Here is a 57671-nt window from a genome sequence, read left to right on the forward strand (position 1 = left end):
CACCATTACGGCACCGTTTCCGCATTCTTCAAATTTTAAGAATTTAGCCAATTGCTTTTTCATCCCTTTCAGGTTGTGCTCAATCATCTCAGGTGTTTGAAGATTACGTTCATCAGACTTACCTGATGGATCGCCCACCATACCGGTAGCACCACCAACCAAAGCAAACGGCTTGTGCCCGGCATTTTGAAAATGAATCAGTGTCATGATCTGTGTTAAGTGGCCGACGTGCAACGAATCTGCAGTAGGATCGAAACCGATATAACCAGAAGTCATACCTTCGTTTAACTTTTCCTCCGTATTCGGCATAATATCATGCAGCATGCCACGCCATCTTAACTCTTCAACAAAATTCGTCATTGTACAAACACTTTAATAATGTGCGTGCAAAGATAAAATTTTAGCTTAGTTTAAAGCAAATTAGTTGGTTTTGTAAACGAGTTATCGCCACTGATTTTTTGCAGCACCGTATCCTGACCAACATTTTACTATCTGCTCTTTACAAGCCTGCCGGAAAACATTACCTTGCGAAATGAACTTTTTATCCCATTATTATTTCGACCGGACAAGTGATGATGCCTATGTGGTAATGGGAACGGTTTTACCTGATCTGATTAAAAATGCTTCAAAAGAAGCAAATTTATATCCACAGAAAAATGAATTCCTGTTTAAAGGCAATCCTGACGAAGAAAGTCTGCTTCTGGGCTGGAAAAGGCATTTAGCGGTCGACCTGCTCTTTCATTCTTCTGCCTTTTTCCTGGAGAAAACCACCGCACTTAAGCAACTCATTAAGCCGATTGTAGAAGACACAGCAGTGCGCCCATCTTTTCTTGCCCATATAGGCCTGGAGTTATTGCTAGACCATTTACTGGTTGAACAGAACCTCATCCAGGTAAACCATTTTTATGATAAGCTTGAAAAGGTGAAAAAAGATTCATTAAGCGATTTTCTGGAACACTGTAAACTAAAAAATCCGGAAATATTTTTTGGTTTTTTAACAAAATTCATCAGCAGTAAATACCTGTTGAGTTATCAAAAACTTGAGAATATCAGTTATGCCCTAAACAGAATCTGTATGCGTGTTTGGCCAGAAACATTAAGTGAAAGGCAGTTAAATCTGCTCACTTTAGAACTGGGCATTTTCAAAGCGGTTTTACAAAAAGATTTTATGGAGATCTTTGAGGAGATTGAGAAAAAACTGATTTGATTATTTTGATATATTTGGAAAAAACCAAATAATTTAAATGAAAAATAAACTAATGTTCTCCTTACTGCTCATCTTTGTGCAGTTCAACGCCTTTACCCAACAGCAGATTAACGTTATTAAAAAACCAACATGGAATGTCAGAGCGTCTTATGATAGTAGGTATGGCTCGAAAGTGGATTTATCGGGCAATTCCGTTGCCATGATTGTTGATGTTCCCAAAGCTGACTTCGCTGTAGTTACCGTTGATGATAAATTAACTCAAAAGTGGATAACAGAACTATCAGGTTTTCCAATGGCCATCGGAAAGTTTAAAAATAACATTATGGTTATTGCTGCAGCAGATCGCGGTTATTTCAAAAGTTTTTCCAATCAGTTCAAAGCCTATCTTTTAGAGGAAAAAACGGGAAAAATGATCTCAGAAAAGATCATTTATGATGGAAGTAAGGATTTTGTAGAAATGCCTGAATTCTTTTTTTCTGAAGACGGCGCTTATTTTAAGATGGCGACGAGATTAACTAGCTTAAAACGCAAGGTTCACATCGGATTACCTGTTGTAGGCTTCTTCACCGCACTGAAAATGGACAAAGACTTTAACGAATCTCAAAGTTATACGGTAATAGATTTTAATGATAGGCTGGAGCAAATACAAAAAATGGAACCGGATATGCCAGATGGCGATACCTGGAAAGCATCTTGCGGCGATGACGGGAGCTTTATCATCAGTACGGTAGATGCTTCAAAAGGCAAATGTAATGTGGCTATTTATCTGAGCAGCAACCCCAGCCCACTCAAAACTGTGAGTATTCCTGTTGATGCTATTAACCAGGATGATGTTTCGTCAATTACCTTTGCAAGTAGTAAAAAGCCATTAATCAGTTATATTGGAATATTTTATAAAAATACCAATAAGGAACGAGCTACTTTAATTGCTAGAATCGATTTTAATAATGGAAGCTTTACCTCAACTAAGGAAGTATTTGACAAGGCACATATTAAGGAACTACAAAAATCTTTTGTACCAGCCAATAAGAAATTCGACAACCTTGATTTTTCCGATATTAAGTATTTAAACATCAGACATATTTCAGAATACAACAATACACTTCTGGTAACTATTTCTCCAAAATACAGTGTTTCAAGCAGCCATGGCTCCTTTACATCCGAAGGATCAGTATTGATGAATGCATATGACGCACAAATGAAACCGCTTTATCACCAATTTCTACCGCGCACCTACTTAAGCCGTAGTATGGGAGAAGGCTCGGACGTAGCATTCGACCAAACACAAAATACGCTTCGCATCCTGGCCAATCAATCAGATGGAGGTTCTGTTGCTACCATTTATGCTGAAATGGATTTAGGATCGGGTACAATCAACAAGATCAATCTAATCCCAAAAGATGATATCAAAAGTTCTTACTATGCCAATACAGAATCAATTAGCTGGTTAAATAATAGCTTCGTTATTCCATTTGTTGAACGCATGGGGCTTTTTAGCAAGAAAGTAGACTTACAGCTTTTACAACTAAAATATTAATCACGCAACTCCTTTTTCTATATTTGCCTTATGTCGCTAACTGCAATAAAAGAAGAAATGGACGCCCTGGTGGCCGAATTAAACCAGCATAATTATAACTACTATGTGCTGGCTATGCCTACCATCGGCGATTATGAGTTTGATAAAAAATTAAAGCACCTCGCTGAGCTTGAACAGGCAAATCCTGATTTGGCGGATCCGAATTCGCCCACCCAGCGGGTTGGTGGCGATATCACCAAAAATTTCGTTACGGTAAAACACAAATACCCCATGTTGTCTTTGGGGAATACCTATAATGAACAAGATCTCCGCGATTTTGATGAGCGCATCCGCAAGGCTATTGGCGATAATTTCCAATATGTATGTGAATTAAAGTTTGATGGCCTGTCCATCAGCCTTACTTACGAAAATGGCAAACTTTTACGTGCGGTTACCCGTGGCGACGGAACTCAAGGTGATGACGTAACCAATAATGTAAAAACCATTCATACTATTCCACACCAAATCAAATCAGCGGTGGCACCTGAACATTTCGAAATCCGTGGGGAAATTTTTATGCACAAAGCGGCTTTTTTACGCTTAAATGCTTACCGGGAAGAACTTGGTGAAATCCCTTACGCCAATCCACGGAACTTTGCCTCTGGAACCATTAAAATGCAGGACAGCAAGGAAGTGGCTAAAAGACCTTTGGATGGCTTTATCTACTTCTTGTACACCGATAAAAATGAATTTAAAACACACTGGGATAGCTTAAATGCTGTAAAAGAATGGGGCTTTCATGTTTGCGAGCACAATAAACTGGTCCCAAATATTGATGCCGTGCTTGACTTTATCCATCATTGGGAAAACGAACGTTTTAAACTGAGCTATGATATTGACGGCATTGTAATTAAGGTAAACAGTTACGCACAACAACAGGAATTGGGTTTCACTTCCAAATCTCCACGTTGGGCTATTTCATATAAGTATAAAGCCGCAGAGGTTGAGACGGTTCTGGAAAAAGTAACCTATCAGGTGGGCAGAACCGGAGCGGTTACACCTGTTGCCAACCTGAAACCTGTTTTGCTGGCCGGAACTACCGTTAAACGTGCTACTTTGCATAATGCTAACGAGATAGAACGTTTGGATCTGCACGAAGGTGATACCGTTTATGTTGAAAAAGGTGGCGAAATTATCCCGAAAATCATCAAGGTAAATTTAGCTAAACGTTTGGCTGGGGCAGCAAAAATACACTACCTGGATAAATGCCCTGAATGCGGAACGGAACTGATCAGAAAAGAAGGAGAAGCAGTACATTATTGTCCGAATGACGAAGGCTGTCCGCCGCAGATTGTTGGAAAAATCCAGCACTTTATTTCGCGCAAAGCCATGAATATTGATGGACTCGGTGACGAAACGATCGAAACTTTTTACAGGCATGGTCTCGTAAGGCACATTAGTGATTTATATACCCTACATGAAAAATCAGATCAGCTTAAAACCTTGGACCGTTTCGGAGAACGTTCAATCGAAAACATGCTCAAGGGCATTGAAAAATCGAAAGAAATGCCCTTCGAAAAGGTGCTTTTTGGCTTGGGTATCCGTTATGTTGGTGAAACTGTAGCAAGAAAAACTGCTGCTGGTGTAAAAAATATCGACAACCTCATTAAGGCTTCGGTAGAGGAATTAATTGCCATTGATGAGATCGGGCAACGTATTGCAGAGAGCATTGTTGAGTATTTTGAAAAAGAACCGCACTTAAAGCAGGTTGAATTATTAAAATCAGCAGGATTGCGGTTTGAAATTGAAGAAAAGATAATTACGCTGGCCAGTGATAGACTTATTGGAAAAACATTCGTAATTTCGGGCGTTTTTGAAAACTTTAGCCGTGATGAGCTCAAAGATATGATTGAAGCCAATGGCGGAAAGATGCTGAGCGGCATTTCAGGGAAATTGAATTACCTGGTAGCAGGCGATAACATGGGACCGTCTAAATTGGAAAAAGCGAACAAATTAAACATTCCCATCATCAGCGACGCTGAGCTATTGGAAATGATAAAATAAAATTGACCATAAGGTTTGATTTATGAATTGGAAAATGCAGTAATGCAGGTTTTACGGCAATTAAAACTTCCTGTATATACCGGGGTATTAACTAACTGTAATTACAGGATTGATATTTTAGCAGAGCAAAAATTGTGGTAGAAATTAAAGCAGTAAGCTTTAAATGAGATACATCCGGCACAAACCATTACCTATCTAAAATTATCAGATTGTAAATCAATTTAAGGTGGCAAACATAAAAGATGGAATTAAGCGGGTAATAAATGGCTATTTATAACCCGAAATAAAAACACTTCGTTTCCGTTCTTTGCGGCTTCGTGATTGGAGAATAATAATTAAATATATAATGAACAAATTTCAGGGTACTGGTGTAGCGTTGGTTACGCCTTTCAACACAGATGGATCAGTTGATTATAATGGCTTAAAAAACCTGATTAATCATTTGACAGAAGGAGGGATAGATTACCTCGTTTCTTTAGGTACAACCGGCGAAACCGCTACAATGACCAAGGACGAGAAGAAGAAGGTGTGGGCCTATACTGCTGAAATTAACAATAACAGGTTACCATTGGTTGCCGGTATTGGCGGAAATGATACATTAGCTGTTGCTGAAGACATTAAATCATTTGATACTGCTGGTTATAGCGCTATTTTATCCGTGAGTCCTTATTACAACAAACCTACTCAGGAAGGCATTTATCAGCACTATAAACATTTGGCTGAAATTTCTCCCTTAGATTTAATCTTATACAATGTACCAGGACGTACAGGAAGTAATATGAGTCCGGAAACCACATGCAGACTGGCTCACGATTTTAAAAACATTATTGCAACTAAAGAAGCGTCAGGAAGCTTTGATCAATTTAACCAGATTATGAGAGACAAGCCTGCAGATTTTCTTTTAATTTCAGGAGATGATCCGGTTACTTTGCCGATGATCGCATTAGGTGCTGCAGGTATTATTTCAGTGATCGGAAACGCTTTACCTAAGCAATTTTCTGATATGGTAAACCTTTGTTTAGCCGGCGACTACAGAACAGCCCTGCCTGCTCATTTAGCGTTAATAGAATTCACCCGTTTGGCTTTTGCAGAAGGTAATCCGGCTGGGATAAAAGCGGCACTAAAACATTTAGGTGTTTGTGGCGATACGGTTAGGTTACCATTGGTTAAAGCTTCTTCAATGTTAGAAAAAGCAATTAATGCTGAACTTGATAAAATAAATCAAACGGTTTAATCGCATAATCAGATAATCAAAAAGGCTTTCAAATTTAAAATTGAAGGCCTTTTTACTTTGATAGGAATTATTTAAACAACATCGGTATAAATTCTGATAAGTAGTCCCTCCAGTTAGCCCAGGTATGCCCACCTTCACTTTCTTTATAATCATATTTGAGGCCGATTCCATCGAGCTTCTTTCTGAACTCACTTACAGTTTTATATAAGAAATCCGTTTTGCCTATCGCAATCCAATATAAGTCGTAGCCATTTTTCTTTTGCGCTTCAAGCTTCAGATCCAAATCTTTGTAGATAGGACTTGCTGCACTGGCCGGCGGCAATATCGCCGGAGAAAATAAACCAACATAACCAAAAGTTTTAGGATAATTGGCCGATATATAGAGGGAGTGAAATCCTCCCATTGATAAACCCGCAATGGCCCGATCATGCTGCTCTTTACCGGTACGATAGTTTTTCTCTGTAAAATCGATAATTTCTTTAAAATAGGATTCCATATCACCATTAAAAACATCGGGCGTCATCATAATCGGTTTATAGAGTCCTTTTGATGATTCTCCCGGTGCAGCGGTGTTACTGGTGTGGCCATTGGCCATTACCACAATCATCGGCCTGGCCTTACCGGAAGCGATGAGGTTATCTAAAATCTGAGAAGCTCTGCCGAGTTGCATCCAGGCTTCTTCATCTCCCCCAACGCCATGCAAGAGGTATAAAACAGGATAACGTCCTTTTGATGCTTCATAACCCGAAGGTGTATAAACAGTAAGTCGGCGACTCGTTTTGAGCCCAGCAGATTGATACCAACGTTTTGCCACTGTTCCATGCGGTACATCTTTAACCCTATATAAATCTGCCTTGCCATTTCCCACCAAGAACACATTGACAACAGATGATACATCTCTGATCAGATAAACATTGTTTGGATCCCGGATCTTCAAACCATCAACAATAAAACTGTAACTGTAAAGTTCTGAGGGTAAAACCACCGATGTATATGACCAAACACTATCTGTTCCTAATTTCATTTCCTGCGTGGGCGGCATGTTTCCGTTCGAAACCAAAAAATCCCCCTGTATTTCTACCTTCCTGGCATTTGGTGCTTTAAGCCGAAAAGTTACAGTACCATCAGTATTCATCTGCGGTGATATAATTTCTTTCTGACGGCCAAAATTTAAATTTTCCTGGGCATACATCAATTGCGTACAACCAAGCAACACTAGTAGAATTATTTTTTTCATGGTAAGGATAAGGGAATCGGGATGATCTAATTTTGTCTATTAAAAACAATGGCCTCTTCACATAAAGAGGCCATCTGGAATAATATCTATTTTAAAATCGCTTACGCTTTATTTTTAGTTTCCTGAACTTCTAAACGGATGGCCTGAGCTAGGTTTTTAAGATCCTGCATCCCCTTACGTACACGGGTTCCTGCTGCGCTATTGCCCTTGTTATAAAATTTGTCTGCATCAGCTTCTAAAGCTGCCACTAAACTTTTTACCTCTTCGAATTTTTTCATTTTTTGATTACTCCTATGTTTTTTAAAGTTTTAGATTTAATTATCTAATTTAAAGGGTTTAACGAAATAAAAAAATTTTAGAAGAATAAAAAGATGCCCCCCTAAATCGTTTTTTTCCACAATTGGTAGGTTTATAAACACCGAATTTGGCAACAAAACAAACAAATAGCTGATAAACAAACAATTACAAAAAAAACACATAAAAAAAGCCCTTTAAAACATGTTTAAAGGGCTTTGTAAAATTTCTATTGATTTTAAGCAGTAGCGAAAAGATTCTCTTTATAATAACCGTTTTCTAACTTTTCAGCAACCTCGCTGAAAGCGTCTAGCGTACGTTGAACATCTTCCAGTGTATGTACAGCTGTTGGGATTAAACGTAACTCGATCATTCCTTTAGGAATAACCGGGTACACTACGATTGAACAGAAGATACTATAATTTTCACGTAAATCGAAGGTAATCGCCGTAGCATCAGATAATTCACCCTTTAAGAAAACCGGTGTCACAACAGAATTGGTCACCCCTAAATCAAAACCACGCTCACGAAGCCCTTTTTGTAAAGTTGTAGCAATTTCCCATAACTTATCTTTAAGTTCTGGTTTGCTTTTCAATAACTCTAAACGTTTTAATAATCCAATTACCATTGGCATAGGTAAGGCTTTGGCAAAAGTTTGCGAACGCATATTGTACCTTAAGAAATTGGTAATTTCTTCTGTTGAAGCTACAAAAGCACCGATACCTGCCATCGATTTAGCAAATGTACCAAAGTAAACATCTATGCCATCAATGCAATCTTGTGCTTCATGTGTACCTGCACCAGTTTTACCCATGGTACCAAAACCATGTGCATCATCAACCAGGATACGGAATTCAAAATCATTTTTAAGGTCAACGATCTCTTTTAATTTACCCTGAGCCCCACTCATTCCGAAAACACCTTCAGTAATTAAAAGAATACCACCGCCAGATTCTTTCGTTAATTTGGTAGCACGCTCTAATTGCTTACGTGCACTGTCAATATCATTGTGCTTATAAACAAACCTTTTACCCATATGCAAACGAAGACCGTCAATAATACAGGCATGTGATTCGGCATCGTAAACAATTACATCATTACGATCAACCAGGGTATCGATAATTGATACCATTCCCTGATAACCATAATTTAACAAAAATGCATCTGGCTTACCAACAAAGGCGGCTAGTTCCTGCTCCAACTGCTCGTGGAATTTAGAATTTCCACTCATCATACGGGCGCCCATAGGGTAAGCCATACCATATTGAGCTGCAGCGTCTTCATCTGCTTTTCGAACTTCCGGGTGATTGGCTAAGCCTAAATAATTATTTAAGCTCCAAACCAAATGCTCTTTTCCTTTAAATTGCATGTGAGGTGCAATTTCTCCCTCTAATTTTGGAAACGAGAAATACCCATGAGACCATTTCTGGTGTTGGCCAAGTGGCCCCATGTGCTTTGCGATTTTATCAAATATATCCAATGTATTACCTGTTTTTAATATAAATTTTGCGAATTTAAGCTTTATTAGTCTTAAAATCAACTTAGCGAACTTTTAGGCACTAATTAAGACCTGTTTTTATGCTCCAATAGTATGCCAAAAAAGCCCCGATGTTACAACGGGGCTTTAAATTATATTTGGTTGGTTTTAATCAACGTTATCGTGCAGAAAAGAATTATTTGGTCTGATCTCTGTACCACCATCCTGATCGTTGCTTAATGTAAACCTGCTTACCTGTGATTCAGAAGAATGCTGAACCTGCTGTAATTGCATTTGTTTGCGTTTATAGGCTGGTTCGTTTTCAAGCTCCTGTAAACCATTTGTTGTACGCAATTTCATGCTCAGATCTTTAAGACGTAAAATACGTTCTTTAGATTTTCTCAATTGCTCTTCCATTGACTCATCATTCTTGTCATCATCTAAGCCAACAACCGGCATTTCGATTTCCGGTTCAGGCTGTGGCATAGGAGCTGCTTTTGCTGCTGGTGTTTCAAACACGAAATTGGTTTCAGCCAATTTAACCTCGAACTCAAACCCGGTCTCTTTCGCTTCTTCTACCTGGGGCTCTTCTTCAATTAAAGTATGGCGAACAATATGATTTTCCGGCTCCTGAACTTTTTGAGGCTCAGATTTGCTGAACATACCACCAAAAAGATCTGCCTGCGAAACTTCTTCCCTGGTTTTTAAAACAGGCTCATAAGATGGCGCTGCTTTAGGCTGAATGAAAGAGTTTACCGGCTCAACAGGGCGAATAAGCGGAGCTTCTTCTGGTGTTAAAAGTGATATTTTCTTTTTATTTTTTTCTTCTTTTACGCGTTCTTCAGATGTTTGGAAACCTGTTGCAATAATGGTTACAGAAAGTTTATCACCTAAAGATTCATCTGTACAGTTACCCCAAATTAAATCTGCTGATAAACCGGCTTTTTCCTGAATATAATCGGTAATGATCGAAACCTCATCCATGGTTACCTCACGCAAACCAGAACTGATGTTCAATAAAATATAACGGGCCCCTTCAATTTCATTATCTTTTAACAATGGAGAAGCCAAAGCACCTTCTACAGCCTGTAATGCACGGTCGTCGCCCTCAGCGGCAAAACTACCCATGATGGCTACACCGCTATCTTTCATTACGGTACGCACATCTTTAAAATCCACGTTGATATATCCCGGAACCGTAATAATTTCTGCGATGCCTTTTGCAGCTGTTGTTAAGATATCATCGGCCTGGCCAAAGGCAGAACCCAGGGTTAAATTTCCAAATATTTCACGCAAGCGGTCGTTAGAGATGACCAAGTAAGAATCTACATATTTTTTCAACTCTTCCATTCCCTCATCGGCTTGCAATCTACGTCTTTTTCCTTCGAAAGAAAATGGTGTAGTAATGATGGCAACAGTTAAAATGTCAAGTTCTTTTGCTGCTTTCGCAATGATTGGTGAAGCGCCTGTTCCGGTACCACCGCCCATTCCGGCTGTAATGAAAAGCATTTTGGTGGTATTGCCTAACATGGCTTTGATATCATCTATATTTTCTATAGCTGAATTTTTACCAACTTCAGGAATAGAACCAGCTCCCATTCCTTCGGTTAAGCTAGCACCCAATTGCACCTTATTAGGTATAGGACTGGATTCGAGCGCCTGGGCATCGGTATTACAAATAATAAAATCTACACCAGTAATACCAGACAGGTACATATGGTTCACTGCGTTGCCGCCACCACCTCCAACACCAATAACCTTGATGATTGAAGATTTATCTTTTAACATTTCGAACTGCATATCTTTATGAATCAGTTGTTTAAAAATTTTTAAATTCTGTTCATTACTCCATGTAATATTAACACTTTTTCAACAGACGTTTTCCACAAGTGTTAAGAATGTGGAAAACTCTTCTTTTGTTGAAAAATAATTAGCTTTTCAGGTAATCTTCATCGCTCACATTCATATCATCCTGAATGAAAGTTCTTGTTTTCGCCAGTAATTTATCAAACAACCCTGGTCCACGTTTTTCTTTTTCTTTGGCAGTTTTTGGCTTTTCTACAAAAACACCCGGCTGTTTCATTTCTTCCATCAATTCTTCAGCTTTCTGAATTCCTTTGATCAGCAAACCTACACTTGTTGCATACATCGGGCTTTTCAGATCATCGTAAATGGCTTTAGGCATATCCTCATATTTAGATAAATGCTCGTTCGGGTAACCGATACGGCAATCTAAACCCGTTACATATTCAACAGCCTGAGATAAATGTTTTAGTAAAGCACCACCACCGGTAATCACAATACCACCAATCAGTTTTTTCTCATATCCTGAAGACTTGATCTCGTAGTATACGTGTTCTATAATTTCTTCCATACGTGCCTGGATAACGTAGGCCAGGTTTTTAACCGAAATTTCTTTTGGTTCGCGGCCACGTAAACCTGGTACGCAGATGATTTCGTTCTCTTTATTCTCTTCAGCCAATGCCGAACCAAAACGCGTTTTAAGCAACTCAGCCTGATTACGCATTACAGAACAACCTTCTCTAATATCTTCGGTAACACTGTTACCACCAAAAGGAATAACTGCGGTGTGGCGGATAATACCTTCGTGAAAAATAGCAATATCCGTAGTACCACCACCAATATCAACCAATGCAATACCAGCTTCTTTTTCTTCCTCGCTCAACACCGATTCAGATGAAGCCAATGGCTCAAGAATTAAATCCTGGGTTTGCAATCCTGCATTATTTACACATTTGATGATATTTTTTACGGCCGTAACCTGACCAGAAATAATATGGAAGTTAGCTTCAAGACGAACTCCCGCCATACCGATCGGATCTTTGATTCCCGGCTCGTTATCAATGGTAAATTCCTGCGGCAATACATGAATGATCTCCTCACCCGGAGGCATTACCAGCTTAAACATATCATCAATCAACTTATCGATATCCTTTTTACCGATTTCATTGTTTAGTTCTCTTCTTGTTAAAATACCTCTATGCTGTAAGCTTTTAATGTGCTGACCAGCAATACCCACATTTACCACCTGTATCTCTACATTGGATTGTCCGCTTGCCACTTCAACAGCCTGAGTAATTCCCTGTACTGTTTTTTGAATGTTAGAAACCACCCCACGCGTTACCCCCGCCGATTCTGCCTTGCCTATTCCTAAAATTTCTATCTTACCGTGCTGCGTTCTACGGCCAACGATAACACAAATTTTTGTAGTACCGATATCCAATCCTACTACAATTGGCGACTGACTGGTAAATTTTGCCTTGTCCATATTGTTAATTTTGCTGAGTTTTATACTGTTTTTCTAGGGCTTTGATTTCTTTCTCTCTTGCTTCTATTTCTTTTTTCAATTGAGCCGCTGATTTTGCCGGCTTTGGTAATGTTGTTACCGTTTGCTTCGGTTTTTCTTTTTTATCTGCAGATTTCGTATCCTTTGGTTTTGTGGCTGAAGTAACCACTGGCTTTGTTGATGCTGTTTTAACCGGTGTTGTTTTTTTCGGCTCTGCTTTTTTAGGCTCAGGTTTTTTTTCTACAACCTTTTTTGGTTCAACCTTACGAACTTCTGTTTTTTTCGGTTCATCGGCCTCCGGACGATCATCCATAGCGGCAACAATTGTACTTCTGATTAATGAGTCGGTTACACTTCGTTGTATCCTCAAACTATCTGCTGCAGAAATTGTTTTAGCTTTTTTTGCCAATTCTGTCGAATCTCTTCTTTCGCAAACAATCTGGTTGGTATACTTGATGTTAATGGTCCGATAAGTGTCCCATCCTACCTGGGGCATTGCCTTTTTATAAAACAACAGCAGGTTTGTCATTTTCTTTTCAAGCGAATCGGCATTGCCCAGAATAATCCGCTGATTGCCTACTCTTGGTATCAGTTCGATATCATTTTTTTGATCAACTACAATCTGCTCAATCTGAGAATCCCAGAGCGTATCTTTTTTAATAAACTGCGCAGTTTTATATAAATCTCTTGCCAGTTGTGTACGTAACGTATCTACCCTACTCCCAAAAATTTCGGTAATATGTCCTGTTGCGACCAGCACATTGGCAGTAAAGTTTGATGAAATAGGCATTTTCAGTCCGTCGTTATCAATGTAAAAATCCTGCCCGTTTTCGTTCAATATGCGAAGGATAGGCTGACGCTGCTTTACTTCAATATGCAATACCCCATCCATATCTACATATACCTTCGCAAAACCAATGTAAGGGTTAGACTGCAGTTTTTTTTCGATATTATGAATGTTGATGTTTTCGAGGTTACGGCCTAACAGCACACCCTGATCTTCTTTCAAAATCGCATCAATCTCTTCACGTTCAATGAAATTATCTGCCCCAGGAATCAGAATCTTGACATCTTTGCATTTAACCGTCTGTTTCTTCACATTGATAAAACTCAAAAGCACCACCACCCCTGCCAGGCTGATCAGCCAGGCAAAGCCAGTAAAAATTGCGCTCCAGTTTATCCGTTTAAGCATTGTTCAAAGTATTTTTTAGGGGTTCGATAATAGTGTCTATATCGCCCGCACCTACTGTTAAAATTAATTCAGGTTTTGTATCCCTAACATACTGGACTACAAAATCTTTTCCGCATACCTGTTTATCTGCCAGCGTGATTTTATCCAGTAAAAACTGTGCATTTATCCCTTCAATTGGTAATTCTCTTGCGGGGTAAATTTCCAATAGCATCAGTTCATCAGCAGTACTCAAAACTTTTGCAAATTCATCTGCAAAATCCCGTGTCCTGGTGAACAGGTGCGGCTGGAAAATTACGGTTAGCTTTTTATCAGGATATAATTGCCTTACCGCATCAAAACAAGCCCTAAGTTCTTCCGGATGATGTGCATAATCATCAATATAAATCTGATTACTATTATTTACAATGTATTCAAAGCGGCGTTTAACACCCTTAAAATTTGCAACAGCCTGTTTTACCTTTTCAGCATCAATGCCCAACTGTAAGGCAATGGCAATAGCAACCGTTGTATTTTCTACATTGTGCTTACCTGGAAGCATTAAACTGATATCGTTTATGCTTTGGGCACCACCGGTATAATCAAAAAGAAATTTCGAACCTTCTACCCTTAGATTTTCTGCCTTTGCTACTGCCGTTGAACTTGCTGCATAGCTGATGCTTTCCTCTAGCGGCAATCCTTCATGCGCATAAAGTGTACCTTCTGCTTTCAGCTGGCCAGCAAACAAGCGAAAGGATTCTTCGAGATGGCTTTTATCGCCATAAATATCCAAATGATCGGCATCCATCGAAGTAACCACAGCTATGTCAGGATGAAGGGTGAGAAATGAGCGATCGTACTCATCAGCCTCTACCACTACCACATTGTTTTTTCCGAAAAGCACATTACTATTGTAGTTACTGGTTATGCCGCCTAAAAAAGCAGTACAATCGTAACCGGTATCTTTTAAAACATGAGCAACGATAGATGAAGTTGTAGTTTTACCATGCGTGCCTGCGATAGCAATACAGAACATTCCCTTACTGATGATACCTAAAACTTCTGAACGTTTTTTTAGTGTAAAACCTCTTTCTATAAAGTGATTTAAAATCTTCGAATCTTTTGGAATTGCTGGTGTATACACAACAAGGGTATCATCCTGATGATCTGAAAATTCATTAGGCAATGCAGAAATTTCGTCAAGAAAGGTAATTAAGATCCCTTCCTGCGTTAAGGTTTCAGTCAGTTTGGTCTGCGTTTTATCATAACCACAAACCACCTGTCCGCGTTTAGCAAAATAACGGGCAAGCGCACTCATGCCGATACCACCGATACCTACAAAGAAAACCCTATTTATTTTACTTAATTCCATTATTTTTAGATTTGAGATGGGAGATTCGAGACACTAGACAAATAGTCTGATCTCATATCCAACATCTAGTTTCTCACATCTTTATTAATCAATTTCAATACTTCATTCGCAATTATTTCGTCGGCTTCCGGCAATGCCATTTTGCCTATGTTTTCTGCCAGCTGTTCGCTTTGTTCTTTATTATTTAAAAGTTCAAGTGCCGCTTTTACCAAAGTATCTTCGGCTGAGCGATCGTTAATGAGTACTGCAGCTGCATTTTTAACCAGGGCCATTGCATTTTTGGTCTGATGGTCTTCAGCAACATTTGGCGAAGGGACCAGAATCACTGGCTTTTTGATCAAACAAAGTTCTGCTATTGTCCCTGCTCCGGCACGGCTGATGATCACATCGGCGGCGGCATAAGCCAGATCCATTTTATTCAAAAACTCCAGGATCCGGACGTTTGAGTGGTAATCGGGGCCCAATCTTTCCATAATCCCTTTATAGTAATACTTACCGGTTTGCCAGATCACCTGCACATCTTGTGCAATAATTTCTGGCAAGTGTTTTTCAATTGCCTTATTTAATGTTCCTGCGCCTAAACTTCCACCGGTAACCATAATGGTTTTTTTTAATGGGTCTAGTTTTAATAGTTCAGCTCCTGCATGGTGCTTTCCCTTAATATCAACCACTTGCTGACGGACAGGATTTCCTGTTTTTAAAATCCGGTCAGCTGGAAAAAACTGGTCCATTTCATCAAAAGCGACACAGATTTTCGAAGCCTTTTTACCTAACCACTTATTGGTTACCCCCGCGTAAGAATTCTGTTCCTGTATGAGGTAAGGAATTCCTTTTAATGATGATGCATACAACAGGGGTCCAGAAGCATAACCACCAACGCCTACTACTGCATCGGGTTTAAAATCATTAATAATCTGCAGGGCTTTCCGCACGCTACCAATAACCTTTAGCGGAAGTGCCAGGTTTTTGATAATCGAGCCGCGTTGTATGCCACTAATATTCAATCCTATAATTTTATAGCCGGCAGCAGGAACTTTTTCCATTTCCATTCGGCCTATCGCACCCACAAATAAGATTTCACAGGTTGGCACCATACGTTTTAGCGCATTGGCTATGGCTACGGCGGGAAAAATGTGCCCGCCGGTGCCACCACCTGATATGATAATTTTTGGGGAATTATTCATTTTAATTGTTTATCTATTTTCTTAACCGCAAAGTGCACTAAGTTTTCAGCAAAGCACATTAAGTTTTTTACCACAGCGTACACTGAGGGCACCAAGCTTTATTTTAACCGCAAAGCACGCAAAGTTTTTCGCAAAGCACTCTAAGTTTACTTTTACTACTGAGAACATTAAGCTTATTTTTGAATCACAAATTTTTCTTAGTGTTTCTCTGTGCCTTACTCTCTGTTCTCTCTGTGGTTAATTTATTTTAACACATTTTAATAACGATCAACTATGCCATTGCTGGTATTTCACCAATTATTACTTTATTTTTCACTTTATCTTTATCTTCTTTTGTTGCTGCATTGGCATTTTCTTCTACGTCGCGGCTTACACTCAGAATAATACCAAAAGCCACACTGGTAAAAATCATAGAGGTACCCCCCATACTTACCAACGGCAATGGAACCCCGGTTACCGGCCCTAAACCAACTGCTACCGCCATGTTTGCAAAGGCCTGAATGGTCAGACTAAAACTTAATCCGGCGGCCAGCAGCGCACCAAAAGCCTTGGGCGCCCGGGTTACGATCTTGATACATCGGTATAAAAGCACCAGGTATAGTATCATGATAACAATTCCTCCCACAGTCCCCCATTCTTCAATAATAATGGCGAAAATAAAATCGGAATATGGGTGTGGCAGGAAATTGCGCTGTGTACTATTACCTGGTCCTTTACCAAAAACACCACCAGTAGCCAGGGCAATTTTTGCCTGATCTGCCTGGAAAGTTTTATCTGAATGCTGCATTTCAGGATGCATAAACGTATTGATACGCGACATGTAGGTTTTTCGCCTTGGCCCTAAAAAGAAAACGAACAATAGCAGCACAAAACCTCCTGCACAAACAATAGCGATCTGTTTAATACTGATCCTACCGATAATCAGCAGCAATATACTTACACCAAAAAGCATTAAAGCTGTAGATAAATTGGCCAGTGCAATTAGAACAAAAACCACACAAACCGACCCCATAATTGGTATAAATGACTCTTTAACGTCTTTAATATTTTCTTGTTTTTTGGTCAGCATCCGGGCCAAAAAGGTAATCAATGCCAGCTTGGCTAAATCGGAAGTTTGAAAGGTTAACCCAATTACCGGTATTTTAACCCACCTCGAAGCATCGTTTAAGTTCGTACCAAAAATTAAGGTGTAAAACAGCAAAGGAATAGTTACAATCATTAACACCTTTGAAATACCTGCATAATAGCGATAATCAAGCAGGTGGGCGATGTAAATCATACCTATGCCCAGCAAAACGAAAATAAGGTGTTTGGTAAGCAAAAGTTTTTCTACAGCTTCTCCTTTTTTATAAGCCAAAGTACCCGTTGCGCTATACACTGCCATTACAGATATAAGCGAAAGCAGGATGATGATCAGCCAGATCCATCTATCTCCTTTTGTTTTATTAAGTAGTGCCTGCAACATATATTGAGTCTCCTATTATAATTCTCTTACTGCCGCCTTAAACTGGTTACCGCGGTCTTCATAATTTTTAAACAAATCAAAACTTGCACATGCTGGCGATAGCAATACGGCATCGCCACGTTTAGCCAGATGGAAAGCAATCTGTGCAGCTTCTTCTGCAGAAAAAGTATTGACAATAATATCTACATCATCCTCAAAAGCATCATGAATACGTTTATTGTCTTTACCCAGGCAAACAATGGCCTTCACCTTAGTTTTAACCAGATCCTTAAGCATATTGTAATCGTTTCCTTTATCAACACCACCCATAATCAGCACTACATCGCTCGTCATACTTTCTAAAGCATACCAGGTAGAGTTTACATTGGTGGCTTTACTGTCGTTGATAAAATCGATCCCCGAAATTTTGGCAACATGCTCTAACCTGTGCTCAATATTCTTGAAATTACCCATGCTCTCGCGGATGGACTCATTTCGTAATTCTAAAACTTTCGACACAATGCCTGAGGCCATAGAATTGTAAATGTTGTGCTTGCCCTGTAAGGCTAAATCTGAAATAGACATGGTTAGTTGGTTATTAGGTTCTGTAAGGATGTGTAAAGTATTCTCTTCTAAATAGGCACCCCTTTCAACTGGTTTAACAATCGAAAAAGGATAGGTTCTGGCAAGTGGTTTAGTAATTGCCATGGCTTTCAGGCTTTCCTCGTCATCTGCACAATAAATGAAAACGTCATTTGCAGTCTGGTTTTGAATGATGCGCATTTTTGATGCAGCGTAATTCTCCAGCTTGTAATCGTAGCGATCCAAATGATCGGGTGTAATATTTAATAAAACAGCAATATCTGCCTTGAACTCGAACATATCGTCAAGCATAAAACTCGATATTTCCAGCACATAATATTCATAGTCTTCTGTGGCTACCTGCGCTGCAAAACTCTGCCCGATGTTACCCGCCAAGCCTACATTTAAGCCCGCATTTTTTAAGATATGATAGGTTAACAGGCTTGTGGTTGATTTACCATTAGAACCTGTAATGCAAATGGTTTTGGCATCGGTATATCTTTTGGCAAACTCAATTTCTGAAATTACCGGAATACTCCGGGCAACCAGTTTTTTAACAATAGGTACTGTTGACGGGATACCAGGACTTTTAATGACTTCCGTTGCATTCAGAATCAATTCTTCGGTATGCTTTTCAGATTCGAAGGGCACACCAAGCTTTTCTAATGCAGCTTTGTACTTATCGGTTATGATACCAAAATCCGAAACGAATACCTCGAAACCTTTGGCTTGTGCCAGCTTTGCTGCACCTACCCCACTTTCGCCGGCACCAAGAATAACCACACGGCCCTGCCCGGTCATTGCTGACTTAGTATTGCTTGATGTGATGTTATTCGTGTTCATTGTTTTATATTTTAGTATTAAGTAATTAGTATCAGGTATCAAGACACTACTATTAAACTTTTATTTATTTTTTATTTTTACTGATCTACTTAAACCTTCCCGCCTTGAATTACCTCAATTTCAATGTTACAATGGTCATAATTGCAAGCATGATCCCAATGATCCAGAAACGGGTTACAATTTTAGCTTCATGATATCCCTTTTTCTGGTAGTGGTGATGTAAAGGCGACATCAGGAAAATCCTGCGGCCTTCTCCAAATTTCTTCTTGGTGTATTTGAAGTAAGAAACCTGCATAATCACCGAAACCAGTTCTACCAGGAATATTCCGCATAAAATCGGGATTAAAAGCTCCTTACGGATCATCAGCGCAAAAGCGGCTATGATTCCCCCGATGGCCAAACTTCCGGTATCGCCCATAAAAATCTGAGCAGGATAAGAGTTGTACCAAAGGAAACCCACACAAGCACCAACAAATGCTCCTGCAAAAATCATCAGCTCTGCCGAGTTCGGGATATACATAATATTCAGGTAATCGGCCATGATCGTATTACCCGATACATAAGCCAAAATTCCCAGTGTAATACCAATTACAGCAGAAGTACCCGTGGCGAGCCCGTCAATACCGTCGGTAATATTAGCTCCATTTGAAACTGCGGTAATAATAAATACGGTGAACACAAGGAATATGATAAAAGCATATTTCTGATAATCACCTCCTAAAAACTTTAATACCTTGGCATAATCGAACTCGTTGTTTTTATAAAAAGGCATGTTGGTTTTGGTCGATTTTACATCCTGCGTATAGTAAAATGTCTCGCCTTTCTGGCGCAATACCATCGGAACCGTAGAAGTGCTTTTAACATTATCCTGAACAGTTTCTCTCACCACGATATTGGGATGAAAATACATGGTTGTGCCAACAATTAAGCCCAAACCTACCTGACCAACCACTTTAAAGCGACCAGCTAGACCTTCTTTATTTTTCTTAAATACTTTGATATAATCATCTAAAAAGCCGATTGCGCCCATCCAAATTGTGGTAATTACCATCAGGATGACATAAATATTGGCAATATTGGCAAAAAGTAATGTTGGAATAAGAATACCCAGCAAAATGATGATCCCACCCATTGTTGGAGTGCCTTGTTTCTGCATCTGGCCTTCCAAGCCTAAATTCCTAACCGTTTCGCCCACCTGTTTTTTATGTAAAAAATCAATAAGCCTCCGGCCATATACCGTAGTGATGATCAGCGATAAAATGATAGAAATGGAAGCCCGGAAAGTGATGTACTGAAACAACCTTAACCCAGGTATATCATAATGCTTATGCAGGTATTCGAATAATAAATATAACATTAGCTGATTGGTTTTAATTGTTCAAGTAAAATTTCTTTATCATCAAAATGGTTCCTTACCCCATTAATTTCCTGGTATTTCTCATGTCCTTTACCCGCAACAAGAATAATATCTCCTGGCTTCGCTAAATGACAGGCTGTTTTAATCGCTTCTTTTCTATCTAAAATGGACAATGTTTTACGCTTATTTGTTGGCGAAACGCCTGCTTCCATATCATGGATAATGGCTTGAGCATCCTCGGTACGTGGATTATCAGATGTGAGAATCACCTTATCACTCCAGTCGCAGGCCACCTGGGCCATAATCGGCCTTTTGGTTTTGTCACGATCTCCACCGCAACCAATTACCGTAATTACCTGTTCGATTCCTTTACGGATATTGGCAATGGTACTTAATACGTTCTGAACGGCATCCGGGGTATGCGCATAATCTACAATACCAATAATTTTATCAGCCGAAGTGATATAATCAAACCTTCCTTCTGCACCTGATAAACGACTCAACATCGTGAGCACCCTTAATTTATCCTGTTCTAATAAAATCGCAGTTCCGTAAACGGCCAATAGGTTATAGGCATTGAAAGAGCCTACCAGTTTAAAATAAACATCTTCGTTATCGATATCCAAATGCAAACCACTAAACTGGTTTTCGATAATTTTAGCCTTAAAATCTGCCAGCTGCTTCAGCGCATAAGTCTTTTTATGTGCTTTGGTATTCTGCAGCATCACCATGCCATTTTTATCATCGATATTGGTCAGCGCAAATGCCGATTTAGGCAGCATATCAAAAAATGCTTTTTTGGCTTTCAGGTAGGCATCAAAAGTTTTATGAAAATCTAAATGGTCATGTGTTAAATTCGAAAATACCCCCCCGGAGAAAGTTAATCCTTCTATCCGGTGCTGGGACACGGCATGCGAACTTACTTCCATGAAACAATAATCGCAGCCTGCCTTTACCATATCCCTTAACAGCTGGTTTAAGGCAATCGGGTTTGGCGTAGTGTGCGTAGCGGGCACTACCGTATCATTGATGTAATTCTCTACCGTAGATAAAAGCCCGGTTTTATAACCCAGATCTTTAAATAATTTAAAAAGAATGGTCGCAATGGTCGTTTTTCCGTTCGTTCCGGTAATACCAATCAGTTTTAAATCTGCTGATGGATTTCCAAAATAATTACCGGCCATAACCCCCAGGGCAACCGATGTATTTTCAACCTTGATATAAGTCACCGTAAAATCGTGGACTTCCGGTAAATTTTCACAGATAATTACGCCTGCGCCCTGCTGAACGGTCTGCTCAATAAACTGGTGCCCATCAGCAAGGGTACCTACCACCGCAAAAAAGATATCATCTTTACCTACCTTACGCGAATCGAAATTCAGCGCATTGATCTGCCGATCGGTTTTACCAACCAATTCTTTAATCGTTACACCGTAAAGTAAATCTTGTAATTGCATTTTTTTTATTTTTAGTATCAAGCAGTGAGTATCAAGTAGCAAGGCATACACCTTAAACCTTCCATCCTAAACCCTACGCCTTAAACCCTAAACCTTCCACCTTAATTTAACTCTATCTGTACACCTAATCCTCTACCCACTTTTGTACCGGCAGCTATCGACTGACTAATCACTTTGCCGGCACCAAAAACCTTTGTTTTTAAACCTGCATTACCTAAAAGGTACAAGGCATCTTTCAGCCCCATCCCTGTTACGTTTGGCATTACACCTTTACGCTCGCTGTTTTCCTGAAAAATTGTTCCGGCACTGGTATCTATAATGTTGTAATACTCAGATTTTGAAGCAAAAAGTGGTTTAAATCCGAAAGCTTTATATACCTTCTGCGTTGCTTTGCTTTGTCCGGCCTTTGTTGGCGGCGTCCCGGTATTGCCAACCAAACGGGTAGGCACATCATTGTACATCTGCATGTCGCTGGCATAAATACGATCGGCAATTTCCCTGAAAACGGGACCTGATACCAATGCGCCATAATAAGCACCTTTTGGATCATTAATTACCACGATCATTGAATATTTTGGCTTATTTGCAGGAAAATAACCTACAAAAGAGGCTTGATACTGTTTATTCGCTCTATATCCTTTATTGGCATCAGCCACCTGTGCGGTACCGGTTTTACCAGCAATCGGATATAACGGATTGTAAACAATCTGCTTTCCGCTGCCCTCAGTTACCACCCCTTCAAGCATTTTTTTAATCTTGCTCAGTGTAACATCAGAACAAATTTTTTCATTGATCACCCTGGCTTTAAACTGCTCAATCGGGTTTCCCAACCTTCTGATCTCTTTTACAAAAATCGGCTGAAGCATCTTACCATTATTGGCCACCGCATTATAAAGCGATAACATTTTCAATGGTGTCAACTGCATTTCATATCCATATGCCATTTGCGGCAAGGTCATATTCTTGTTCCAACTTTTATTGGTAACCGGATTTTTTACTGCGGGCCTGGCTTCACCCGGAATCTGCAAACCCATTTTTTCATGCAAGTGCCAGTCATACAAATGATCTGTAAACTTTTTCGGATTTGCACCATATTTACTGTTAATCAGGTAGGCAATCGCCGCATTGGATGATTGTTCAAAAGCTTTCTTAACGGTTACCACACCGATGCTTCCGTGAGAATCTTTAATGGTATGCCCCGGGATTTTATAGGTACCCGTTCCAACCATGGTATTGGTATCAACCAGTTCATCCTCCAGCAAAGCCATGTAAGAAGCGAGTTTAAAAGTAGAACCCGGATCCTGGTTACCGGCGATGGCGTAATTAAATTTCTCTTTATAAACACCTTCTTCTACTTTAGAGAAATTAGCCACTGCACGGATTTCGCCCGTTGCCACTTCCATTACAATTACTGCACCATGATCGGCCTTTGATTTAATCAACTGTTTCTCTAAGGCACTTTGTGCCAGATCCTGCATATTCACATCAATGGTCGAGATAATGTCAGCACCATCCTTTGGCGCAACCTCTGCTTCTTCATTCACCGGGATATAAACACCTCCGGCAATGCGCTGCATCAATCTTTTTCCGGTTTCACCGTTAATATATTCTTTATAAGCACCTTCCAAACCTACACCATTGGCTACATTTTCGTTTTTATAACCAATGGTACGGGCAGCTAGCGCCTGAAAAGGAAGAATCCGTTTATTCTGTTGCACGGCAATTAAGCCACCACTAAATTTACCGATGTTATAAAGCGGAAAAGTCCTGATCGTTTTTAGATCGGCATAACCTACTTTACGATGAATTAATAAATAACGTGCACTGTCCTGACGGCCCTTACGCAGGTAACGCGCATATTCTTTTGCAGTTTTATCCTGAAAAATCTGCGATAATTTATAACCCAGCGAATCTACTTTCTCATTGAATACTTTATCATCAGCAATACCGCCGGCAAACATATCCATACGCAGTTCATATTCCGGTACCGAAGTAGCCAGCAAACTGCCGTCATTGGAGTAAATGTTGCCACGGGTAGCTTCTACATTTACATAACGGGTAGAAAGACTATCTGCCATAGCTTTCCATTTTTTTCCCTGTACAAACTGCACCTGACCAAGGCGTAAAAACACCGCGAAAGCAAAAAGCACAATTAAGCCAAATGCCAGATATACACGAAGCAAGATGTTTGCTCTAATATTCATCGCTTTTAACAATTATTTTTTTTGGTGGTTCAATCAGTTCTTTTATACCAAGGGTATCTACCTTTTTAGCAACCTCTGTTAATTTACTTTTGAACATCAGGTCGGCCTTAAGGGATTTATACTCCCATCTTAATTCTTTTACTTCTTTATTTAATTTATCAATACGGCGAACATTGTTTACCGCAAAATGGCTATTGGCGATATAAATCATCCCCAAAAAAGCCAGAAAACACAAATAAGGCAAAGCATCTGTTGCCGCCTCTTTACTTACCAATCCATCATTAAAAAGCTTGCTGATGAAGGAATTGCTATCCATCTTCTCTTCAGCAGTTTTCGGCTTTTTGGGCACCTCTTTTAACTCCGGTTCAGGCCCAGCTTCCTCTTCCTCTATCTCCTCTCTAAACCTGTTCATATTTTTTCTGCAATTCTAAGTTTAGCACTGCGGGCACGATTGTTTTGCGCAATCTCCTCATCAGTAGCCACAATCGCTTTACGTGTAATTACATTAAATGGCTTTTGCTGATTTCCAAAGAAATCCTTTTCTACTTCTCCCTGAAATTTCCCTTTTGCCATAAAGTTTTTTACCGGCCTGTCTTCTAACGAATGATAAGACATCACCACCAAATGACCGCCCGGCTTTAACACATCGGCCGCCTGTTGTAAAAAATCTTCCAGCACCTGAATTTCTGCGTTTACCTCTATCCTAAGTGCCTGAAAAACCTGCGCCAGGTATTTATTTTCTTTTCCCTTAGGGATATAAGCCGATATAGCAGATTTCAGACTATTGATATCGGTAAAAGACTGTTCTAAACGGGCAGTAACAATAGCACGCGCTAAAGATTTTGCATTTTTTACCTCACCATAAATTCCAAATATTTTATGAAGCTTGTCTTCAGGATAGGTATTTAAAATTTCAGCCGCCGTTAAATCACGGTGCTGATCCATCCGCATATCCAAATCAGCATTGTGACGGATGGAAAAACCACGTTCAGGCACATCAAACTGATGAGAAGAGACCCCTAGATCAGCCAGTATACCATCAACCTGCCTAAAACCTTTTAAACGGAGGTTATTTTTCATAAAACCGAAATTCTGGTCGATAAAAATAAAACGATCGTCTGCCGGAATATTAGCCTGCGCATCCGGATCCTGATCAAAAGCAATCAGCCTACCCTTCGGACCAAGATGTTTCAAAATCTCTTTCGAATGACCACCACCACCAAAGGTCACATCAACATAAACCCCGTCAGGCCTGATATTCAGGCCATCAATACAAGGCTTTAACATCACAGGTACATGGTAATTATTCTCCATCAGCTCCTCCTTTCTTATCACCCATTACCTTTTGGGCAAGACTGGCGAAATTAGCCGGCACATCATCAAAAATATCTTCGTAAGATTTTTTATCCCAAACTTCAATACGATCTAACTGACAAGCCAGCACCAGATCACTACCGATACCCGCATAATCAACCAGCGATTTTGGCAAAAGTACCCGACCGGCAGCATCAAGCGAAAGCTCGGTTGCTCCACGCGTAAAGGCCCTTACAAAGGCCCGGTTTTCCTGATCGTAAATATTAAGTTTAGAAAGATCGGCCACAACAGCATCCCAAACTTTCCTTGGATAGATAACCAGGTTTTTTTCGAAACCACGGTTGATGATCAACCCTTCCTTCTCAGATTCAGGCAATTGTTTCTTAAGCGCAGCAGGAACCATAAGGCGTCCCTTAGCGTCAAGTTTACAATCAAATTCTCCTAAAAGTTGGGTCATAGTGGTATCTACACTTTTTATCTAGTGTAAAAGTAAATAGTTCTACCACTTTTTACCACTTTTTACCACAAAAAAGTTTTCCACATCTTTTTTGTTACATTAATGGCTAGCAAATATAGCTACAACAAACCCACCCGTACAATTAAAAACATATTAATAACTGATAATAAGCAGGTTAAAAACAAATTAAATAAAAGTGTCACGTTCGCCCACTTTTTACACCTAAAACCAAATAATACTAAAAATGAGCATCTTAATAACTTATTGATAGCAAAAATCAACCAGATTTCAACACCCAATTTACATGGTGCACCATACATTAAATACGAATTGCATTTTCAGCCGTTTAAACAAAAAGGCCTTGCAAAGATTATCTGCAAGGCCTTTTATAAGGTTGTTATCTCTTATTCGTTAATGGCTTTGACACCTGGCAATTCCTTACCTTCCATATACTCAAGTAAGGCACCACCACCGGTAGAAACATAACTCACTTCATCTTCCATTCCGAATTTGGCAATCGCCGCAGCTGAATCGCCACCGCCGATTAATGAAAATGCACCATTATCTTTAGTTGCAGCTACTACCGCATCGGCAACAGCTTTGGTGCCTACCTGGAAGCTTTCCATTTCGAAAACACCCATCGGGCCATTCCACAATAATGTTTTGGAGTTTTTAATTACATCCTGGAACAGTTCAGCCGTTTTAGGACCGATATCTAAGCCCATCCAGTCAGCCGGAATATGACCTGCCGCAACATCTTGTTTAGCAGCATCGTTGGCAAATTTATCTGCAATTACGGTATCAACCGGCAAAATCAGGTTTACCCCTTTTGCTTTCGCTTTTTCGATCAGTTCTAAAGAAAGTTCCTGCTTATCAGCCTCTAACAATGAGGTACCGATTTCGCCACCTTGTGCCTTGGCAAAAGTATAAGCCATACCACCACCAATAATCAGGTTATCAACTTTCTCCAGTAATTTCTCAATCAAAAGAATTTTATCGGATACTTTAGCACCACCCATAATGGCTGTGAAAGGCCTTTCGGCATGATTTAAAATTTTCTCTGCATTTTCTACTTCTGAAGCCATTAAATAACCAAAGTACTTTGCATTTGGGAAGAACCGGGCAATAATTGAAGTTGAAGCATGTGCACGGTGTGCAGTACCAAAGGCATCGTTAACATAAACATCACCCAATTTTGATAATTTCTCTGCAAAGGCTACATCACCTTTTTCTTCTTCTTTGTAAAAACGAAGGTTTTCCAATAATAAAACTTCGCCTGATTTTAAATCAGCTGCCTGTTTTACCGCGCTTTCGCCAATACAATCGTCGGCAAACTTAACGTCAACACCAATAAGCGCAGATAAATCAGATAAGATGTGTTTTAAAGAATATTTATCGGTAGGGCCGTCTTTCGGGCGACCTAAGTGAGACATCAAAATAACCGCACCGCCATCTTTTAAAATCTTGCTGATGGTAGGTAATGCAGCCCTGATCCTTTTATCATCGGTAATTTTAAATTCATCATCCAAAGGCACGTTAAAATCTACCCTGATTAATGCTTTTTTATCTTTAAAGTCAAACTGGTCAATGGTGTTCATGATTAATTATTTTTGATTTAAGTTTAATTTCATTTCGTAATGGAAACCGATGCCCGGGATATCGAACTCAGGCGAATCAGTAGTGAAGCCGATTTTTTTATAAAAAGCTGCTGCGGTTGAGCGGGCATTGCACCATAAATAATCGGTTTTGTATTCTTTTAAATATTCGATAGCAAAAGTAACCAGTGCTGCACCGTATCCCTTACCACCTTCATCCGGATGCGTGGCCATCCCACGTAACTGATAACCTTCACCTTCTCCGGAAAAAAAATCATTGCGCATAAATGTGGCAATAGATTTTATTTCTCCATCTTTAAAAAAACCCAGATGAAAGGTGTCGTAGGCCAGGTCCCCTTCAAAAACACAGGCTTCTAATGGTTTGCCGCTGCGTAAAACCAGGCTCCTTAAAGGCAGAACTTCTTCAGGAAGAATGAATTTGACCATATTTATTTTATGATTAGTATGTACCCAAAGAAATCGCCATTGAATACACCGCAAACGTTTGCAAAGTTAATAAAGCAATTGAAACACGCTAATAATAATGCCAGAAAGTGCTAAAATTTTGATATAAAACCCATCTAATCAACCGCCTTAGCTGAAGCGAACATAAAATGCACATCGTGCAAAACAGACATCCGATTTACTTGTTTGATTAATAAGGTCAGCGCTGAATGAGCAATTTTCGCCTTTGGATAGCTTAAAAACCAGCTTTTGATTAAGGCAAAAATCTATCTAAGGGCATTTACAAAAACAGATTTTCTTATACACCAGTTCAGGCCAAAGCAAATTGAATTATTATTTGATGTAAACAATGAAAGAAGAAAACATAAAAACAGCAGCCAGGGTATTAATGGGCGCGGGTTTAATAACCGCCGGCATTGGGCATTTAACTTTTGCCCGTAAACCTTTCCAGGCACAGGTGCCAGATTGGGTACCTTTAAAGAAAGACGATACCGTTGTGTACTCGGGTTTTGTTGAAATTGCCCTGGGCACTGCTTTGGTATTAGCGCCCAAAAAACATCAGGCATTAATTGGCAAAATTGCCGCTGGCCTGTTTGTTAGCGTTTTCCCAGGAAATATAGCTCAATATACCCACAAACGCAGCGCATTCGGGCTTAATACAGATAGCAAACGCTTTTTACGCTTATTTTTTCAGCCAGTGCTGGTTTATTGGGCATTAAAATCAACACAAAAACCCTAAATTATTTTGTATTAAGCATATTGATTTTTTTCACGACATCGATCAAACGACTGCTATAACCGTACTCATTATCGTACCAGCCCACCACTTTAACCAGGTCGCCAACAATCGATGTCAACAGCGAATCGAATATGCATGAATGCGGATTATCAATAATATCAATGGAAACAATCGGATCTGTAGTGTACTGAATAAGGCCTTTCAATTCATTTTCGGCAGCATATTTAAAAGCTGAATTAATTTCTTCAATGGTGGTTTTCTTCTTTAACAAACAGGTAAAATCGGTTAACGATCCATTTAATACCGGAACCCTGATTCCCGCGCCACCTAAACGGCCATCCAATTCGGGAAAAATATGGGTGATGGCTTTTGCTGCCCCCGTGGTAGTGGGGATAATAGAAGATGAAGCTGCTCTTGCCCTGCGCAAGTCTTTGTGGTTGGCATCATGCAGATTCTGATCTCCCGTCATAGAATGGATGGTTGTAATATAACCTTCCTCCACGCCCCAGTTGTCGTTCAGAATTTTAATCATTGGGGCAATGTTGTTGGTTGTACAGCTTGCGTTTGATAATATCGTGCTGGTCAGATCAAGATGATCGTCGTTTACGCCTAACACCACCATTGGAATATCTTCTGCAGCCGGGGCAGAAATCAAGACCTGTTTTGCACCTGAGGATATATGTTTTTCAGCTGATGTCCGCGTCAGGTTCCTGCCTGTACAATCAATAACCAAATCAACACGCAGTGCCGACCATGGCAGTTCATCAGCTGCTTCAATGGCAAAAACGGGAATGGAAAGGTCATTAATCACCAATGCATCGGTTTTAGCCGAAACGTTACCTTTAAAAACACCGTGAACACTGTCATACTTAAACAAATGCGCCATTGTTCTGGCATCTGCAAGATCGTTAATGGCTACTACATCAAAGCCTTCGGCCAATGCCAGGCGTAAAAATGTTCTTCCTATTCTACCAAAACCATTTATTGCCAGCCTCATGATTATAAAAATTAGAGCGCAAAATTAGTATTAATTTGCCATTATGAAAGTAGCGATGCCAGAAGATGTAGATGCGATGATAAAAATGCAATGAGATGCTGCAACGGCAATTTAACCATCAGATCAAAAGATATTATTTCAACCAAAAAACCTATAATTGCTTTATAAAGCAAAACAACATGAACGTTATCCTCGCTTCTACCTCTACCCTATATGGCGGCAATTACCTGGAATACCTGAAAGATGAGCTGATTAGCCTCTTTGCCGGATTAGATGAAATTATATTTATTCCTTTTGCAAGGCCGGGAGGCATTTCGCATGAAGAATATACAAACACCGCGCGCGGTTTTTTCTCCAGGTTAAATATCAGCGTTAAGGGGTTGCATGAATTTGATGACCCTGTTAGTGCAATCCACACAGCGAAAGGTTTTTTTACAGGTGGGGGAAATACCTTTCTGCTCGTAAAAACATTGCATGACCTGGGACTAATGACACATTTAAGCGAAAACATCAAATCGGGCAAACCTTATTTAGGTTGTAGTGCCGGCAGTAACATTGGCGGCCTTAATATGAAAACAACCAACGATATGCCTATTGTATATCCTTCTTCTTTTGAATGTATGGGCCTGGTACCTTTTAATATCAACCCCCATTACCTTGACCCGATTCCGGAATTAAAGCATAACGGAGAAACCAGGGAAACGAGGATTATGGAATTTTTAACGCAAAACAACATCCGGGTAATAGGCCTACGCGAGGGCAATTGGATCAGGATATCAGGCGATAAGATCACTACTGAAGGCAGTGAAAACACCAGGATTTTTGAATCAGGAAAAGCGCCGTATGAATGCCAGCCCGGTAGTTCGTTATTGTAATTTATCAGATAGTGATACAGCTATTGAAAATTAAAATTCAAATAGCTACAAGTTTATGATCTACCAAACATCATAAACTTGTAGCCAGTATTATCTACGAAAGAAATCCGTAAGGCGATACTTCGTTATGCCACCACAGCACTGTTTTTTTTCCGTGAGCGAAGATAGATCACCAATCCGCCAAAAGCAACAATTAATATAATGGGTATAATCAAGGTGGCTCGTAAAATTTCGGGACCTGCAAGATTTTTGGCATTGGCCAGCGCCAGTGCATATTCAGAATTTTCCGGTGCTTTTAGGTAAGCATCAAATGAGGCACCTGCAGGCAGATGTTTAACAATCAGGCTATCGTAAAAACTCCCCATGAACATGGTGTAAATAGAAACGGCAAACATCCCGGCCCCTCCCATCAAGTTTAAACCGAGTGCGCCTGATTTAGGAACATTTTCAGCAACAAAACCGATCATGGTTGGCCAGAAATAACAAACACCTATTCCAAAAACGATTGCCGCGAAGAAAACTGAATTTCCAGTAAAGGTACTTAACATGTAAAGCCCTGCTGCCGCAAATATGGCAGATAGAAGCAGTACGCCCTGAGGCGCAAGACGGTGCACCACAGGCTCCGCGAAACCCCGCCCAATTACCATGATTCCGGTTGTTAGCGTCAGCAACAAAATGGCATTGTCGGTTACGTTCTTCAACAGTAAACCTATCCATTGACCAGTAAATAACTCTGTAATGGCAGTACCAAACATGCAGATAAACATGAAGATAAACAGTGGAGAAAGTACTGCTTTATACATATCTGAACTGGAATAACCAGATGATACCCTTTCGGTAACCGGAAAATCCAGCTTCGAAAAGAGGTACCCATAAATTAAGGTAGGGATAATCATCATGGCTACCTGCACTTTCCACCCTAATCCAAGCTGAACAAATAGCGTAACCAACAATGTGCCGATTACAATCCCACCAGGAAACCATAAGTGAAAGTGATTTAATTTAGTTGTTTTATTTTCCGGATATAAAGCGGCAACCAATGGGTTACAAGCAGCCTCAACAGTACCATTGGCAATGCCGATGAGCAAGGTAGATAAAAAGAGACTCCAATAGCCCTGGGCAAAAATAGTCAGGATAATACCGGCCAGGTGAAAAACAAATGCCATAACCAGTAAACGTTTCATCCCGATTATATCCACTACAAATCCTCCAACTACAATAGCCAGTGGAAACCCCCAGAAGGCAGCAGCCGTAATCGTACCTAATTCGGCGGTACTTAATTGAAAATCTATCCCCAGCTGGTTCATGATCCCGGCGCGGATACCAAAGGACAGAGAGGTGACGAGTAATGCCAGGCAACTTGCCCAGAATAATTTTGTGGTTTTAATGTTAAGCATAAGCTCAGATTTAGTTTATAATTGGTTTTTAATTTCAGAATAAAGAAAGATTTTAGAATAATGAAAGTCTTCTCTGCTTAGAGGAAGATATATTGTAAATTTAATAGGAATCCGGTCAGGTAAATACGCTAAACCTCCAGCTAAAACCCTGAGGCAGGAAACATGCCGGGTTCTAAACCAGCCTGCTAATTTAATGAGTTGGCGCTCCTCCATTTTCATTGGAATATTTGGTTTTATAACACGCAAAAAGCAGTGTTATAGACAGATGATGATCGTTAAACGCCATAATAATAAACAATTGAATCGATTAATGCAACGGCTGATGATAAACTTTATTCGTTTGCAGGTAATCTACGGTCAATGAGTATGAAGTATTATAGATTGATAAATTTGATTTTCTCCCTGTTAATCTATAAATTGAGGCAGAATCTTATCCAGACTACAATAACCTATGAAAAGCTATCTTTTTATTACCCTTTTAGCCATTTCCTTTGCTGTTCAGGCACAATCTAATACAGCCAATTATAAATATATCATTGTTCCCGAGAAATTCAGTTTTTTAAAGCAAGTTAATCAATATGGATTAAACACCCTCACCAAAGCACTTTTTGAGGAAAAAGGTTTTACAGTATATTTTGATAATACCGAAATACCACAGGAAATAGCGGCCGACAGATGCAAAGCCCTTACTGTTGACCTGCAGGAAAAAAACAGCATGTTTGTAACCAACCTTACCCTCCTACTTAAAGATTGTAAAGGTGCCGTAGTGATAAAAAGCAAGGAAGGCAAAAGCAGAGAGAAAGAATATAACACTTCTTATAATTTAGCGTTGCGAGATGCTTTTACAACCTTTAACGATTTTAGTTACTCAGCCGATCAACCAACAATGGTAACCAGCAACTTGCCAGTAACAGCAAACACAAACATAGAGACAAAAACCGCACCTGTACATATTGATCAGCCTACGGCCACCAAGCCAGAACAAAAAGAAGCGTTATTATATGCTCAAGCCATTAGCAACGGCTACCAACTTATCGATGCGACACCTAAAATTGTAATGACCTTACTAAAAACCTCTGTGGAGGATTGTTATATTTCAAATAACGGTAATGCAAACGGCATCGTTATCAAAAAAAATGGCAATTGGTTTTTTGAATACTACAAAAACAATGTTCTTGTTTCGGAAAAATTATCGATTAAATTTTAATAGTTACATCACGGGGTGGACTGTAAAATTTATTGCATTCAACAGGAAGATTTTCATAATCGGATGAATTTATCACCTGCATCATAAATATAGATTGCTATTTTGAACAATCATTTTTTGTATATCCATATCAGCTACGCAACTTATTGCCTATAGCACATGGCACGGCCTTGCCACAGCTAGCCGCAGGTCGGCTCCTTATTTTTGACGTATAAAAAGTCCTTTATTACTAAAAGATGCTGACAACGATTAACTAACGGAAATCTAAAAACGCTATTCCTATCTGTAAAGTAAATCCAACAGCAATAGGATCAGGCATGCCGAATTGTTATGGTTGGAAGACCATTGAAAATAGTTCCGTTAAAATTCGAGTTCAAGGTTAACATGTTAGCATCAAGCTGGAAATGTAAGTCAATACAGCCTTGTCAACTGAACAATTGAATAATTAAAATACAAACACTTTTTTGCCCGATTTTTAAACCCGTTCGTCGAGAATTAAGGTACGTTGGTATAATTGAGGATTTTCTGCTGCAACGTTTTGTACACCACGACGTCTTATCTACAAAACAACAACAAATATTAATAAAAATATAAACAACAGCATTATGAAAACCTCTATCAAAACCCTAACAAAATCAGTATTAACAGCTATCGCTTTAACTTCTGCAATTTTCTCAACAAGTGTAATGGCACACGAGAAACAGCCAATCAAAATTTCAACGCCTAAAGATATTCAACAAGTTATTGTAAGCGGGAATGTAGAAATTACGCTGGTTCAAGGTGAAAAAGAAAGCGTAAGCTATAATGAAGATAACACCGGTAAAGTAAAAGTGATCCAGGATGGACATGCCTTAAAAATCAGTTCAGCCGATGGAAATGTGGCTAAAATTACCGTTTCTGTAAAAAACATTTTCAGAGTACAGGCATCTGATAACGCGGTGGTAAAAACTTCAGGTAAATTAAATTCAAAATATCTTCAATTATTCTTAAACGGAGATGCTGTTGCAGCGATCGACTCTAATACCGAAGGTTTATATACAGTAATTGAGGATCGTGCGGATCTAAAATTAAGTGGTGCTACTCAAGAACATATCCTGGTAATGGGCAGCACACCAAAACTTAATTTAGACAGATTTGCTGCATTGAAAACACAAATGAGCTCACCAGTAGGTGCAACTCAAACTGCATCATTAGCCAAATAAATAATAAAATTTAAATAAAACGGGAGCGGTGAATTTATTCATCGCTCTTTTTGTTTATACAGCGCCGGACAAGCCTTACCATTTAGCTGACGGAAAGATATACCCGCTAAAATACAAGGATTTCTTTCTGTATTTTTTTTGATAAACTAGCCCTTTAGATTAGATTTGATAAATCGTTTTACTAATTTGGCATCTTAAAAAGATATACATGATTAATGATACGGATGGTTCCACATCAATGCTGATATCGCTTTTTGAAAAGTTTCTTTTTGTTCCATCTAATTAAAAGCCCTGACATGAAAAAATATACACATCCGGTACTAAGTACAATATTCACCCTGATAGCCTGCATCAGTTTCGTGCATGCACAAACTAAAAAGCAACCGGTAGACTATGTTAACCCATATATTGGCAACATCAGCCATTTACTTGTGCCCACATACCCTACCGTTCATTTACCCAACAGTTTGTTAAGGGTTTATCCGGAGCGTGATAATTTTACCAGTAATACGATACAGGGTCTGCCAGTTGTGGTTACCAGTCACCGGGGCAGCTCGGCTTTTAATTTAAGTCCTTTTCAGGGCGACCTCAAAAAGGCGGGTCATGTTATTTCTTATGGCTACGACAATGAGGTGATTAAGCCCTATTATTATCAGGTAGATCTTGATGATCATGGGATTAATGTACAATTTGCTCCATCTCATCAATCAGGGATATATGCACTCCATTTTTCGCAAACAAGTATTCCGCCTTACCTGATTTTAAACACCAAAAACGGCGAATTAAAAGTAAGCCAAAATGTGGTAAGTGGGTTTCAGAAACTGGACAATAATACCAGGGTTTACCTCTATTTTGAAACTGATTTAAAACCTGTCGAATCAGGTACGCACAGTGGAGATAACCTAAATTCAAGCCAACAGTCAACTTCCGGCCGGGATGCTTATCTGATTTTAAAATTTCCTGCGCAAACCCGGCAGATTAAGGCACGTTATGGTATATCATTTATTAGCGTAGAACAGGCAAAGCAAAATCTACGTCGCGAAATCAAGGATTATAGCCTGGATCAGGTGGCGCAGACGGGCAGAAATATCTGGAATGCCACGCTTGGAAAAATCCAGGTAACGGGTACAGATGAAACCGCCAAAACGATCTTTTATACCTCCCTTTACCGCACCTACGAAAGGATGATCAGCTTATCTGAAGATGGAAAATATTTTAGCGCCTTCGATGGAAAAGTGCACAACGATAATGGTGTGCCATTTTTTACTGACGACTGGATTTGGGATACCTACCGCGCAACACATCCGCTTCGCGTAATTATTGAGCCGAAAATGGAAGGCAACATGATTAATTCTTATCTGCGAATGGCCCAACAGATGAACGACCACTGGATGCCAACTTTTCCGGAAGTAACCGGCGATAGCCGGAGAATGAACAGCAACCATGGCGTGGCTACTATAATTGATGCTTATAACAAGGGTTTGAGAAGTTTTAATCTTGAAGAAGCCTACCAGTATTGTAAAGCAGCAATTACTGAAAAGACCCTTGCCCCATGGTCATCAAAAAAAGCAGGTGTTTTAGATCAGTTTTTTAAAGATAAGGGCTATTTTCCCGCTTTACCTGAGGGCGAGAAAGAAACCGCAGCAGAAGTTCATGGATTTGAAAAACGCCAACCTATTGCGGTAACCCTGGGTACCGTTTATGATGAATGGTGCCTGGGCAATATCGCACAGCAGTTAGGTAAAACCGAAGAGGCAAAACATTTTTTAGATAAAAGCACCAGCTACCACACCGTTTTTAATCCTGAAACCAGGTTTTTTCACCCTAAGGATGCAGAAGGTAAATTTATTAAACCACTTGATTACCGTTTTTCCGGCGGACTTGGTGCCAGAGAAACTTATGATGAAAATAATGGCTGGCTCTACCGTTGGGATGTGTTGCACAATATCGGCGATCTGGTGAATATGATGGGTGGTAAACAGACTTTTGTTGATGAACTGGAAAAAATGTATAACACCCCGCTTGGAAAAAGCAGGTTTGATTTTTATTCGCAGTTACCTGACCATACCGGCAATGTTGGTCAATTTTCTATGGGTAATGAACCCGCTATGCATATTCCTTACCTGTATAATTATGCCGGACAGCCCTGGAGAACACAAAAACGGGTGAGAAGTTTATTAACCCAGTGGTTTCGCAATGATTTAATGGGGATTCCTGGTGATGAAGATGGTGGTGGCCTTACATCTTTTGTCGTATTTTCGCAGATGGGCTTTTACCCGATAACTCCAGGCTTGCCTATGTACGTGATTGGCAGCCCAACTTTTGCCAATGTTAAACTGGACCTTGGAAACAAAAAAACATTTGAGCTGAACTGTATCAACTATTCTCCAGAAAATAAATACATTCAATCTGCTAAACTGAATGGTATGGTATGGAATAAATCGTGGTTTACCCATGATGATTTAATGAAAGGGGGCAAATTAGAGCTGGTAATGGGCAAACACCCAAATAAGCTTTGGGCAGCGGATGAAAGTTCACTTCCACCTTCATTTAAAATGCCTGCGAAATAAAAAGACCGGGCGGCTTCAGGCAGATAATATCATTTTAAGTACACCTCTAAAGCTAACCCAATGTCCGTTGCCATTAGGTTAGCTCATTTAGGTTATACCGCTAAAAAACGCTGAACCAGCGTTTCCCACTCCTGATCCAGTGATAGTACAGGCAATTTCTCTCCAGCTTTAGCATACCAGTAATTCGCATTCCAGGTATCCCCTTCTTTGCGATGCAGGTATGCATGGATACGCGCAGAGGCCAAATCGCCTAACTGATCAACCTGATCATGGGCCTTATGCCAATCTCCCTTTGCATCGTACCAAAGTGCCCGCAGCTGAACTGACAGGTGGGCATCCGGACTGTCTTTTTCCAATAACTTTTTAAATTCAGTTATATTCATTAGCTTCTGATTCTATTTTAATATTGTACAAAATAAACGTAAAACTTTACAATAACTGACTGTTTTTTCCAATTAGTATCTAACGGACTTCAACACCTGGCCATACTGACATAAAACTAGACAGCAAACACTTATAAACAAGTTCGACTTTGTGATACTTGGTTCGTTTCCCTTTTTTACAAACTACCTGATAAGTTTTAAAAAACCATCCGCTGGTTAAACCTGTTGTAAAAATGGGCACTTTATGAATAGCCCCCTTAAACAAAAGCAATTATGGATTCAGGAACTATTGTATACAGTAATTTAGAGGAACTTTCAAAAAGTAATTATCAATTAAGCGATGGCGAGGCCGACATAAAAGGATGGCCGGTAAGAAATGAAGCCGGTGATTCAGTTGGAAAGGTCCGCGATCTCCTGTTTGACCCCGCACAAAATGCAATTCGTTATATCATTGTGGAACTTGTTGACATGGGTGAAGATTTGGAGGAAAAGGCGATATTGATCCCTATTGGCCTTGCAAATTTAGGTGAAGATAAAAAAGAGGTTATTTTACCTGATATCCACCATGATCAGTTTAGGGCAATGCCAAGATATATCATAGGTGAGGTTACCCCTCAAATGGAGAATGAGATCCGCAGTGTGATAGGCAGTCCCGCGGCACTGCGACTGGAAGATGAAATTGTGGAGATAGACCGGGCAAACTTTTATCGTCACCACCATTTTGACCGTAATAGTTTTCCCGATCAAAATACCCGTAATCAGGATGCTGACCCATTAATTTAATGAACAATAGATTGGAATTACGGTAAAAGCATTTTCAATAGACTTAATAGCAGAACAAACGGAGCTTTCGATCAGGAAGCTCCGTTTTTTTAGCTGGAGCTGGCCCGCTTAATCAAATACAAAACCCGAAATCTCCTGTATAGACTAAAAGTGATTACAAGCTTTTTAAGTTTAATAGTTTGGACATTTGTAATAAATATGTTGGTTCATTTCCGTTGTCTCGTTCATGAGGTAATTCAATTCAGGCAAACAGCTAAATCCGGAATGTGTTTTTTATCTTTAAGGCATGAATCAATTTTTCCTTTCCGAAATTAACATTTATCCTATAAAATCGCTGGGAGGCCTAAGTTTACAGGAAGCCAAACTTGAAGAAAAAGGCTTACAATACGACAGAAGATGGATGCTTGTTGATGAGAAAGGGATGTTTATTACCCAAAGGAAACATGCAGAACTGGCCCTTTTACAAGTGAACATCTGTAATGGTAAATTAATCGTTTCCCATAAGACATTGCCTGGGTTAAGTACATCCTTTTCCATGGATGAAGATACCGGAGAGCAGATTTCAGTTGAGATTTGGAACGATATGGTTACTGCGATTGAAGTAAATAAAATGGTAAGTAATTGGTTTTCTGATTTCCTAAAGTTTAAGGTTAGATTGGTAAAGATGCCATTAACCGAAAAGAGACTGGTTGATCGGGATTATGCCCAAAATAATGAAGTGGTGAGTTTTGCTGATGGTTACCCTTGCCTGCTCATCGGCCAATCTTCGCTTAATGAATTGAATGGAAAACTACCAGATCCCATTCTGATGGACCGTTTTCGGCCAAATTTTGTTCTCACCGGAGGTGAGGCTCATGTTGAGGATAGTTTTAAGGACTTTTATATTGGTGAGGTTTTATTTTCGGCTGTAAAACCATGCTCAAGGTGCGTACTCATTACAATAGACCAGCAAACGGGTTTTAAGGGCCAGGAACCTTTAAAAACACTGGCCAGCTACCGCAAGATAGGGAACAAAATCATGTTCGGACAAAATTTACTGCATCAGCAAACGGGGACCATCTGTGTGGGTGATGAAATTAAGGTGGTGAGCTGGAATAAGTAAAACGGAAGATGTAAAGTGGATGATGGAAGATGGAGTTGATGCCATGACAAAAATTCCTGACTAACTTAACCGTAAAAATTTAAGGCTTTTACTATGCCATATTTTTCGATCGACTTAATCACATCAATTTGCTAAGCTTCGGATACAAACCAAACGACCTTATCATCGAAAGCAAACTTTTTAGTAAATTTTACGTTTAGAAACTATTTCCCAAAGTATTGGAGATTAAATGATTCACATGGAATGAAAGAAGCAAGAATTTTAGCTGCCAGTGGAAAAGATTATGGAAAACTGATTGCGGTTTGGGAAAGCTCGGTAAGGGCCACACACCATTTTCTTTCTGAGAAAGACATTATCACCTATCGTTCGTTGATTTTAAATGAATATTTTGATCAGGTACAGTTATATGCTATCGAGTTTGAGGAAAAGGTGATGGGTTTTATAGGCATTAATGGTGAATCGATCCAAATGCTTTTTATCCACCCTGATGTAAGAGGAAAAGGATTTGGCAAAAGACTGATTGATTTTGCTAGAAAAGAACATCATGTTTATATGGTAGATGTAAATGAGCAGAATGAACAAGCAGTAGGTTTTTATAAAAAACTTGGTTTCACAACCTTCGAGCGGAGTGAGGTGGACGGAGCTGGAAAACCTTTCCCTATACTTTCTATGGCTTTAAAGGCGTAAAAAGCAACATATCCATAATCAGGGGAAACCTGGTAATTAGCCGATGAGGCAGCATAACTCAAAAATCGTCATTGCCAGAAGGCTTTTTTAGCTGACGAAGCAATCTTACGGCTATAATCACTAGTATGAGAGATTGCTTTGTCGTTCCTCCGCGCAATGACGACCGAACAAGTGGACGCTGCCAATATAACGAAGGGCAGGTCAGTCGAGATGATGATTTTTTAAGGTTTATTTCTGCACTGGTACATTAACCTGGTATAATTTGTCGTGCAACGCCTTTATCTGTGCTTCTGAGAATTTAATATCTTTTCTATCATAGGTCATCAACCCGTTGGTTTCTACTTCAACATCTGTCGTTTGGGTATACACGCCCGCAGAAAGCCCTAGCGGGATTAATTCTTGCAAACGTTTCATAAACTGGGCGTATTTGTTAAACAAATCTGTTTTATTTTTAAAACTCTGATAACCCCAGTTATTCTTTTGTTGCCATACGTGGCCATCAACAGGCAGGCCTAGTCCACCAAACTCACCCAATACCAAGGCATAATCTTTTCCAAAATACTCAGGACTCGGCATAGCCGGATGCGGATAATTGTGCAGATCGATGATATCGCCTACCGGATGAAAGTTACCGCCACTGGCCGTATTTACCAACCTTGAAGGATCCTTTTCTTTGGTCCATCTGGCAATTTCTACGGTTTTAAACTGGCCCCATGCTTCATTAAAAGGTGTCCATACCACAATTGACGGCACATTGTAAAGGGCTTCAATAATGGCATTCCATTCTTTTCTGTAATAAGCTTTTGATTCGGCAGTTCTGTTTTGATCCGAGCCATGATCTAAAACACCCGGACGGTTTTCCCAACCGTTACCCAAATCGCCGCTTGGCATATCCTGCCAAACCAACATACCCGCTTTGTCGCAATAGTAATACCAACGGGCCGGTTCTACCTTAATGTGCTTTCTGATCATATTAAAACCCATTTCTTTGGTTTTATCTATATCAAATTTCAAGGCAGCATCGGTTGGCGCGGTATACAATCCATCAGGCCACCAGCCCTGATCAAGCGGACCATACTGAAAAACAAATTCATTGTTTAACAACATGCGCTGAATACCGTTCTGATCTTTGCCCATTGAACTTTTACGCATGGCAAAATAACTTTTCACCTCATCTACCTTTTTATTTTTGGCCATCAGCTCTACCTTTAAATCGTATAAGAAGGGACTTTTTGGACTCCATAACTTTGGATTGGCTATTTTTAAAATGATTGCGCCCGTACCGTCGGCAACCTCCTCAGCTACTTTGGTTGCACCATCCCAGGCCGAAACCTTAATCTGATCTGCCCCTGAACCATTTATAGCTGGAGTAACTGAAACCGTTTGCTGGTCGATATCGGGTGTGATTTTAAGGTGACCGATATGTGATTTATTAACTGCTTCGATCCACACCGTTTGCCAGATACCCGTTACCGGTGTATACCAGATTCCCTCCGGTTTTTTCACCTGTTTTCCCCTTGGCTGAGGACCGTCGTCAGTTGGATCCCAAACTTCTACAGTTAAGGTCTGTTTACCGCTTTTATTCAAAAATGGTGTAATATTAAAGCTGAAAGGATCAAAACCACCTTCATGTTTACCTACTTCTTTGCCATTGATGCTTACAGTGCTTCTCCAGTCAACCGCTCCAAAATGAATTAGAATTTCTTTTCCTTTCATATTCGCCGGAAGCGTGAATACCGTTTTATACCATAAGAGGCTATCTTTACCAACCGTTTTGCCCACACCGGAAAGTGCAGATTCTACCGCAAACGGAACTAAAATTTTCCCCTGGTTAATGGTCGGGCGCTGCGATTTTTCGGAAATGGCATAATCCCACAGGCCATTTAGGTTTTTCCAGTTACCCATACGCTCCAGCTGAGGGCGTGGATATTCTGGCAATACATTTTTTGGGTTAACTTCCTGTGCCCATGGCGATGAGATTTTTCCTTTTACCATCAACCATGACTTGTCTTGCTGTTGCGCAGAAAGGGATAGCGACAGCCCCAGCAGCGATAAAATAAGCGATACTTTTTTATTCATTTGTTTAAATTTGAGTGTTTAAATCTAGTTTGGCAATACTTGTGAAAGATCCCCGGAGTTACCGTCATTTCGAGCGAAGTGCAACGCAGTCGAGAAATCTTTTTAGATAAATCTCTCCTGACTGCGCTTCAGTAGAGGACGACTATTCAATTGAAGTCGACAAATGATAACCTGTAGAAAAATAGATATCTTTATTTTAACTAAGGTCTTCGACTCCGCTCAGACTGACACGCATTTATTTGTTATTCAGTTTTTTGATCAGGTTAACTTCGTCCTGGCGGTATGGCGTACCATCTGGCTGAAAAATTTCGTGAAACCACTCAATTGGTTCAGATCCATCAGCAAGCGGTGTATCCCAGGCATATTTGGTATTGGTTTTACCCGCAGCAAAACCCCAGTTTATTGCACCAACATTTTCTTCTTTTAACATCGGCAAAATGTTAGCGAAACGGCTGTTTCGCGTCCTTGCCATATATTCGGTACAAATTAATGGCCTACCGCTGGCTTTTAACAGATCAATGGTTCTTTGGTGCCATTCCGGTGCCTCGTAGTTATGGTAAGTTACAATATCTGAATTGGCCAGCTGTATCTCGTTAAGCTTTTCAAAACCCCAGCTCCACAGTCCGATTGAAATGGGCTGATCAGGATTGACAGCTCTTGCCCAGCCGATGGTTTTAGTTAGCAAAGGGATGGAAGCCTCCAGCTTTCCACTATTACCAGGTTCATTATATAAATCCCAGAGCAAAATCCTTTTATCGTGGGCAAAATGGCTTAGCACATCCTTAACATATTTTTCAAGTTCAGGAAAATTGGCCTCTTCTTTAAAAGCCGGATCGCCGGGATCCTGTAACCAACCTGAATTATGGATGCCTGTTTTTGGTGCAGGCTGTTTGCCAATAGCCGAAGTTTTATTCCAGCAATCATCAAAAAAAACAAACATCGGTTTAATACCATGTTTTTGAGTGATGGTTAAAAACTGATCCATTCTCTTTTTAAAACCCGCTGGATCCTGGCTCCAGGCTTTGCTGAACAAGAAAACACGTAAGGTATTAAAGCCGATGCCTTCAGCCCATCCCAGTTCCTTATCAATCAGTTCGGGCGAAAAGGTATCAGCCTGCCACATTTCTAACTGGTTAATGGCATTGGAAGGAATATAGTTTGCACCTGTTAACCACTGATGTTCTTTGTACCAGGCATTGGCCTTTTCTACAGGCCAGACTTTTGCAGCTTCGGTGCTTTTTTTTGTTTTTTGCGCAAAGCCAATGCTGACGGTCAGGCTTAATGCGGCAAATAGCGCATAGTTTTTTAAATTCATATCGGTATTATCTGATTAGTTTTTGTTTTAGTTTGATGGCGATGCTAAGCCTGCTCCTGCTTTTACCGGCGTACCAAAATTTGGTGTTCCGTCGCTATTCCAGGAGAACTTTTGGGCCCGGGGTGAACGGAAACCTCCGCAACCCTGGCCCGGTTTATCATTGGCGTGATATAGGATCCAGTCTTCTTTGCCATCAGGCGATTTTAAAAATGAATTATGCCCTGGTGCATAAACGCCATCTTTTGGCGACTGCTGAAAAACAGGTTCAGTAAATTTTGTCCACGAAGCAGGATCAAGCAGGTTACTTTTTGCAGAAGCAGATAACATCCCTAGTGCATAAAAATCGGTCCAGCAACCACTGGCCGAATAAATGATGAAGATTTTGCCTCCATGTACCAAAAACTGCGGACCTTCGTTAACATCAACATGTTCTCCTCCGCCTAAATCACCGTTTTTTTCCCAGTCAAATTTTGGGGTAGAAATTTTTATGCGTTGCCCGTCTACCGTCCAGGGGTTTTTAAGCCTGGCAATGAAAATCTCCTGTTTACCATTTTTATCTTCCTCCCATCCCGACCAAATCATATACAACTGGCCTTTAAAATCAATCACATCGCCGTCAATGGCCCATTTATCGGTGGGGTCGCTAATTTTTCCTTTGAATATCCATTCTCCTTTCATCGGATCGGCCGAAGCATTCTCTAACACGTACATGCGGTGGTTTTCGTTTCTTCCATCATCCGCAGCAAAATAGGCATACCATTTTCCTCTTAAAAACATCACTTCAGGCGCCCAGATTTCTTTACTGTACATGGTTTCGGCCGGTGCTTTCCAAATGGTTTTACGCTCTGCGTCCTTTAAACCGGCTAAGGTTTTGGTTTTCCAAAGATCTATCCTGTTACCAGTGGTATGGGTGTAATAGTAATAACCATCTTTATAATAACTATAAGGATCAGCGCCGGATGGCAGCAATGGATTGGTAAATGTTTGTGCATTTAATCCGCCAATCACTAAAAGGCATAATGCAAACCATAATTTTATTTTTAATTTATTCATTTTTAAAACTTAAAGCCTGTCTTTTTCAGGCTGCTGCATTTTCGTAATCTTTTAAAATTATTTTTTTTCTAATATTTATACTAAATCAATTTATCCCTTCTATTAAAAAGCGAAAACTTTTGTGATCGATCTGCAGATGGTAGCTACCATTTTTATCGCTTACAAAAACAGCTTTGATAATAGCTGTAGCCCTTGGCGATACTTTTTGATTGTTATGGTGCGTATGGAATACATACTGTAAGGCTCCATTTTTATCGGTAAAGAAATCGCCATGCCCGGTACCATTTATTTTCAGTAATTTTTTACTGATGACCGGATTGCCTGCATATTTTACCCATGGTCCTTTCGGTGAGCTTGAAGTGGCATAACCCACCGCATAATCAGGATTCCGGAAATCGTTTGCCGAATAAAAGAGATAGTAAACGTTGTTCTTTTTAAGAACTGTTGGTCCTTCGGTTACCGGCCAATCTGTTTTAGCCGTATTTTCCCAGGGTTCAGTTCCTGTCAAACAGGGCTGTGCTGTTTCCGGGATGATATCCGAAAAGTCAGCCTTCAGTTCGGTTACGAAAATCCGGTTGCCACGATCAAGTTTAACGTGATAGAGGTAATTTTTCCCATCTGTATCGGTAAATACAAATGGGTCGATCTGCTTCCCTGTGCCTGAGATGGCTTTTAATGTTTCCTGTTTGAACGGGCCTAATGGGCTTTTGCTCAAAGCAACCGCAATCTGCTCATCAGCAGTATAAGCCATGTAATAAGTATTTTTCCTTTTAAAAACCTGCGGGGCCCAAAAACCTTTGTTGCCAAAGACATCGCCCTTTTTTAAAGCAAAACCATCATTTCCTGCCTTTCTTTTCCAGGTTTTGAGATCTTTTGAAACATAAACCAAAAATCCCCGGTCACTGCTGGTACCGTACAAGTAATAGTTGCCTTTATCTACGAAAATGGTTGGATCAGCAAGGTATAGGGTATCATTTAGCGGTTTTGCAACTATTTTTTCGCTAATGAAACATAGTGAAAAACAGAAAAAAAAGGCGTAAATGTATTTCATTGGCAATGTTTAAATAAAGATAAGGTATTGGTATATAATCTGTTAATAATTACAAGCATCACCTTTAGGAATAATGTGAATAGTCCAGAAAGTATCGTCATTTCGACCGCAGTGGAGAAATCTTTTAAATTTGATTTATAATCTGGTAAAAAGATCTCTCCATTCCGCTGCGCTACAGTCGAGATGACGATTTATCTTTGGACTGATAAATATTTCCTTTTGAAAGTTTAAAAACTTATTTTGCTTACCGGGGTAAAAATTAAATCATCAACACCAGCAATCTTAACGCCTATTCTGGCAAAGACATAATTTTGAGTCGGCGTAATGCCTGGAATCGTTACACTCATGTTCAGGTTATTAAGATCGGCAATGGCTGCACCACTAATCTGCTGGGCAGCAATGTTATTGCTACCATCTACAAACTGTGTTTTGTTAATATAAAGCGATACATTTTCAATGTCCTTAGCATCGGCATTGGTAATAATTTTTTCGAGCTTGCAAAAAGCATTTACTTTGCCTGCCGCAGCGGTGAGGGTCGCCCCGCGGATCATGTAGTAAGGCATTACCTCAATATCCATGGTTTTATTGCCGTTAATATTTACTGCAATGGTATCCTGTTTACCAGCAGCATTCTTTTTCCATAAAAAAGGCCCCTGATTAGGTGAAAAAACAAGTTTATAATCTCCGTTGAATAACTTGGCAGAATAGGTCCCGTCCTGGCTTACATTCACGTTCAGGGCAGCGTAGTTACCAAAGCCCGACTGCCAGAGTTCGAAATTCACCTGACCATACTGAACACTAATCGGTTCACCTTTATACACGATCCGTCCGGTAAAATCGGCTTCAGGTGCATCATAATTATCTTTTTTACATGAAGCAAAAAGTACGGCAATAAGTGCTCCCATCATGAAATAAAATCTAATTTTCATATCTATATCTGCTTATTGGTTAGGGTTTCTTATAATTTTCGGGTTTCCGTTAAGCACATCCTGCCCGATAGAAGAGTAATAATTACCGATACGGAACCGGTGTGCAGCCGTTACGCGGCTTGGTTTGATTACTTTAAAAATATATTTTAAATGGTTGGCATTGCCAGGATTATAATACTTGTAGGGCCACAAGCCAAATACCTGCGTACTGGTGCGTGTCGCGCTACCTATATTTGTAGCATTAATAAAATCGGCTGCCGACATGTTACTGCCATTCCAAACTTTATCAGCCAGTCTCCAGCGCTTCATGTCCCAAAGTTCATGTCCTTCAAAAGCAAGCTCTACTTTACGCTCGTGTACAATACGGTCGAAAGTGATTTGTGCCGGTGTTAAAGCTGTAGTTAAACCAGCACGGTCTCTTACCTGTTTCATGTAGTTTGCAGCTGTAGTCGGATCGCCTAGTTCAAAAGCGGCTTCGGCTGCATTTAACAACACCTCCGCATAACGGTAGCGGATCCACCAAACATCACTACGGGTACCAATCTGTCCTGACCCTGTTGCCGGATCCAGATACTTGCGGACATAAAAACCAGATTGTGCACTGAATTCCAATCCATCAACAGGGCCATCTCTTCCTACTACCTGTACAGATGCCGGATTATCTGGCAATACCTCACTTTTGCTCTGCCCGAAATTATCTCCGGTAATGATTGTTCCATTAGCCAATTGATAACCCGCCCAGATATCAACCGTTTTGCCTTTAAATTGTGTTCCCGGAAGAATCACCGTTCCAGCCAAACGTGCATCACGGCCTGCAAAAATATCGGTAATACTGCTATAGTATACCGGATTACCATTTCCATCAACCGAAGCCATGGATGCATAGGTATTATCTAGTTTTTCGAATGACTGTACCAGATTTAAGGATGGGTTTAAACGCCCGCCCTGCGCTTCTTCGGCTGAAGAACGTGGTTGATTATCAATGGTAAAACCATGAACCTTATTGGTTTTTAATTTAAAATCTTTTGCAAAAATTACCTCGGGATTGCTGCCTTTATCCGTAAATAGGGCGGCAAAATTTTCAGACAAATTAGGATTCTTTTTGTACAATGAATATTTACCACCATCTATAATCTCTTTGGCCGCAGCTAAAGCTTTGGTATAATAACGGCTGGCCAGGCTTGATGATATGCCCACCTCTCCGCCAGGTAACATTAACTGCGAGTTGCTGTATTTGGCAATTGAACCTGCATATAATGCTGCTCTAGACTCCATGGCTAATGCAGCGGCTTTTGTAGCCCTGCTCTGCACGGTCGCATCATCAGGCAGTATATTTTTAACGGCTTCCAATTCGGCAATTACAAAATCATAAATTTCGGTTTCTTTTGCCCTTGGAAACTGAAGATAGCTTGGGTCGCCACTATAATCATAATCCAGAACAGTTGTGATTAACGGCACACCTCCCATTCTTTTTACCATTTCGAAATATACTCCAGCCCTGATAAAACGTGCTTCGGCCAGGAAACGGTCACGGTCTTCTGCTTTTAGTGCGGTAGATTCCTGTCCACGTTTAATAAACATATTTAAGTCGCGGATATAACCATAAGTGCCCATATCCCAATATCTCCAGGCATCATAACCGTACTCTAAATTCTGATGGCGAAAATAATCGCCACTAGCCGAAGCAAAACCCTCGTCAAAATCGGTGAAAGTCCACCAGGCTTCAATGGTCTGGTAATCCGGATACCGATCGTAAAGATCGCCAACAACAGTTAGCACCAGGTTTGGATCTTTCCATACCGCATCAATAGGTAGCGTACTGGTAGGTTGTTTATCTAAGAATGCTGAATCTTTTTTACACGACTGCGCAAAACTTAAAAAGGCAATGGCAGCAAATGCATATATAATTTTTTTCATCTGATTAGTCTTTTTCATGTTACAGCGTTAATTTAAGTCCGATGTTAAAAAACTTGTTCTGAGGATACTGTAAACCGTTATCATCTGCGATTTCGGGGTCAACACCATAATCGCTCAGGTTATCGATAGAAAACAGGTTATAACCATTTACATAAACCCTGGCATTTTGAATCTTGATTTTTTCGGCCCATCTTTTTGGTATGGTATAGCCTATCTCAAGCGTACGGGCACGTAAATACCTTACATTATGCAGCCAGAAAGTGGAATTTTTGTTGTAGTTGCTGTGTCCGCCGTCATTAAAGCGCAATGCAGGGTATTTCCCGGGGATCCATGCGCTGTTCAGGTCATATGGATTGGCACGATGCCAGCTGTCATCAGCAAAGTTCTGCAATAAAGCACCCGTATTCTGAAATGCCCAGCGCTGTTCCCAGTTCTGGTTCCAGGAGTACATGGCTCCGCCTGAAAAATCTGCTGTAAAATCAAAATTTTTGTAAGAACCGCCAATGGTGAAACCAAAACCGATATTTGGCTGGCCTGTTGTGGTATATCCAATCGGTCTTTGATCCAGGTCATTAATCACACCGTCGCCGTTTTGATCTTTATAAATTAAATCACCTGGCAATAAAGAGCGGTTTCCCTGTCCATCGATGTTTACTTTATAATTATTGATTTCGTCAATATTCTGGAACTGTCCCGTTACTTCATATCCCCAAAAAATATCGGTATAACGCTGGTTATAGCTATTTCTGTAATTGTCCCATGAGTTGCCATAACGTGGCTTGTACTGATCTAAAAATTTCCTGCGACTGATGGAGATATTTCCACCAACGTTGTAGTTGAATTCGCCGATCTTATCTCTATAATTTAAAGCAAATTCGGCTCCGAACTGCGCATCGCTTTCCAGGTTTTCTGCGGCCAATGGGTAGCCCAGTTCGATTGGTACCAGCACATCATTTTTAACCTGTTTTAAACCGGTACGTTTCCTGTAGAAATAATCGGCAGTTCCGCTAAGTTTACTGTTGAATAATGAAAAATCCAGACCTATATCGGTAATTTTGCTCTTAAACCAGGTAAGGTTATTGATCACTGGGCCTTTATCCCTTGAAGTGGTGATATTCTTTCCATCTAAAATTACAGTACCCTGGTTATAGCGGTATCCAGGGATGTAGGCAAAAGGATCGATACCCAGATCATCATCTCCCAGTACGCCATACGAAGCCCGAAGTTTCAGATCATTTAAAATGGTACTTTCACCTAAAAGCGACTTCATAAATTTCTCCTGGGTAATTCTCCAGCCAATGGATGCGGAAGGGAAATAACCTACACGCCTGTCGGGTGCAAACTTCCACGAGGCATCTCTACGGCCAGAAAGTTCCAGGTAATATTTATTGTCATAGTTATAGTTTAACCTGGCTACATATCCGATACGGGCTTCTTCCTCCTGAATATCGGCGAAGTCCTGCCCGTCCATATCTGCAAACTGCAAAACAGGCAAAATATTGGTTTGTGGTACTGCATGCTGGAAAGTATAAGTCCTGAAACGATCTAAACGCTCTGCTACTAAAACAGCACCAACAGTATGTTTGCCAAAAGTGCGGTTATAGTTGGCCTGCAACTGATAAGTATTGGTGTATATCTTTTCGTTCCTGCGTTCCCTGTAAGGATTAGAGCTTCCTACTTTTTCTTCATAAATACCGGTTTCAGGATGGTAAGTATATACATTGTAGGTATACTCATGACCATTGATTACGTTATCCGCGATATAATAAGAATACAAACCTTTAATTTCCAATCCTTTGATGGGCGTATCATAACTGGCTGATAAATTGGTTTGTAAAACCCTCCAGTCTGATTTCCAGTATCCGCTTAAGGCTTTACTTTGCACGGCGAACTGTTCGGTATTATGCCCAATATCGTTCGGATAATCAGGATTGCCATTGGCATAAGCCTGCTCTGTTGGCCTGTTTCTCAATAAAGCAAAACGGGCGGCCCAATAATCATCTCCACCCGGTACACCCGGCTGGTCGCGGCTTTCTATACGGCCATTAATAAGCATCCCCACTTTAAAACGGTCGGTTATTTTAGCTTCAATATTGCTTTGGATATTGGTTCGGTTAAAATCGAACTCCCTGGCCTTTCCATATACCCCCTTTTGATCTAAGTGTGTGCCCGAAAAATAATAATTTACTTTGTCGCTGCCACCGGAAGCACTTAAATTAATGGATGATTGTGGGGCATTGGGCGCAATGATGATATCTTTCCAGTTCTGGCTCTGGTAACCATATTCTGTTCCGGCTTTCCATTTATCCAGTTCGGCCTGGGTAATATCAGTTTTGCCATTCTGATTCAATTCTGCGGTAGCCTTTCCTAACATCCATTGGTAAGCATCGGTTGTTTCAGGGAAACGTACCCAGTTCTGCCATCCGGTATATGCATCAACACTAAAGGTATTACGTGTACTGTTTTTACCCCTCTTGGTCGTTACTAAAATTACCCCGTTAGCAGCCCGGCTACCATAAATAGCGGCCGAAGCATCTTTTAGCACACTAATGGTTTCAATATCGTTGGGAGAAATGTTATTAAACTGACCCGCATCCTGCTGAATCCCATCTATAACATATAAGGGGTTGCCCATGTTACGGATCTGGATGTTGGCACTTGACCCCGGTCTGCCATCAGGCATCCTGAACGATACACCAGGCAGTTTACCGGCAAGGCCCGTACTCACGGTAGAGCCACCATGTACTTTTTCCAGGTCTTTACTGCTGATGGAAGAAATGGCCCCCGTTATGGCTTCCTTTTTCTGTGTGTTATAGCCCACTACCACCACTTCTGAAAGATCGTTATCGGAGGGTTTAAGTTTAACATTAACCTGCGAACGCCCTGCAAGGGCGATTTCCTGATTGACATAACCTACATAAATAAAAATCAGGGTCGCATTTTTGTCTGCCACCTGAATTTTAAATTTTCCGTCAGCATCTGTTGTTGCCCCCGTACTGGTACCCTTAATTTTAATACTGGCACCTACAACTGTTTCACCCTTTTCGTCGGTAACGGTACCGGTCACGGTACTTTGTTCCTGCGCAATAAGCTGAAATGAAAATAAGAGTAAGGTAATCGAGGTTAAAATAGCGGAGCGGATTTTGCTTTTCAAAAATAGCTTTTGAAGCAAGTACCAATCCGGGCTTAAAAAGCCGTCACGGGAGAATAAACTTCTTTTCATATTTGGTTAGAGATTTGGTTATTACTGGAAGTAAATGGTTTTAGTTCCAATTAATTCTTTTCAAAGATTCGGTTTTTAGCTTTGCGCAGGGATACGCATTTGTATCAATCTTTCTTCATTTTGTCTCGATTTGTATTGGAGGGATTACAGAAATATAATTAACCACAGATAAGAAGGATGCACACAGATAATTTACTTAGGGCAACGTTTTGCAATAACTTAGCTACAGATAAAAAAGATGCACACAGGTTTTACGTTTTATCAAGTTTAGTTAGAGGTTTATAAAGCCGTGGGTTTTGCGTTAGGGATTGTAAGGGTTCAGTACCGATCCTTCATCAGTCCGCAGTTATCAGTTCACAGTTAGCGGTTTACAGTTTGCAGGTTTCATATCCATAGAAAAATGAGTTTCTATCTTTAAAGCTTTCATAAATAAAATCTGTCTCAATTTTTCTACATATCGGCTCAAATTCAAATAAGCCTGAAAGCAAACCATTTCTTTAATATATTTGAAGCTACTGACCAAGATCTCTTGAAAAAACTCATCATTCTATTGTATCTGTTATTTTCGGCCAGGCTGCTTTTGGCGCAGCCCTACTATTTCAGGCATTACCAGGTAGAAAACGGGCTTTCCAATAATACGGCCTTTTGCAGCATGCAGGATGGAAACGGTTTTATGTGGTTTGGCACAAAAGATGGTCTGAACCGGTTTGATGGTTATGCTTTTAAAACCTACCGCCACGATCCTGACCAGCCTGGAAGTTTGGGCAACGATCTGATTTATGCGCTCCACCACGATCAGCAACAGACCCTTTGGGTAGGTACAAACAATGGTGTATACCAATATAATCCTGCAAAGGAAAGTTTCGCCATGATTAAGGCGACTAAAGGGATGCGGATTATCGATCTGGCTAGCGATCAGCAGGGAAATCTGTGGATCCTTTCTTCATTCAAAATCTATCTATATCAAAAGCATACCAGGAAAATACGGGCATTTGCGCATAATGCACCATTTGATGCCTCGCTGGTTACCGTTCTAAAAGATGGCAGTGTATGGATCAGTACCGGAAAGGGAACGCTGGAAAAGTACATTCCCGAAAAAAATAATTTTCAGCAGTTCAACATCAATGGAAAAAATGCCAAAGCTGAATACGGGTGGGTATCCAGGATTGCAGAAACTGAAAACGGAAATTTATTGGTCGGCACTACCAATCAAGGAGTTAAACTTTTCAACCCTGTTACCCTAACATCAAAAAATATATTGAAGTTGAACGACGACAAAACGCCAATTTTCGTCCGAGACATAAAAAAGACAGGTCCACACGAGTTTTGGATTGCCACAGAATCTGGCATTTACATTTATAATGACGAAAGTGGAGCAATCATCCACCTCAAAAAGCAGTACAATAACGATTATTCTTTAAGCGATAATGCGGTTTATACCATTTGTATCGACCGTGAAGGTGGCGTTTGGGCCGGCACCTACTTTGGAGGAGTAAATTATTACTCAAGCCATACTTCATTGTTTACCAAATACTTTCCGCAAAATGGCGCCAATTCAATCAGCGGAAGTGATGTAAGGGAAATTACAAAAGATGGATCAGGTAATTTATGGATCGGGACGGAAGATGCCGGCCTGAATAAGCTCCATGTAAAAACAGGCATCTTTAAACATTTTTTGCCAGATGGAAAACCAGGAAGCATTGCTTATTCCAATATCCATGGCTTACTGGTTGATGGCGACAAACTCTGGATCGGTACTTTTGAACATGGATTGGATGTTTTAGACCTGAAAACAGAAAAGGTAATTAAACACTACCAGGCCGGTGTAGGAAACGCTTTGCGTACCAATTTTATCGTTACTTTTTGTAAAACACGATCGGGCGAAATATTGGTCGGGACCATTAATGGCATTTACCGATACAACCGTAAAAGAGATGATTTTGACCCTATTGCAGGGCTTCCTTTTATTTTTTATTATTCGATTATAGAAGATAGCCAGGGTAATATTTGGGCGGGCAGTTTTAACGATGGTATATTTCAATTTAATTTATCCAAACCAGGTTATGTAAACTACCGGCATACCCCGAATGATGCAAAAAGTTTAAGCCATAACTCCGTAAATAGTATTTTTGAAGATAGCCAAAAGCATATTTGGGTAACTACAGATGGCGGAGGGCTTTGCAGGTTCGACCGGCAAAAACATCAGTTTAAGCGCTATGGAGTAAAAAATGGTTTTCCCAGCAATTACCTGTTCCGCATTGAGGAAGATGCCTTAAACAAGTTCTGGATTAGCAGTACCAGGGGGCTTATCCATTTCGATCCGGCTACGGGCTTAAGTAAAACCTATTCAAAAGCTAACGGATTACTTTCCGATCAGTTTAATTACAGTTCTGCCTATCAGGATGAAAGTGGTCAAATCTATTTCGGTGGTGTAAAAGGATTGGTCAGTTTTAATCCAGCCAATTTAAAGACTTCAACGTACGCGCCACCCGTATTTTTGACCGGATTTCAGATCAACGGTTCAGAAATGGGTCTCAACGTGAAAGATCCGCTCGACAATAAATCCATCGTTTATGCCGATACTGTCGAACTTAATCATAATCAATCCTCCTTCAGCATCGATTTTGCAGCTTTAAGCTACCTATCGCCCGAAATGACAGAATATGCTTATAAAATGACGGGGCTTTATAAAAACTGGGAATATCTAAAAACCAACAGGAAAGTTTATTTTACCAAACTTGCGCCTGGCAATTACATTTTTGAGGTAAAAGCACTCGTTGAAGGAAGTAACAGTTGGAGTACCAAAAACACTAAACTGCTGATTAAAATATATCCTCCTTTTTACTTCAGTCCCCTTGCCTGTTTAATTTACCTGATGGCCACAGGCGGAATTATTTTCTTCCTGGTACGAAATTACCATCGGAAAATTGCAGTAAAAAACAGCAGGCAGATGGAAGTTTTTGAGCATGAAAAACAGAAGGAAATTTACCAGGCCAAGATCGAATTTTTTACCAACGTTGCTCATGAAATCAGAACGCCGCTTACGTTGATCATCGGGCCGATGGAGAAACTGATTAAACAGGCAAATGCTATACCTGCGATAGAAAAGAATTTGCGGATTATGGCCCGGAATACTGATCGATTGCTCAAGTTAACCAACCAATTATTGAATTTCAGAAAGACGGAAACCAGCGAATTTTCATTAAACTTCGTAAAAGCCGACATTTCTGAAATTCTAAAAGATATATTTCTACAGTTCCAGCCAGCTGCAGAACAGCAAAACATTGTATATAACCTTCATTTACCAGAGCAAAACCTACATGCTTATATCGATATTGAAGCTTTTTATAAAATAATCAGCAATCTGGTCAGCAATGCGCTTAAATATGGAAGAAGTACTGTGGAGATCAACTTATCGTTACCGGAAGGCGGTCAGTTTATGGTGAAGGTTAAAAATGATGGGAACAGGATTCCTATAGAAATTAAGGACAAGATATTTGAACCTTTTTTCAGGGGCAAAGAAACAGCGGTAAAGGCAGGGACAGGAATAGGCCTATCGATATCAAAATCGCTTGCGCAACTGCACAGAGGGGAACTTTATTTGGATTTTAATGAGGATGGATTTAATATCTTTGTATTAGCGCTGCCGATCCATCAACGGATAGAATTTAACCTGAACGGAAAATGGAAGAAATTGTAACTGGGTTTACCATTAAAGATACTGATGAAGACAGGGCTGTGGTGTTATTGGTTGACGATAACGAAGATATCCTTGATTTCATTTCGGATGATCTGGAAGAAAAATATCGTGTATTACAAGCCAGAAACGGTAATGAGGCCTTCGCTATACTACAAAGTGAAATTGTCCAACTCATTGTTAGCGATGTGATGATGCCCGAAATGGACGGTTTTGAATTTTGTGCCAAAGTAAAATCGACCATGGAGTTCAGCCATATCCCTGTAATCTTGCTGACTGCAAAAAATTCGCTGCAATCCAAAATCGAAGGGTTAGAACTGGGTGCCGATGCCTATGTAGAAAAGCCCTTTTCACCAGAATTCCTACAGGTGCAGATTTCCAGTCTGCTTAAAAACAGAAACAAGATCAAAGAATATTTCTCCAATTCTCCCCTCCTCCACCTGAAAAGCATGGCCTATTCTAAGGCAGATGAGCTATTTTTGGAAAAATTACAGGATACCATTAACCAAAACATCAGCAATCAGGATCTTGACGTGGAGCATTTGGCAGAAAAGATGAACATGAGCCGGCCAACGCTTTACCGGAAAATTAAATCCATTTCCAATTTAAGTCCGAATGAACTGATCAATTTAGCGAGGTTGAAAAAAGCTGCCGAGCTTTTAAATGAGGGATTATTGAAAATTTACGAAATCTCGGAGTTGGTGGGGTATAGTTCACAATCACATTTTGGAAGGAATTTTGCAAAACAGTTTGGCCTGTCGCCTACTGACTATGTAAACAGTAAAATAGCAGAGAAGAGAAGAGGATAAATCAACGTGATTTTCGGCTGAAGCGCAACGGAGAAATCGGCCGCGTAATTTTTCCCGCATACATTTTAGTGGTGATCATGACCGCTCTGTCAATACCCCTCTCAAATAGGCAAAAGTCTCCTCAATTTCAAATCATTAGCTACGTATTGTTATTAATATTTATTATGTGTAAATTGTAATAACCAAAATATAGAAGCTATGAAAATGCTTAAGAAAATCGAAAACTGGGGCGATCACCACCACCCAAAATGGCTTGATTTTTTCAGAATCTTATTAGGCCTCGTTTTAATGTGGAAAGGCATTGATTTTTATATCAATATGCAAGCTTTTAGTAATTTAATGAGGGGTGCTTTTCTTGGTACGGCAATCAGCATCAGCCTGCTGGCGCACCTTATTATTGTTTTACATATTATCGGCGGTTTGGCCATCACACTGGGTACGTACACCCGCACATTCTGCCTGATAAACTTACCGATACTGATCGGCGCCGTATTCTTCATCAATATATCTGGTGGAATTTTTAAACCCTATTCTGAATTCTGGATTTCCATTTCGGTACTGGCCGGATTAATCTGTTTCGCCATTGAAGGAAATGGACATTTATCTGTTGAACGACAGAAAATTAATCCTAAAGAAGCAGTTTAGTTAAAGTTAACGGTAACCGATTGTGACGATTAACGGCGTGAAACGGCTGTTTATGGATGCTTTATTATTTTTTTATCCATCCTAACTAAATGATTAGCAAGGCTTAAAATATTAATTAAAATATTTGATCGGAAAAGGTTTGGAGATTAACGCCAAATTCCTACTTTTGCAGCGGAGAGCTGGCAGAGTGGTCGAATGCGGCAGTCTTGAAAACTGTTGACTGTAACAGGTCCGGGGGTTCGAATCCCTCGCTCTCCGCATCATAAAAAAAGCCTGAAATCGAGAGATTTCGGGCTTTTTTCATTTAAACATCCTGTCCTAAATTCGACTACTAAGCATATTCTTTTAAACTTATCAATTACTCCTGTCATTAACCTCAAACCTGCCGGTTTTTATATCCAGTACAATTTTGAACACAATAATTTCTTCATCATGCGCATCTGCCTTGCCAGTACCATGCGATGGCTGTTCAGATGGAGTATTGGTTAGAGGCATCATCCGATGGATAATCCCCTGTAAAACATTTTGTTTTTCTGAAGTATCAGTGATTTCTTCAAATTTACCCCAGCAAACCACACTTTTCCAGTTAAAGGTATCACGAATCTGATCAGCCTGGAAGCATACCTGTGGGTTGCTTCTCATCATCCTGATTTTTTGTCCGGGAGCAGAATGGGCATAAACTTTACCATTGCTATACACATAATTAATGGGTACGATATAAGTCATACCCTGTACATGGCAACCTAAACGACCGATACATTGTTCTTTAAGGAGTTTTTCAATATCCTCTTCTTTTAATGTCCCTAACATTTTCGAAAAATTAATGTTGAATAATTATTGCTACAGGCCTCCTGAAATATCTAAAACAACCCTGCCCTCTATTTCTCCCATTTTCATCTGTTCAAACACATCGTTGATGTCTTCCAGTTCTGCATGATTAATCTGCGCCCTTACCTTGCCATCCACAGCGAATTCGATAGCTTCCTGCATATCTTTTCTCGTACCTACAATAGAACCCCTGATCGTGATCCTGTTTAATACGGTATCAAATATGGGAAGATCGAAACTGCCCGGGGGTAATCCGTTTAGCGACAAAGTACCTTTTCTCCGCAATGCAGAGAGCCCCTGACTAAAAGCGATTGGCGATACTGCAGTAACCAATACGCCGTGCATTCCCCCTGTTTGTTTTTTAAGGAATTCCCCTGGATCCTGTTCAAGTGCATTAACCACTAT

General features: G+C 40.1%; 46 protein-coding genes and 1 tRNA gene (2 of these 47 only partly in view). 16 read left to right on the plus strand and 31 right to left on the minus strand.

All coding sequences use genetic code 11. The features are described 5' to 3' along the window. A protein-coding gene (gene tyrS / locus DV942_RS07150) for a tyrosine--tRNA ligase (RefSeq protein ID WP_145856388.1) crosses the window boundary here: on the minus strand, positions 1 to 360 show its 5' portion. 927 nt of this gene lie to the left of the window's left edge; 360 of the gene's 1287 nt are visible here — the first part of the coding sequence; it begins with the start codon at positions 358 to 360; its stop codon lies off the left edge, out of view. 172 nt (positions 361 to 532) lie between these two features. Here tyrS and DV942_RS07155 point away from each other — a divergent pair, with 172 nt between their 5' ends. The 4 genes from DV942_RS07155 (at position 533) to dapA (ending at position 6021) form a co-directional block, all read left to right on the plus strand. Next, complete coding sequence (locus tag DV942_RS07155; protein WP_145856390.1) at positions 533 to 1207, plus strand: ACP phosphodiesterase; 675 nt, start codon at positions 533 to 535, stop codon at positions 1205 to 1207. Between the two features lie 37 nt (positions 1208 to 1244). Further along, a complete protein-coding gene (locus DV942_RS07160) occupies positions 1245 to 2744 on the plus strand; it encodes a hypothetical protein (protein WP_145856392.1) in 1500 nt (499 codons plus the stop codon). Positions 2745 to 2774: 30 nt separating this feature from the next. Next, positions 2775 to 4787 (plus strand): NAD-dependent DNA ligase LigA, encoded by a 2013-nt coding sequence (gene ligA / locus DV942_RS07165; protein WP_145856394.1) that lies wholly within the window; start codon positions 2775 to 2777, stop codon positions 4785 to 4787. Between the two features lie 346 nt (positions 4788 to 5133). After that, positions 5134 to 6021 (plus strand): 4-hydroxy-tetrahydrodipicolinate synthase, encoded by an 888-nt coding sequence (gene dapA, locus DV942_RS07170; protein ID WP_145856396.1) that lies wholly within the window; start codon positions 5134 to 5136, stop codon positions 6019 to 6021. A 67-nt stretch (positions 6022 to 6088) separates the two neighbouring features. On the opposite strand, the gene DV942_RS07175 is transcribed toward dapA, so the two are convergent. The 18 genes from DV942_RS07175 to DV942_RS07260 all read right to left on the minus strand — a co-directional run bounded on the left by DV942_RS07175 (position 6089) and on the right by DV942_RS07260 (position 27760). Continuing rightward, a complete protein-coding gene (locus DV942_RS07175; protein WP_145856398.1) occupies positions 6089 to 7258 on the minus strand; it encodes an esterase in 1170 nt (389 codons plus the stop codon). A 101-nt stretch (positions 7259 to 7359) separates the two neighbouring features. Continuing rightward, positions 7360 to 7536, minus strand: coding sequence for a histone H1 (locus DV942_RS07180; protein WP_090982499.1), 177 nt, complete (start codon positions 7534 to 7536; stop codon positions 7360 to 7362). A 254-nt stretch (positions 7537 to 7790) separates the two neighbouring features. Further along, a complete protein-coding gene (locus tag DV942_RS07185; RefSeq protein ID WP_145861636.1) occupies positions 7791 to 9032 on the minus strand; it encodes an aminotransferase class I/II-fold pyridoxal phosphate-dependent enzyme in 1242 nt (413 codons plus the stop codon). Positions 9033 to 9197: 165 nt separating this feature from the next. Next, positions 9198 to 10829: a cell division protein FtsZ gene (gene ftsZ, locus DV942_RS07190; protein WP_145856401.1), complete on the minus strand. Its 1632-nt coding sequence runs from the start codon at positions 10827 to 10829 to the stop codon at positions 9198 to 9200. Positions 10830 to 10959: 130 nt separating this feature from the next. Next, positions 10960 to 12318 (minus strand): cell division protein FtsA, encoded by a 1359-nt coding sequence (gene ftsA / locus DV942_RS07195; RefSeq protein ID WP_090982496.1) that lies wholly within the window; start codon positions 12316 to 12318, stop codon positions 10960 to 10962. 4 nt (positions 12319 to 12322) lie between these two features. Then, positions 12323 to 13528 (minus strand): cell division protein FtsQ, encoded by a 1206-nt coding sequence (locus tag DV942_RS07200; RefSeq protein WP_145856403.1) that lies wholly within the window; start codon positions 13526 to 13528, stop codon positions 12323 to 12325. Further along, a complete protein-coding gene (murC, locus tag DV942_RS07205; RefSeq protein WP_145856404.1) occupies positions 13521 to 14876 on the minus strand; it encodes a UDP-N-acetylmuramate--L-alanine ligase in 1356 nt (451 codons plus the stop codon). The genes DV942_RS07200 and murC overlap by 8 nt, the downstream gene beginning before the upstream one ends. A 65-nt stretch (positions 14877 to 14941) precedes the next feature. Beyond that, positions 14942 to 16060 (minus strand): undecaprenyldiphospho-muramoylpentapeptide beta-N-acetylglucosaminyltransferase, encoded by a 1119-nt coding sequence (gene murG / locus DV942_RS07210; RefSeq protein ID WP_145856406.1) that lies wholly within the window; start codon positions 16058 to 16060, stop codon positions 14942 to 14944. 271 nt (positions 16061 to 16331) lie between these two features. Continuing rightward, positions 16332 to 17525 (minus strand): FtsW/RodA/SpoVE family cell cycle protein, encoded by a 1194-nt coding sequence (locus DV942_RS07215; protein ID WP_186462440.1) that lies wholly within the window; start codon positions 17523 to 17525, stop codon positions 16332 to 16334. Between the two features lie 15 nt (positions 17526 to 17540). Then, a complete protein-coding gene (gene murD / locus DV942_RS07220) occupies positions 17541 to 18929 on the minus strand; it encodes a UDP-N-acetylmuramoyl-L-alanine--D-glutamate ligase (RefSeq protein WP_244950841.1) in 1389 nt (462 codons plus the stop codon). Positions 18930 to 19038: 109 nt separating this feature from the next. Further along, positions 19039 to 20286 carry a phospho-N-acetylmuramoyl-pentapeptide-transferase gene (gene mraY, locus DV942_RS07225; protein ID WP_134204013.1) on the minus strand — a complete coding sequence of 416 codons (1248 nt, stop codon included), beginning with the start codon at positions 20284 to 20286 and terminating at the stop codon, positions 19039 to 19041. Next, positions 20286 to 21743: a UDP-N-acetylmuramoyl-L-alanyl-D-glutamate--2,6-diaminopimelate ligase gene (locus DV942_RS07230; RefSeq protein WP_145856408.1), complete on the minus strand. Its 1458-nt coding sequence runs from the start codon at positions 21741 to 21743 to the stop codon at positions 20286 to 20288. The genes mraY and DV942_RS07230 overlap by 1 nt, the downstream gene beginning before the upstream one ends. Before the next feature lie 101 nt (positions 21744 to 21844). Further along, positions 21845 to 23947, minus strand: a complete 2103-nt coding sequence (locus DV942_RS07235; protein ID WP_134204015.1) for a penicillin-binding protein — start codon at positions 23945 to 23947, stop codon at positions 21845 to 21847. Continuing rightward, positions 23937 to 24359, minus strand: coding sequence for an FtsL-like putative cell division protein (locus tag DV942_RS07240; protein ID WP_145856411.1), 423 nt, complete (start codon positions 24357 to 24359; stop codon positions 23937 to 23939). The genes DV942_RS07235 and DV942_RS07240 overlap by 11 nt, the downstream gene beginning before the upstream one ends. Beyond that, a complete protein-coding gene (rsmH, locus tag DV942_RS07245) occupies positions 24356 to 25261 on the minus strand; it encodes a 16S rRNA (cytosine(1402)-N(4))-methyltransferase RsmH (RefSeq protein ID WP_145861641.1) in 906 nt (301 codons plus the stop codon). Before rsmH ends, DV942_RS07240 begins: the two co-directional genes overlap by 4 nt. After that, on the minus strand, positions 25251 to 25718 hold the full coding sequence (gene mraZ, locus DV942_RS07250) for a division/cell wall cluster transcriptional repressor MraZ (RefSeq protein ID WP_090982477.1): 468 nt from the start codon (positions 25716 to 25718) through the stop codon (positions 25251 to 25253). Before mraZ ends, rsmH begins: the two co-directional genes overlap by 11 nt. Before the next feature lie 404 nt (positions 25719 to 26122). Further along, complete coding sequence (locus tag DV942_RS07255) at positions 26123 to 27316, minus strand: phosphoglycerate kinase (protein ID WP_145856413.1); 1194 nt, start codon at positions 27314 to 27316, stop codon at positions 26123 to 26125. A gap of 6 nt (positions 27317 to 27322) precedes the next feature. After that, complete coding sequence (locus tag DV942_RS07260) at positions 27323 to 27760, minus strand: GNAT family N-acetyltransferase (protein WP_145856416.1); 438 nt, start codon at positions 27758 to 27760, stop codon at positions 27323 to 27325. 367 nt (positions 27761 to 28127) lie between these two features. Here DV942_RS07260 and DV942_RS07265 point away from each other — a divergent pair, with 367 nt between their 5' ends. Next, positions 28128 to 28517, plus strand: a complete 390-nt coding sequence (locus tag DV942_RS07265) for a DoxX family protein (protein ID WP_090982469.1) — start codon at positions 28128 to 28130, stop codon at positions 28515 to 28517. A 1-nt stretch (position 28518) separates the two neighbouring features. Here the strand turns inward: DV942_RS07265 and gap are convergent, their stop codons facing one another. Further along, entirely contained in the window at positions 28519 to 29514 is a 996-nt protein-coding gene (gene gap, locus DV942_RS07270) for a type I glyceraldehyde-3-phosphate dehydrogenase (protein ID WP_186462441.1), read from the minus strand. 179 nt (positions 29515 to 29693) lie between these two features. Here gap and pepE point away from each other — a divergent pair, with 179 nt between their 5' ends. Continuing rightward, positions 29694 to 30389 carry a dipeptidase PepE gene (gene pepE, locus DV942_RS07275; RefSeq protein WP_145856419.1) on the plus strand — a complete coding sequence of 232 codons (696 nt, stop codon included), beginning with the start codon at positions 29694 to 29696 and terminating at the stop codon, positions 30387 to 30389. A gap of 125 nt (positions 30390 to 30514) precedes the next feature. On the opposite strand, the gene DV942_RS07280 is transcribed toward pepE, so the two are convergent. Then, the gene (locus tag DV942_RS07280) at positions 30515 to 31786 is read right to left on the minus strand and encodes an MFS transporter (RefSeq protein WP_145856422.1); all 1272 of its coding nucleotides are present in this window, start codon (positions 31784 to 31786) and stop codon (positions 30515 to 30517) included. Positions 31787 to 32237: 451 nt separating this feature from the next. On the opposite strand from DV942_RS07280, the gene DV942_RS07285 reads away from it, so the two are divergent. The 3 genes from DV942_RS07285 to DV942_RS07295 all read left to right on the plus strand — a co-directional run bounded on the left by DV942_RS07285 (position 32238) and on the right by DV942_RS07295 (position 36765). After that, on the plus strand, positions 32238 to 32993 hold the full coding sequence (locus DV942_RS07285) for a hypothetical protein (RefSeq protein WP_145856425.1): 756 nt from the start codon (positions 32238 to 32240) through the stop codon (positions 32991 to 32993). 605 nt (positions 32994 to 33598) lie between these two features. Next, positions 33599 to 34195, plus strand: coding sequence for a GIN domain-containing protein (locus DV942_RS07290; RefSeq protein WP_090982461.1), 597 nt, complete (start codon positions 33599 to 33601; stop codon positions 34193 to 34195). A 296-nt stretch (positions 34196 to 34491) separates the two neighbouring features. Beyond that, positions 34492 to 36765: a GH92 family glycosyl hydrolase gene (locus DV942_RS07295; protein ID WP_145856427.1), complete on the plus strand. Its 2274-nt coding sequence runs from the start codon at positions 34492 to 34494 to the stop codon at positions 36763 to 36765. A 92-nt stretch (positions 36766 to 36857) separates the two neighbouring features. On the opposite strand, the gene DV942_RS07300 is transcribed toward DV942_RS07295, so the two are convergent. Then, on the minus strand, positions 36858 to 37148 hold the full coding sequence (locus tag DV942_RS07300) for a hypothetical protein (RefSeq protein ID WP_090982457.1): 291 nt from the start codon (positions 37146 to 37148) through the stop codon (positions 36858 to 36860). Between the two features lie 273 nt (positions 37149 to 37421). Between DV942_RS07300 and DV942_RS07305 the strand changes: the two genes are divergently transcribed. The 3 genes from DV942_RS07305 (at position 37422) to DV942_RS07315 (ending at position 39720) form a co-directional block, all read left to right on the plus strand. Continuing rightward, entirely contained in the window at positions 37422 to 37931 is a 510-nt protein-coding gene (locus DV942_RS07305) for a PRC-barrel domain-containing protein (protein WP_090982455.1), read from the plus strand. A gap of 286 nt (positions 37932 to 38217) precedes the next feature. Next, positions 38218 to 39033: an MOSC domain-containing protein gene (locus DV942_RS07310; RefSeq protein WP_145856429.1), complete on the plus strand. Its 816-nt coding sequence runs from the start codon at positions 38218 to 38220 to the stop codon at positions 39031 to 39033. 243 nt (positions 39034 to 39276) lie between these two features. Further along, positions 39277 to 39720, plus strand: coding sequence for a GNAT family N-acetyltransferase (locus DV942_RS07315; RefSeq protein ID WP_145856431.1), 444 nt, complete (start codon positions 39277 to 39279; stop codon positions 39718 to 39720). A 228-nt stretch (positions 39721 to 39948) separates the two neighbouring features. Here the strand turns inward: DV942_RS07315 and DV942_RS07320 are convergent, their stop codons facing one another. The 7 genes from DV942_RS07320 to DV942_RS07350 all read right to left on the minus strand — a co-directional run bounded on the left by DV942_RS07320 (position 39949) and on the right by DV942_RS07350 (position 51287). Next, positions 39949 to 41799 (minus strand): glycoside hydrolase family 2 protein, encoded by a 1851-nt coding sequence (locus DV942_RS07320; RefSeq protein WP_145856434.1) that lies wholly within the window; start codon positions 41797 to 41799, stop codon positions 39949 to 39951. Positions 41800 to 42034: 235 nt separating this feature from the next. Beyond that, complete coding sequence (locus DV942_RS07325) at positions 42035 to 43114, minus strand: glycoside hydrolase 5 family protein (protein WP_145856436.1); 1080 nt, start codon at positions 43112 to 43114, stop codon at positions 42035 to 42037. A gap of 27 nt (positions 43115 to 43141) precedes the next feature. After that, the gene (locus tag DV942_RS07330) at positions 43142 to 44167 is read right to left on the minus strand and encodes a glycoside hydrolase family 43 protein (RefSeq protein ID WP_145856438.1); all 1026 of its coding nucleotides are present in this window, start codon (positions 44165 to 44167) and stop codon (positions 43142 to 43144) included. 85 nt (positions 44168 to 44252) lie between these two features. Then, positions 44253 to 45218: a glycoside hydrolase family 43 protein gene (locus tag DV942_RS07335; protein WP_145856441.1), complete on the minus strand. Its 966-nt coding sequence runs from the start codon at positions 45216 to 45218 to the stop codon at positions 44253 to 44255. Between the two features lie 227 nt (positions 45219 to 45445). Further along, positions 45446 to 46147 carry a DUF3823 domain-containing protein gene (locus tag DV942_RS07340; RefSeq protein WP_145856442.1) on the minus strand — a complete coding sequence of 234 codons (702 nt, stop codon included), beginning with the start codon at positions 46145 to 46147 and terminating at the stop codon, positions 45446 to 45448. 12 nt (positions 46148 to 46159) lie between these two features. Continuing rightward, complete coding sequence (locus DV942_RS07345; RefSeq protein WP_244950842.1) at positions 46160 to 48082, minus strand: RagB/SusD family nutrient uptake outer membrane protein; 1923 nt, start codon at positions 48080 to 48082, stop codon at positions 46160 to 46162. Position 48083: 1 nt separating this feature from the next. After that, the gene (locus DV942_RS07350; RefSeq protein ID WP_145856446.1) at positions 48084 to 51287 is read right to left on the minus strand and encodes a SusC/RagA family TonB-linked outer membrane protein; all 3204 of its coding nucleotides are present in this window, start codon (positions 51285 to 51287) and stop codon (positions 48084 to 48086) included. Between the two features lie 529 nt (positions 51288 to 51816). Between DV942_RS07350 and DV942_RS07355 the strand changes: the two genes are divergently transcribed. From DV942_RS07355 to DV942_RS07370, 4 genes are all read left to right on the plus strand, one after another. Next, positions 51817 to 54987, plus strand: coding sequence for a ligand-binding sensor domain-containing protein (locus DV942_RS07355; protein ID WP_145856449.1), 3171 nt, complete (start codon positions 51817 to 51819; stop codon positions 54985 to 54987). After that, positions 54972 to 55793: a response regulator transcription factor gene (locus tag DV942_RS07360; RefSeq protein ID WP_145856450.1), complete on the plus strand. Its 822-nt coding sequence runs from the start codon at positions 54972 to 54974 to the stop codon at positions 55791 to 55793. Before DV942_RS07355 ends, DV942_RS07360 begins: the two co-directional genes overlap by 16 nt. A 198-nt stretch (positions 55794 to 55991) precedes the next feature. Then, a complete protein-coding gene (locus tag DV942_RS07365; RefSeq protein ID WP_145856452.1) occupies positions 55992 to 56438 on the plus strand; it encodes a DoxX family protein in 447 nt (148 codons plus the stop codon). Between the two features lie 173 nt (positions 56439 to 56611). Then, positions 56612 to 56696: transfer RNA gene (locus DV942_RS07370), tRNA-Ser, on the plus strand. A 96-nt stretch (positions 56697 to 56792) separates the two neighbouring features. Here the strand turns inward: DV942_RS07370 and DV942_RS07375 are convergent. After that, a complete protein-coding gene (locus tag DV942_RS07375; RefSeq protein WP_145856454.1) occupies positions 56793 to 57248 on the minus strand; it encodes a pyridoxamine 5'-phosphate oxidase family protein in 456 nt (151 codons plus the stop codon). Between the two features lie 30 nt (positions 57249 to 57278). Further along, positions 57279 to 57671 carry the 3' portion of an alcohol dehydrogenase AdhP gene (adhP, locus tag DV942_RS07380; RefSeq protein WP_145856456.1) on the minus strand. 645 nt of this gene lie beyond the right edge of the window, so the window shows 393 of its 1038 coding nt (coding positions 646-1038); its start codon lies off the right edge, out of view; it ends in the stop codon at positions 57279 to 57281.

Origin of the sequence: Pedobacter suwonensis (assembly GCF_007833675.1) — a bacterium.
Classification (GTDB): Bacteria; Bacteroidota; Bacteroidia; order Sphingobacteriales; family Sphingobacteriaceae; genus Pedobacter; species Pedobacter suwonensis.

Bases quoted from the DNA above. Each gene is read 5' to 3' on its own strand.
- DV942_RS07155 (WP_145856390.1), top strand. From the start codon at position 533: ATGAACTTTTTATCCCATTATTATTTCGACCGGACAAGTGATGATGCC.
- DV942_RS07160 (WP_145856392.1), top strand. From the start codon at position 1,245: ATGAAAAATAAACTAATGTTCTCCTTACTGCTCATCTTTGTGCAGTTC.
- ligA (WP_145856394.1), top strand. From the start codon at position 2,775: ATGTCGCTAACTGCAATAAAAGAAGAAATGGACGCCCTGGTGGCCGAA.
- dapA (WP_145856396.1), top strand. From the start codon at position 5,134: ATGAACAAATTTCAGGGTACTGGTGTAGCGTTGGTTACGCCTTTCAAC.
- DV942_RS07175 (WP_145856398.1), bottom strand. From the start codon at position 7,258: ATGAAAAAAATAATTCTACTAGTGTTGCTTGGTTGTACGCAATTGATG.
- DV942_RS07180 (WP_090982499.1), bottom strand. From the start codon at position 7,536: ATGAAAAAATTCGAAGAGGTAAAAAGTTTAGTGGCAGCTTTAGAAGCT.
- ftsZ (WP_145856401.1), bottom strand. From the start codon at position 10,829: ATGCAGTTCGAAATGTTAAAAGATAAATCTTCAATCATCAAGGTTATT.
- ftsA (WP_090982496.1), bottom strand. From the start codon at position 12,318: ATGGACAAGGCAAAATTTACCAGTCAGTCGCCAATTGTAGTAGGATTG.
- DV942_RS07200 (WP_145856403.1), bottom strand. From the start codon at position 13,528: ATGCTTAAACGGATAAACTGGAGCGCAATTTTTACTGGCTTTGCCTGG.
- murC (WP_145856404.1), bottom strand. From the start codon at position 14,876: ATGGAATTAAGTAAAATAAATAGGGTTTTCTTTGTAGGTATCGGTGGT.
- murG (WP_145856406.1), bottom strand. From the start codon at position 16,060: ATGAATAATTCCCCAAAAATTATCATATCAGGTGGTGGCACCGGCGGG.
- DV942_RS07215 (WP_186462440.1), bottom strand. From the start codon at position 17,525: ATGTTGCAGGCACTACTTAATAAAACAAAAGGAGATAGATGGATCTGG.
- murD (WP_244950841.1), bottom strand. From the start codon at position 18,929: ATGAACACGAATAACATCACATCAAGCAATACTAAGTCAGCAATGACC.
- mraY (WP_134204013.1), bottom strand. From the start codon at position 20,286: ATGTTATATTTATTATTCGAATACCTGCATAAGCATTATGATATACCT.
- DV942_RS07230 (WP_145856408.1), bottom strand. From the start codon at position 21,743: ATGCAATTACAAGATTTACTTTACGGTGTAACGATTAAAGAATTGGTT.
- DV942_RS07235 (WP_134204015.1), bottom strand. From the start codon at position 23,947: ATGAATATTAGAGCAAACATCTTGCTTCGTGTATATCTGGCATTTGGC.
- DV942_RS07240 (WP_145856411.1), bottom strand. From the start codon at position 24,359: ATGAACAGGTTTAGAGAGGAGATAGAGGAAGAGGAAGCTGGGCCTGAA.
- rsmH (WP_145861641.1), bottom strand. From the start codon at position 25,261: ATGGAGAATAATTACCATGTACCTGTGATGTTAAAGCCTTGTATTGAT.
- mraZ (WP_090982477.1), bottom strand. From the start codon at position 25,718: ATGACCCAACTTTTAGGAGAATTTGATTGTAAACTTGACGCTAAGGGA.
- DV942_RS07255 (WP_145856413.1), bottom strand. From the start codon at position 27,316: ATGAACACCATTGACCAGTTTGACTTTAAAGATAAAAAAGCATTAATC.
- DV942_RS07260 (WP_145856416.1), bottom strand. From the start codon at position 27,760: ATGGTCAAATTCATTCTTCCTGAAGAAGTTCTGCCTTTAAGGAGCCTG.
- DV942_RS07265 (WP_090982469.1), top strand. From the start codon at position 28,128: ATGAAAGAAGAAAACATAAAAACAGCAGCCAGGGTATTAATGGGCGCG.
- gap (WP_186462441.1), bottom strand. From the start codon at position 29,514: ATGAGGCTGGCAATAAATGGTTTTGGTAGAATAGGAAGAACATTTTTA.
- pepE (WP_145856419.1), top strand. From the start codon at position 29,694: ATGAACGTTATCCTCGCTTCTACCTCTACCCTATATGGCGGCAATTAC.
- DV942_RS07280 (WP_145856422.1), bottom strand. From the start codon at position 31,786: ATGCTTAACATTAAAACCACAAAATTATTCTGGGCAAGTTGCCTGGCA.
- DV942_RS07285 (WP_145856425.1), top strand. From the start codon at position 32,238: ATGAAAAGCTATCTTTTTATTACCCTTTTAGCCATTTCCTTTGCTGTT.
- DV942_RS07290 (WP_090982461.1), top strand. From the start codon at position 33,599: ATGAAAACCTCTATCAAAACCCTAACAAAATCAGTATTAACAGCTATC.
- DV942_RS07295 (WP_145856427.1), top strand. From the start codon at position 34,492: ATGAAAAAATATACACATCCGGTACTAAGTACAATATTCACCCTGATA.
- DV942_RS07300 (WP_090982457.1), bottom strand. From the start codon at position 37,148: ATGAATATAACTGAATTTAAAAAGTTATTGGAAAAAGACAGTCCGGAT.
- DV942_RS07305 (WP_090982455.1), top strand. From the start codon at position 37,422: ATGGATTCAGGAACTATTGTATACAGTAATTTAGAGGAACTTTCAAAA.
- DV942_RS07310 (WP_145856429.1), top strand. From the start codon at position 38,218: ATGAATCAATTTTTCCTTTCCGAAATTAACATTTATCCTATAAAATCG.
- DV942_RS07315 (WP_145856431.1), top strand. From the start codon at position 39,277: ATGAAAGAAGCAAGAATTTTAGCTGCCAGTGGAAAAGATTATGGAAAA.
- DV942_RS07320 (WP_145856434.1), bottom strand. From the start codon at position 41,799: ATGAATAAAAAAGTATCGCTTATTTTATCGCTGCTGGGGCTGTCGCTA.
- DV942_RS07325 (WP_145856436.1), bottom strand. From the start codon at position 43,114: ATGAATTTAAAAAACTATGCGCTATTTGCCGCATTAAGCCTGACCGTC.
- DV942_RS07330 (WP_145856438.1), bottom strand. From the start codon at position 44,167: ATGAATAAATTAAAAATAAAATTATGGTTTGCATTATGCCTTTTAGTG.
- DV942_RS07335 (WP_145856441.1), bottom strand. From the start codon at position 45,218: ATGAAATACATTTACGCCTTTTTTTTCTGTTTTTCACTATGTTTCATT.
- DV942_RS07340 (WP_145856442.1), bottom strand. From the start codon at position 46,147: ATGAAAATTAGATTTTATTTCATGATGGGAGCACTTATTGCCGTACTT.
- DV942_RS07345 (WP_244950842.1), bottom strand. From the start codon at position 48,082: ATGAAAAAGACTAATCAGATGAAAAAAATTATATATGCATTTGCTGCC.
- DV942_RS07350 (WP_145856446.1), bottom strand. From the start codon at position 51,287: ATGAAAAGAAGTTTATTCTCCCGTGACGGCTTTTTAAGCCCGGATTGG.
- DV942_RS07360 (WP_145856450.1), top strand. From the start codon at position 54,972: ATGGAAGAAATTGTAACTGGGTTTACCATTAAAGATACTGATGAAGAC.
- DV942_RS07365 (WP_145856452.1), top strand. From the start codon at position 55,992: ATGAAAATGCTTAAGAAAATCGAAAACTGGGGCGATCACCACCACCCA.
- DV942_RS07375 (WP_145856454.1), bottom strand. From the start codon at position 57,248: ATGTTAGGGACATTAAAAGAAGAGGATATTGAAAAACTCCTTAAAGAA.